Consider the following 57,671-nt stretch of genomic DNA (forward strand, 5'->3'; position numbering starts at 1 on the left):
CCGGTGGTGCAGGCCAAGATGAACCTCACCAATGGCTACGTGAAGAGCAAGCAGTTTCCGGCCCCGATTGAGAATCTAGCCGTTACGGGTGTTGTCACGAACCCTACAGGCCAGCTCAACGATACGCGCGTGGACATCAGCAACTTCCGGATGCTGCTGGACGGCGAGCCGCTGGCCGGCCGCGTGAGCACCCAGGGCGTAGATAAGCTGCGCTTCGATGCAGACGTGAAAGGCACCGTGGACCTCACCAAAATCACGAAAATATTCCCGCTGGACGGCATGACCGTGACAGGCCGCCTCAACGGCAACGTGGCCGCCAAGGGCAATATGGCCGACATTGAGGCCGGACGCTACCAGTCGGTGGTGGCGTCGGGCACGGTGCAGGCGCAGAACATCACCTACAAGAGTGCCGACCTGCCGCAGGGCATGCGCGTGACCCGCGCCACGGCTACCTTCAACAACGACCAGATAGTTTTGCGCGACATGGCTGGCTTCGTGGGCTCGTCGGATGTGGCGGCCTCGGGCACCATCAGCAACTACATGGGTTACCTGTTTGTGCCCGGCCAGATGCTGCGCGGCAACCTGACGGTGAATTCCAGCCGCTTCAACGTGAACGAGTGGATGGTGGACGAGGTGACGGCAGCGCCGAGCAAGGGTGCCACGGCTGCCACGAAAGCCCCCACCACCGCTACCAAGGCCGACGGCGTGCTGCAGATTCCGAAGGAGTTTGATCTGACCTTGAACACCACCGTGGGCCAGGTGATTTACGACAACCTCAAGCTCGACAACGTGAAAGGCACCGTGGGCGTGCGCGACCAGACGGCCACGCTCAACGGCCTGACGTTTAACACGCTGGGTGGCGCATTTGCCACCACTGGCTCGTATAGTAGCAAGAACCTAGCACACCCCAAGTTCAACTTTGGGCTGAACATCAAGAACCTGAATTTCCAGAATGCCTTTTCGGCTTTCAACTCCATCAAAACGTTGGTGCCGCTGGCCAACAACCTGGAAGGCATCTTCTCCACCAACTTCAGCGTGAGCGGCGAAATGGGCCCCGACATGATGCCCAACTACAGCACGCTCACCGGCAAAGGCCTGTTTGAGGTGGTGCGGGCCGCCGTGAGTGGCTCACCGGTGATGGAAAAAATCAGCAGCCTCACGCAGTTTCAGGAGCTGAAGAGCTTTGCGGTGAACAACAAGGATGTGGCCGCCGAAATCATCAACGGCAACTTCATTGTGAAGCCCTTCGACCTGACCGTGGGCCAGGTGAAGATGACGGTGGGCGGCTCCAACAACATCAGCAGCGGCGGCCTGGAATACGTGACGGCCCTGAATGTGCCCACCGGCAAGCTCGGCAGCCAGCTCAGCAGCCAACTCACGCGTCTCACCGGCGTGTCGGACATCAAAGGCACGGAGCGCGTGACCTTGGGCCTTTCCATTGGGGGCACCACCAGCAACCCTATCGTGAAGCTGACCACCGGCAGCGTGAAGGCGCAGGCCAAGGACCTGGTGACCAACATTGTGCAGGCCAAGGTGGATGACGCCAAGCTGCAGCTGCAGGCCAAAGCCAAAGTAGCGCAGGACAGCCTGCAGCGCGAACTGCAGCGCAAGCAGCTGGAACTCCAGAACAAGGCCCAGCTGGAAATTGAAAAGCGCCGCCTCGAAGCTCAGGCCAAGCTGAAAGAGCAAGCCACAAAAGGCCTTAACTCCTTGTTTGGCAAGCCAAAAGCTCAACCCACCAAGCCCGCCACCCCTACTCCTACTCCGGACCCTACGCCCGCTCCCGCTGACCCCAAACCCGCGGACCCGGAGCCAACCAAGCCGGACTCTGCGAAAGCCGGCAACTAACTTCTGCCTTTCCCTTTAAGACCCCAGCCGGCCATTTCTCCCAGGAGAAATGGCCGGCTGCTTTTATGGCTTGGCACTTGCGAAGCTATGGCTGGCCAAACAGCACACCCAATGTAGCCGTGTAGCCGCTGTGGCGCAGGGTATAGGCCGTGCCCATAAATTCGCGCTGGAAAAAGTCATGGGTATCAGGAGAATAGCGGAAATTGAGAGAGTATGCGTGGCGCCCCTGCCGCCAGTCGAGGCCGCCGCCCACGGCTGGCGACAGAATGGCCCCGTTGTGAGTGTAGACGTTGGCCGGCGCATAATAGCGCTGGTTGATTTCCCGCTCGTTGAGAGCCAGATTCAGGGCCGCGCCGCCTTCCAGATGCACGCCTACCGGCCCGGCCACGGGTACAGCCAGCCGCAACAACACCGGCAGCTGCAGGTAGTTGATGACAATAGGATCCTGGTCGTAGAAGCCGGTATCCGTCATCTGGCCGCCTTTGCGCACGTAGTTCAGTTCGCCCTGCAGAAACAGGACCGAGTGCAGCTGGCGGCGCACCACGGCCCCCACCGTAAACCATTCCAGTGGATGGTTGGTGCCCTGTAGCGGGCCGTAGCCGGCATTGTAGATCCGCATTTTGAAATCCACTTCCGAGCCGGAAAGCTCGTGGCGGCTGTAGCCAGCCTGTATCCCAACCCAAGTGCGGTACTCGGTGGGCGGTGTGGTAGTTGGAGTGGCCTGGGCGGTGGCTATGCCAGGAGCGGCAGCCAGCAGGAAAGGGAGTAACAATAGACGCATAGCAAGCCTGTAAGAATTGGCCGCCCAGATACCGAGAGGTGTCGGGGGCGCACAAAACTATAGCACCGACACCCCAACCCGAAAGCTGACCATGAATTTCTTTTCGTAGGCTTAAGAAAAGAAGACAATATGATTTTACTTAGCAGCGTTGAAGCGCACCCTGGCCCGCTTGTTGCCAGGCAACACCACAGGACAACTGCCGTATAGTGCCGCACTCCCAGTTCACACCATCACCAACTCCACTTTTATTGCCATGAAAATCAACCGCTTGCTTCCTTTTGCCTTTTTAGGAGCCCTTACGCTGGGGGCCTGCAGCACCGACGATTCCTCGTCGGATGAAACCAAGCTGGAAGTTCGCCTCATGGATGCGCCCGGTGATTTTCAGCAGGTCGTTTTGGATGTAATAAAGATTGAAGTACACCTGAAAGAAGAAAATAACCCGGACGGCTGGCAGCTGCTACCTTTTCAGGCGCAGGCCATCAATGTGCTGGATTACGTGAATGGCCGCTCGGCTTTGCTGGTTAGCACAGACTTCCAGCCCGGCGACCTGAAGGAAATCCGGCTGATACTGGGCCCTAACTCTTACGTGGTGGGCCGCGACGGCCAGCGCTACGACCTCAAAACGCCCAGCGGCCAGACCTCGGGTGTAAAGCTTAAGCTGGACAAAGCCACGCTGCGCGAGCGGGAAACCTTCCAGCTGCTGCTTGACTTTGATGTGGCCCGCTCTATTGTGGAGCGCGGCAACTGGCGCCCCGGCAACGACAAGAAGGAGCGTTACCTGCTGAAGCCCGTGATTCGGGTGCTGGCCCAGGAGCTGCGCGCCAGCCTGCGCGGCACCGCTACGCCGGCCGCTGCCCGGCCGCAGGTGCTAGCCATCCGCCAGAGCATCACGCCCGCCGACACGTTCAGCACCGCTGCCGACGCTACGTCGGGCGCGTTCCAGTTTAGCGGCCTGCCTTCCGGTACCTACCGCGTTGAGTTGTTCCCGACCACGACTGCACCGACTAGCCAGGCCGCTTACCGCACTGTGACTGTGAACGGCATCACCATTGTAAATGATCAGGTGAAAGAGCTGGGCTCGATTCCGCTGAACTAAGCTGCTTATTTCTACTATGCAAAAGCCCCGTGTGCTACCTGTGGCGCGCGGGGCTTTTGCCGTTTAGCCGGTAGCTGGCAAGTATTATTTTAACGTGCTTGGACTCTTAATCTGCAGCGTTGTTCTTAGCGGCATAAATCAAGTAAATCTTACTATTTCTCCAGCGCATACTTCTATTTCCCCAGTATAATTTTACCGCTTGGCCGCTCTATTGTCATTATAAGATACAAGATGCCAATGTTTTGCCAGGCAGGTCAACAAGCAGACAAATTTTTATCTATTTTGCCGGACGAATACATTCGTCAATAGCACTTTATGTATTCCAGCCTGCTCATCCTTCACTTCCTTTCCTTATGAACAAATTCTTCTCTGCCGTATGCAGCTATGCAGTTGTGCTAGCCGTTGGGCCACTTCTGGGCTGCCAGTCTCAGATGGAAGACCCACAACCTGCTTTAAGCGCGCAGGCAGCGCAAGTGGCAGCCAGGCAGCAGCCTCAGCTACTCATAACAGCTGTTTACATTGATCTGCAACAAGCAGTGGCCCTAACGGACAATGGGCGTTCAGTGGCACTAACTGATGTGCCGGCCGGCCGTTATAATCTGTTGCAGGCCAACCCGGGTGCAGCGCTATTCCGGACCGCCCAACTGCCCGCCAGAGATATAAAAGGCCTACGGCTGATACTGGGGGCCAATAGCAGCATTCAGCTGTCGGATGGTTCTATCCACGCGCTGGATACGCCCAGCGGCACCACCTCCGGCCTGAAAGTTCAACTGGACCAGGCAGTTAATGTGGCTAACACCACTCATCAGGTTCGGGTACCGTTCTCTACTGACCGCGACATTGTGCGCCGTGGCAATGAAAGCTTTGGATTAAAACCCGTACTGAAAGGCATCCTCAACACCGTTTCTGTTTCCCCGGGCACGTAACCTGTCGCGCTGCTGCTCTTCCCGGAGCACGCAAACGCCGCCTTACTACCTAATACTCTGGCTGTGCAGCTGAAGCATTGGATAGTAAGGCGGCGTTTTCCGGTTGGCACTCTTACGCCAAGCCTTTCACCAGCGCCAGCAACTCGTGCTGAATGCTTTGGGTTTTGTCTTTGGCGTACCAGCCGTGGATTTTCTCGGCGTACTCTTCGTGGGTGGCGCCTTGGGCTTTCAGGTCCAGTAGTAGCGTCTGGGCAGGTGCGGGGCGCGGGCCCCAGTGGGTAGCCTCAGTAAGGGTATCGGCGCGCAACACTACCAGTTGCGGGATAGAGCGGGCGCCATTCGTCAGGTAGCGGTCCATGAGGTCCGGATTTTCGTCGCGTAGCAGATAATGCGTGCGGATGTTGCCATTGGACGCCTGCGCTACTGCTTCCAGCACAGGCACAATCTGGGCCGCGTCGCCGCACCAGCCTTCCGTAATAATCAGCCACTCGTAGCGCTGCGGCAGCGCCTGCACGGCGGCCTGTAGCTCGGGCAGTACGTGCGTGGTTTTGTCGAGGCGCTGCATGCGCTGCACGTTGAGGCGCGTGTATTCGGTCAGCTCGGGGCTTTGCTCGGGGCCAGTGGTTTTGCCTTCGGCCTGCAGCGCATCGATAAGCTGGCGGTAGTGGGCGTAGGTGTGAGCCGTAGTAAGGCGCTCGGGCGAGAGAACAGGCTGGGTGGTGGGTTCAGTGGTCATGCAGAAAGCAAATGGTAGCAGGTATGCGTACGCAGATAGCGCCGCGGTGGCGGCCGGTAGGCTTATAAAAGCAGAAGCCTTTCCAGAGAATTCTGAAAAGGCTTCCATGATAACCGGCCAACAAGACTTTTGCTTATAGGCTCGGAACGTCGGCGGCCTGCGCCTGCGCCGACAGTTCGCGGCAGTAGGTGATGTAGTCGGTGTTGATAGGCTCCAGGCCCTGCTCACGCATCTTGATGGCCACCTGGCCGCGGTGGTAGTTGCCGTGGATGGGCAGGTGCGTGAAGATGTCGGAAACCTGGCTGGTAAAACTCTCGCCGGCTGAGTTGGTGTAGCTGATGAGGCGGTGCAGCTCAGTTTCGTCGGCGGCCGTGGCCAAGCCATAGAAGCGGGCCGTGGATTGCTCGTGCCAGTGGTGCAAACCGGCCAGGTCGTGCTCCTGCCACACTTTTACGGGGCTAGGCGTGCCCGTGAGGCGCCCAATCCAGATTGACTGCGCGTTGAGCACGTGGCTGAACAACCGCAATACGTTGGCCGGAATGGTGGCGCCGTTGGCGACGAGGCCATCGAGGTGGCGGAGCAGGGTTTCGTTGGCCCACACGTTGTAGGCCCCCAGTTTGTCAATGGTATTAATCATACGGATGCGGTGCTGATGGAAGAAGCGCCAGGGCTGCCGGCAGCAGGATTGGGGACCAAAACGGGCTCCTTTGCTTTGCTACCAACAACTACTAGCCCCTATCTGGGGTCCTGCCAAACCAGCTTCTCTTCGGTTTTATTTTTGTTGAAATCGGTGCAGTTACCGTCGCCGCGACCTGTGAGGCCGCCGTCGGGGTGGCAGATGAGCTTGCCTTTCTGGTCGTAGAGGTTGGTGTACTGGTCGCAGCAGGGGCTGGTTTCATAGTATACCACGGCGCCTTTGTAGCGGTAGCGAAATACCTGAATAGGTGGGTTCTGCTTGTTTTCCGCTAAATGCGCTTCAATACGTGCTTTTAGCCAACCGGGCCGGGCGGTGGTGTCGAACTGCGCAATGGGCGTGTCCGGCACCGGCGTAGTGGTATTCTTGGCCGTAGGGCTGGGCGCAGAGGTGATGCCTGTGGTGCCGCTGGCCGGCGTGTCGGTAGGCGTCGTGACACTCACGCTTTTCTGGCAGCCGAAGCCGCAGAGCAATACACCCAGCGCAGTGGCCGGCAATAGTAGAAAGGAGCGCATGGCAGCAGGAAAAGAGGGCTCAAAAGTACGCAGGCCTACCCAAACGCCGGCCCACTGCTGGAACTTACGCCGGCTCCTGACGCAGGGTTCTGCTTGCTAGCCCCCCAGCAACGCCCACAACCGGGGACCAAATACCAGTCCGCCTACGGCCACGGCTGCTATGGCACCGGCCAGCACGGCACCAGCCGCCACATCTTTAGCGCGCCCGGCCAGCGGATGATACTCCGGCGACACCAGATTCACCACCGCCTCCACTGCTGTGTTCAGCAGCTCTAGGCTCCAGACCAGCCCCACGGCCAAGGCCACCAGCGCCCATTCCCAGCGTGCCAGCCCCATATACCAGCCCAGGGCCAGCACTGCTCCCGTAGCCACGGCATGAAACTGCAGATGCACCTCACTGCGCAAGGCCGCTGCTATGCCGCGGAAGGCATAGCCGAAGCTGGCAGCCCGGCGCCGCAGCATGGCCGGAAACCGCTGGGGCTGGGACTCCGGGCTAGCCACGGGTTGTAGCCTCGAAAGCGCTGAATACTGTGCGGCGCAACGTTTCCCATTCCGGCCGGATGATGCTGAACACGACCGTATCGCGCCGGATGCCGCCCTGCGTGTAGCGGTGGCTGCGCAACGTGCCTTCCTGGGTGGCCCCCATGCGGCGCATAGCCTCCTGCGACTTGTGGTTGCGGGCATCGGTTTCCAGCTCCACCCGCTCGCAGCCCAGCACCTCGAAGGCGTGGTGCAGCAGCAGATGTTTGCAGGCCCGGTTGAGGCCCGTGCGCTGGAAGTCCTGCCCAATCCAGGTGTAGCCGATGGAGAGCTTGGCGTCGGCCAGGTCGATGTTGTAGTAGCTGGTGCTGCCGGCGGCTTGCCCGGTTAGCTTGTCCAGGATAAGAAACGGGTAGCGGCGCTGCTGCTCCCGGCCACGCACGGCCTCGGTGAGGTAGCTGGCCAGGCTGATGGGGTCGTCGGCACGGGTGAGCGTGTAGTCCCACAGCGCGGGCGTAGCGGCAGCCAGCCGGAGCCCCTCAAAATCGGTGACAGCCAACGGGCGCAGCAGGGCGCGGTGGTTTTCGAGGAGAATGTCTTGCGTGAAATCCATGAGGCACGAAAGGGCACGAAGTGAAAGACCAGCTAAAGATGGCCGGAAAAACAGAAACGCCGCCGCCCCAGACAGAGCAGCGGCGTTGCCGAACGAGTTGCGCCGGCCACCAAGGGCGCCCGGCACTAAGTGCTACTTCTTGATTTCGCCCACCATGTCCTCGGGCTTCAGCCACTCGTTGAACTGCTCCTCGGTGAGGTAGCCGAGCTGCAGGGCGGTTTCCTTCAGGGTCGAGCCGTTTTTGTGGGCCGTCTGGGCAATTTCGGCGGCTTTGTAGTAGCCGATGTGCGGGTTGAGGGCCGTTACCAGCATCAAGCTGCTATCTACGTGCTTCTTGATGTTGGCTTCCAGGGGCTCGATGCCCACGGCGCACTTGTCGTTGAAGCTCACGCACACGTCGCCGATGAGGCGGGCCGAATGCAGGAAGTTGTAGATCATCACGGGCTTGAACACGTTCAGCTCGAAGTGGCCGCTCATGCCGCCGATGTTGATGGCCACATCGTTGCCCATCACCTGGGCCGCTACCATCGTCATGGCCTCGCACTGGGTGGGGTTCACCTTGCCGGGCATGATGCTGGAGCCGGGTTCGTTATCCGGAATGTGCAGCTCGCCGATGCCGGCGCGCGGGCCCGAAGCCAGCAGACGGATGTCGTTGCCGATTTTCATCAACGAAGCCGCCACCGTTTTCAAGGCGCCGTGGGCTTCCACAATGGCGTCGTGGGCAGCCAGGGCCTCAAACTTGTTTTCCGCCGTGATGAAGGGCAGGCCAGTAAGGTCGGCAATGTGCTTGGCCACGTTTTCGGAGTAGCCGGCGGGCGTGTTGATGCCGGTGCCCACGGCGGTGCCGCCCAAAGCCAGCTCGCTCAAGTGGGCCAGCGTGTTCTTGATGGCACGCAGGCCGTGGTCGAGCTGCGACACGTAGCCACTGAACTCCTGGCCCACGGTCAGCGGGGTGGCATCCATGAGGTGGGTGCGGCCGATTTTGACGATGTGCATAAACTGCTCCGACTTGCTTTTCAGCGTGTCGCGCAGCTTCTCGATGCCGGGAATGGTAGTTTCGACCAGGATTTTGTAGGCCGCAATGTGCATGGCCGTCGGGAACGTGTCGTTGGAGCTCTGGCTCTTGTTCACGTCGTCGTTGGGGGCCAGCACCTTCTTCTCATCCGAGAGGCTGCCGCCCTGCAGCACGTGGCCGCGGTAAGCCACCACCTCGTTCACGTTCATGTTGCTCTGGGTGCCCGAGCCAGTCTGCCACACCACCAACGGAAACTCCTTGTCGAGCTTGCCGTCCAGAATTTCGTCGCACACTTTGCCAATCAGCTCGGCCTTATCGGCATCGAGGATGCCGGCGTCGCGGTTGGTGAGGGCAGCGGCTTTCTTGAGGTAGGCGAAGGCGCGTATGATCTCCTTGGGCATCCGGTTGATGTCCTGGGCAATCTGGAAGTTGTCGATGCTGCGCTGGGTCTGGGCGCCGTAGTAGGCGTCGGCCGGCACCTGCACGGTGCCCATGGTGTCTTTCTCGGTGCGGAACTGCGTCATGCTTCTATTGGGAGTGAGAAGAGGAGGAAGTGACAGGTAAGGATGCCGGCAAAAGTACGGAAGGGCCGCCGAAGAAGCGGCGCGCCACATTACTTCACCACTTCCACCCAGCCTTTGCTGGAAGGCGTGCAGAACCGCTCGTTTTCCAGGGTGTAGTAGTAGATACCGGCAGGCTGCTCAGCGGCATTCCAGTCGTTGCGGTAGTCGTTGGTGGCGTATACCTGGCGGCCCCAGCGGTTGTAGAGGCGCAGGCGGGTGCCGGGCTCCAGCACATCCTGGCCAGGCTTGAAGAAGTCATTGTTGCCGTCGCCGTTGGGCGTAATGACGTTGGGCGGCAGGATCGGGCGCTGCAGGTTCACGACCACCGTCTTTTCCTCGGTGCAGGCTCCCTGCGTAACGCGCACCGTGTAGCGGCCTGAGGTGGTGGCCACAATGTCGGGCGTGGTGGCCTGCGTCGACCAGAGGTATGTGCTGCCGGGCGCGGCCTGCACCCGCAGCCTAACGCCCTCTGCACAACCCGTTGTATCGGCCGGCAACTTGGCGGAAGCAGCCTGCTGCACCACAGTGCTGTCGCGGGTGGTGCAGCTGCCGTTGCTGACCGTCACGACGTACTTGCCGGGCTGCGTGACACGAATGTTGGTGGTGGTGGCGCCGGTGTTCCAGCGGTAGGTGGTGCCGGCGCTGGCCGTGGCCGTAAGCGTGAGCGAGCCCCCGGGGCACAGCGCCTGGTTGCGGGGCAGCGTTACCGTGGGGCGGGACTTTACCCGCACTGTTACATAGGTGGTGTCGTTGCGCGAGCAGCTTCCGCCCGCGCCCAGCGCTATTAGCTGCACCCGGTATGTGCCGGGGTTCTGGAACAAGTGCACCGGGTTTTTGTCGGTGCTGGCCGCCGTGCCGTCGGCGAAGTTCCACAGGAAGCTGCTACTGCCCACCGAGGTGTTGGCAAACGTAACGCGGGCCGGGGCGCAAGCAGAATCGACGGCGGCTACGGTAGCCTGCACTGGCACGCTCGTGGCACTGGACTGGTCTATCTTGAACGTCAGCATGTCGAACCCGGAGCTGCGGCGGCCAGTAGCAAAGGCCGTGGGCGTAGTAGGAAAAGACGAAGTGGTGCAGACGCTTTGGTAGAGCCGCCCCTGCGCATCAAAGCGGTGTGTAGGGGTATGTGCGTGCTGCACCGACGGGCCGAAGTATGAGCCAAACAGCCGGGCACTACCGGCCGCGCTGATAGTGGTCAGGTATACAGCCCCCGTTGAGCCGGTGCCGACCAGGGGGGTCACCAGGGGCTGCCCGCCCCCATCGAAGCCCGCCAGATGGATATTGCCGCAGGCATCTACTCCTAGCGCCGTAGCCTGGGAGAAAGTGAAATTAACCGGCTTGGCCAGAAAGAACTGACTGGTCAGGGCCTTGTTGAGTTTGGCGATAAACACGCTCCCGGCCACCGACAGCGCGCCGGGCGTAGCTGCCAGGGTGCCGGAGGCGGTGCCGCACACTACCACGTTGCCATCCGCGTCCAGCTCCAGTTTATGCACCTGGTCGATACCATTCAGGGAACCCACGAACGTGGAGGCCAGCAGGGCGCGACCATCCGCTTGCAGGCGCGCCACAAATCCGTCGCCGGGGGCGGCGTAGCTGGTGCGCAGGGCCCCGGGCGTCACCGGAAAGTCAGGAGCATTGGTGGCGCCCGCCAGCAGGACGTTGCCGTTGCTTTCCACCTGCAGGCTGCTAGCAATTTCGGCGTTGCCAAAGCTGCCGCCCAGAAACGTGCTCCACTGCAGCACCGTCAGCGACTGGTTGAGGCTGGCAACCAGCACATCCTGGCCGCTCAGCGTCCGGTCGTAGGCACCGGTGGTGGTCGGGAAGTTGTCGGAAATAGTGCTGCCTGTTACAACCACTCCCGTGCTGCTCAGCGCCAGCTCGGTGCCGTTGTCGGAGGATTGCCCACCCAGGTACGTAGAGCCCAGCAGCGCCGTGCCGGCAGCATTCAAACGCGTGATGGCCAAATCGGCATTGCCGTTGGCCGAGGGGTCGTAGCAGCCGGCTGTCACCGGGAAGTTACTGGATGTGGTCTGGGTGAGTACGTACAGCTCTCCTGCCGCCGAGGTACGCAGGGCCCGCACTTCATCTGCTGCGGTGCCGCCCAGGTAGGTAGCATACAGCAACTGCGAGCCAGTAGGGCTGAACTTGCTGATAGCCACATCCGGGCCGCTCCGCAAGACATTCTGGTACGCGCCCGGCGTGACAGGGAAGCCCGAAGACTGCGCGAAGCCTCCGGAATAAATGTTGCCGGCCGCATCGTAGCCGCTGACCGCGCCCCAGGTTTCGCCGGTGCCGCCCGAGTAGGTACAGGCCACCACCGCCGGGTCAATCACCAGGGCTGTAGCTGAGTCGTAGCCCTGCGGAAACTCGTAGTGCAGCACATTGCCGCTCAGGCGGTAGCGGCAAGGCACCTCACGGCGCTGCCCCAGCACGAGCTGATAAGCATAAGGGCGCTGCTCCGCTACGTCGGTTACGGAGGTATGCACCAGCAGCGTGCCGTCGGGCTGCACCTGCAGGCCATCGGTGCCGCGGTAGCGCAGGGCAATGGCTTCGGGGTGGCCACCGGGCTGCACCTCAAAATCGTACTTCAAACTCCCTGTCTCGGTGCCGTACACGCGCAGGTCGGTGCCCGGGTAGAGGCTGGCGTAGCGCACCTCCTCAAACAAGGCCACGTTGCTGGCCCAGTGCGTGGGGTCGTTGCCGATAAAGTAGTTGTGGTACGCCTTTTCCTGCTGCCGCCCCTCCGGCGTTGCGGCCAAAGCTGCGCCCACAAAATCAACGAACACGGCGTGCCCTCTGATGGGAGTTAACGGGGCAGGCTTACGCGTGCGGCTAGCCTTCTCGGCAGCCTCGTGGGCTTGGTGCAGGTCGGCGGCATTGCGCCAGTCATACACCAGGCCGCCGCCGGTCAGAAAGACGCTGCCGCCCGGCACCTCGGCCCGAAACCGCACCGGCGCGGCCCACTGCTGCTTGTTTTCCACGAAGTGTAAACCGGATCCGGCCTGAGCGGAGAAGCTGGCCAGCGAGGCCAACAGCGCCAGGGCCTGCGGCGCCCGGCATGATAGAAATGACATAATAGTCGGCAAAAAGATAAAAATCGGGTGTAAACTACTAAAACGGCTACTATTGCCCTATTTGAAGAGGCGCTTTTTCCGGTGGGCAGGTGTAGCTGGATTGCGGGTATCAATCCCCGAATTATGCGCCCTCGAAGCATAGCCCCGGCACCTATGCGCGCCGTATACCTGGGCTCATCACCAGCATTTATATCCCATGAAAAAGACTTTCGAAGACGAGTCCGACGCGCTGTCTACTTCGCCCGCCACGCCTACCGCCCACCAAGACGCCGCCGTAACGCCGCCCCACCACGAGAACCAGGAATCCACCAGCACCCGGATATCCGGCGCTTCGGCCACCGCTGAAACGCCCGTGGCCGTAGCCGGCAACGGTGCTCCCGACTACAGCCAAGTGGAGCTGAAAACCGAGCCCGAGTTGCCTACCCCCGACAAAGCCGGCGGCAGCGCTACCGAGCCCGAAAGCGGCGGCGGCTACAGCGGGTAGTTACGATAGTAGAACGTCATTCTGAGCGAAGGCGCAGCCGAAGCCGAGGAATCTCGCCAGGGTAGTAACTGATTCTACTACACTAGTGAGATTCCTCGGCTACGGCTGCGCCTTCGCTCGGAATGACGTTTATATTTTTCAGCTGGTTTACCGCTGCACAATTTTAAACGGCACATCAACCACGACTTTGCGGGCTATGCGGCGGTTGCTTTGCACGGCCGGAAACCAGGCCGGGCCTTCCTGGAGCAGCCTGATGGCTTCCTCATCGCACTCCGGCGAGACCTTGCGCACAACTTTGAAGTCGCTCAGCTTGCCATCTACTCCCACCACAAATTGCAGCCGCACAGTGCCTTCAAGGCGCTCATCCAGGGCTTTCTGCGGGTAGTCGAGGCTGTCGCGCAGGTACTTGCGCAGGGCGGGGTAACCACCGGCCGGCGTGGCGGCAATGCTGGGCAGCATCGGCGGGGCCTCCCGGCGCACCACTACCACTTCGCTCAGCTGCCGGCTGTCGGGCGCCAGGGCGAGGGCCAGGGTGGAGTCGGTGGGGCGCAGGGCGCGGGTCTGGGTGGTGTAGCCGATGGAGCTGACGGCCAGCTGAGAAGCCGTGGCTGGCACAACCATCGAAAACGAGCCGTCGGCGTTGGTGCTCGTGCCGGTCTGGGTGCCGGGCACCAGAACTGTGGCACCAGGCAGCGGCACGCCGGCCGTATCGGTGATGCGGCCCTGCACAGTGCGGGTAGTTTCCGGAGCGGCAGAAGCGGCGGCTACCGCAGCCGGAGCAGAAGCCGCACGGGCCATTCTGGCTTTATCGGCTGCTGGCTCAGAGGCCACTGCCGCTGCCAATTGGCTATCCGCCGTTGCTTTCAACTGGGTTGCCGCGGCCACTTCAGGAGCCGTAATGGCGGCATCCATTGTACCACTGGCACCGCCAGGCAGAAGGTCCGCTGAGCTGGGCACGTCCGCATCGGCTAGTACCACTGGCTTCCGCCTCATCGGTACAGATGATGCTGGCCGCCGGATTGGCGAAGCCGGAACCGCCGGCGTTGCAGCTGCTACCTCCGGCGCAGTCACGGCTGCTGGCTCCGCAGGTGTTATGGTAGGCACAGTGGCGGGTTTGCGAATCGTAGACTCTGTGGCAGAACGGGCCGCTATATTGGGCGCACTGCTGAAACGACTGATAGCTAGCCAGCCCACCACGCTCAATGAAATCAACAGCACGGCCGCGGCCGCCAAGGGCCGCCATGCCCACAACGGAATTACGGCGGGCTCAGCAGGTGCGGCTTCGGTAGCCAGTTCGGCTACGCGGCCGTGCAGGCGTTGGCGCAACGTGGCCAGGCTAGCCTCGTGGGCGGCGGCGGGCTGCAGTTCTAGGCCTTCCAGTATGTCGGCGCACACGGGACAGTCAAGGGTGTGGGCTTCTACAGCGTGCTCCTCGGCGGGCGGCAGCTGCCCGGCCACGTACCGGCGCAGCAGCTCCACCGGCAGGTGGGCGCCGGCCGGGGCAGAGGGGGCGGACGTTAGGTCAGGGCGAGGCATTGGAGGCAGAGGCTTGCAGGAGGCGGCGCAGGTTGCGCTTGCCGTTTTGGAGGTGGCTTTTTACGGCGTTGAGGTCGAAGCCGGTGAGGACCGCTACTTCGCGGTAGCTTTTCATTTCGAGGTAAAACAGCTCCAGGCACTGGCGCTGACCGGGGGGCAGTTCGGCGAGGGTGTGCTCCAGCTGCTGCAGGTGCTGCTCGTGCAGCTCGGCGTCGGCGGGGTCGTCGGCGGTCAGATGCCGGGCCGCTACCGATTCCATACCGGCCTCGTCGGAAAAGTGCACCAGCGTGGGGCCAGCGCGTTGGCGGGCCCGCAGCACCATCAGGCAGTGGTTGCGGGCCGTGGCGTGCAGCCAGGGCGGGAAGTTCTCCACGGTGTGCTGGCGCAGCTTGGGCACCAGCTGCTCGAACAGCTGCATCACGGCATCCTGGGCGTCGGCTTCGTCGCGGAGGTAGCGCCGGGCAATGGCCAGCACGCCGCTCATGTGTCGCTCGTAGAGCACGCCCAGGTCGGCCACCTCGCCCTGGGCGTGGTAGCGCCGCAGCAAATCCGCATCGGACAGCTCGGCAGCAGCAACAGGACGACGACGAAACAGCATAACGCAACAGCAGAGCCAGCCAGCGGCCCACACGTTCCGCCAAGATACGGGCAGCGCGGCGTTTAGCGGCGCAGGTGGCCGGAAAGTGGCGAAAGTGATTACAGCTTCTTATCGAAGCGGCCTTGCGTGACGCGCACCGAGTCGCATCCGGGCTTGTAGAGCGTGAAGGCAAAGGTGCCGGAAATGATGCCGGCCGTCAAGTCCAACCGGGTGATGGTCATCGAGCCACGGCAAGTGGTAGTAGTGCTGTCTGTGCTTCGCCAAGAGCAACGCCGTTTCTGGTCGTTAAATGTGGCCGTGCTACGCCGCCAGTCGCGAAGTGAATAGCTATTAACTCCCGGTAAAGTGCCCACGAGCAATGTCATATTGGTATCTCCCTCAGGCTCTCTGCTATCAATACGGTACGTCTGAATGAAAAGCACGCCACCTGAAGCAGTTCGGTCATAGGATACAGCGTAGTTTGGATAGCCAAAATTGCCTTGTGGCGTCCACGGCTGCCCGTTGACCAAGCAGCCGAACGTGTTGGCCCCGGTCTGCGTGGCGGGTGGTAGCTGGGCTTCGGGCGCGGGGTCGTTGTCCTTGCACTTCGAGCATTGCGAGAGCAGCAGCAGGGCCACGTAGAGGAATAGTTTACGCATATAACGCTATAAAGACAGGGATAAACGGCGCCGGCAGGCAGCCTTAAGGTAGCAAAGATTTCCGGCTGCCTATTGCGCTTCACCAATGCACGTTATGCCCTGCGTCACGCAGTACCTCTACAGTGCGCGGCGGAGATAGAACGGATCCGGTCCGGCGGCTTTTTCCAGCCGTCGGACCGGTCGCCGACAGGGCCACTCGAACGGCATTGTAACAACATCAGCAGGCGGCGACCGATCCGACGGCTGGAAAAAGCCGCCGGACCGGGAAGGACGAATCAGCGAGGAAACCTCCCGCCAAATGCCGTTCTTGCTAAACTTTTTGGCGCAAATTTGCCTTACACCCATTCTCCCCAACCTGTTTAGGAATGGCCAAGCTCAAGACCTTATTTTTCTGCCAGAACTGCGGCGCCCAAAGCGCCAAATGGCTCGGCCGCTGCGCCAGCTGCGGCGAGTGGAATACCTACGTCGAGGAAGTCATCCAGAAGGAAGACAACTCGGCGGCCGGCTCCTGGAAAGCCTCCACCACGGTAGGCACCACCAAGGCCGCCAAGCCCCGCGTCATCTCCGAGATTCACTTCGAGGAAGAGTCGCGCTTTGATACCAACGACGGCGAGCTGAACCGGGTACTGGGCGGCGGCCTCGTGCCGGGCTCCCTGGTGCTTATCGGCGGCGAGCCCGGCATCGGCAAAAGCACGCTCATGCTCCAGATTGCCATGAGCCTGACGCAGATGAAGGTGCTCTACATCTCAGGTGAAGAAAGCGAGCAGCAGATAAAGATGCGCGCCGAACGCCTCGGTGAGCAGCACCCCAACTGCTACATCCTCACCGAAACCAACACCCAGAACATCTTCAAGCAGATTGACGCGCTGCAGCCCAACGTGGTCATCGTCGATTCCATCCAGACGCTGCACTCGCAGCTGGTAGAGTCGGGGGCGGGCTCGGTGAGCCAGGTGCGCGAGTGCACCCAGGAGCTGCTCAAGTATGCCAAAGAAACCGGCGTACCGGTGTTGCTCATCGGCCACATCACCAAAGACGGCTCTATTGCGGGCCCCAAAATCCTGGAGCACATGGTGGACACCGTGCTGCAGTTTGAGGGCGACCGGCATCTGAGCTACCGCATCCTGCGCACCACCAAAAACCGCTTCGGCAGCACCTCTGAGCTGGGCATCTACGAGATGCAGGGCTCGGGGCTGCGGCAGGTGAGTAACCCCTCCGAAATCCTGCTCAGCCAGCGGGCCGAGAGCCTGAGCGGCATGGCTATCGGGGCTACGCTGGAAGGCAACCGCCCGCTGCTGGTGGAAGTGCAGGCCCTCGTGACGCCCGCCACTTACGGCACGCCCCAGCGGTCGGCTACGGGCTTCGATGCCAAGCGCTTACAGATGCTGCTGGCAGTACTGGAGAAGCGCAGCGGCCTGCGCCTCGGCCAGCACGACGTGTTCCTGAACATTGCCGGCGGTTTGCGCCTCGACGACCCCGCCCTGGACCTGGCCGTGTGCGCCGCCGTGGTGTCGTCGCTCAACGACCTACCCATCCGGGGTGAGGTGTGTTTGGCAGCCGAGGTGGGGCTGAGCGGCGAAATCCGGGCCGTGAGCCGGCTGGACCAGCGCCTGAGTGAAGCCGAGAAGCTGGGCTTCGCCGAAATGTACATCTCCCAGTATAACGCCCGCGGGCTGGACCTGGCCCGCTACGGCATCCGGGTACAGCCAGCGGGGCGTTTGGATGAAGTATTGCAGGGTTTGTTTGGATAAATCCGGCAAAAAAGCAGGCTGGCTGTCCGGTACGAAAAAAAGACATAATTCGGATTGGACTATCACAACCTAAAAGCCGTATCTTCGGTACAGGAATTGGCTTTTACCGCGAAAGATGTTGCTGCTCAATTTAGTGCTGTAGCAGCTTTTGCGGCCCAACTCCGGCGCTATTCCCTGCAATACTTGCTCTGATGTCATACTCTATTCGCTTTCTCGCCGGGTGGCTGCTGGCTACTGGCCTTACGGCCCTCTCTACAGGGGCGCAGGCCCAGGGAACGGTCACGCTCACCGGTAAAGTAAGCGGCCGCACCAACGATACCATTGCCGTATCCGTCCGCGAAAACCCGTTAGACCCGAAAGAGCAAATCACCTACGCCCGCCTCGACGACAAAGGGGAGTTTCGGATGGCGCTGAAGCTCGACGGCCCGGCCCGCGCCGACCTGGTGTATGGCGACGACGTAGCCGACCTGTTTCTGGAGCCCGGCGACGCGCTGGATGTGCGCTTCCGCGGCAACAACCTGTCGGGCTCGGTGCGCTACAAAGGCAAAGGCGCTGATGCCAACACCTACCTCACGGACATAGCAGATCAGTTTATTGAAAACGATGGATTTCAGGTACTTCCTGACAACATCATGCTCTATGAGCCTGGTTTCCTGTCGTTTCTGGACTATCGGCGCAAAGAGGAAAACAAGTTTCTGAAGAATGCGCTGGAAGACAACAAGTTCAGCGAGGCCTTCCGCCGCTATGCACAGGCCGAAATAGACTACAGCTACGCCAACGACCGGCTTACTTTTCCGGATTTGCGCGAACAGGTAGTGGCCACCGAGGGCCGCCTGAAAATGTCGCCCTCCTTCTACGAGTTTCTCAACGACAAGAGCCTGACCAACAATGCGGTGGCTATGCAGAGCGAGATGTACCAGGAGTTTCTGCTTAACTACGTGCATTACCTGGCCACCAGCAACGGCAAGCTCCGCACCCACCCCGATTTCTACCAGACCTGCTACGACTACGCTAAAAATCAGCTGAGTGGCCCGGTCCGGCCCATCATCATGGGCCGCGTGCTGCAGGAGTCGTTCCGGTTTGGGCACGTCAAACAGTCGGCGGCTATGCTGGCTGATTTTCGCACCATAGACACCCAGAACCGTTACACTCCGGTGCTGCAGCAGGACTTCGACACGCACAAAGCGTTTGCCATTGGAGCACCCGCGCCAGAGTTCCGGCTTCAGACCGTTAACGGTGACTCCGTGAGTCTGCAGGACTTCCGGGGTAAGCTGGTGTACCTCAACTTCTGGCGCACCACCAGCGGCCTGAGCTTGCGCGACCTGCCGTATGCGGCTGACCTAGCCAAAAAGTTTGAGGGTAAGAACATCGTATTTATCAACATTGCCCTCGACGAAAACGAAGGCGCCTGGAAGCAGCTCGTGACCAGCAAGCGCCTGCCAGGCGTACAGGTCCGCGCCGCCGGGGGCATGCGCAGCCCCATTCTGCGCGCCTACGCCCTCGACGATGTGCCAGCTTACTTCCTGCTGGCCGAAGATGGCACCTTCCTCAACACCAAGCCCAAGCGCCTGAGCAGCCGCGCCGCCGTCGACGAAATCAAGGAGTCGTTCGGCAAAGCCAGCACCTACACCAGTTTGCTTTCCAACGAAACGGCCAAGTAAGCAGATTGGCACTGTCATTCCGACGAAGGAGGAATCTGAATCAGGTCGTTCAGCTATCTGACCTAGATTTCTCCTTCGCTGGAATGACAGTTCTGTAAGCACACTGCTTTTCCTATACATGCAAAACGCCTTCTGCTCTGGCAGAAGGCGTTTTTTTTGATATCAGGGGCGGCAGCGGGCCAGCGCCTTACCTTTGCTTGAACCAAGAGCTGCAAGCCGCAAGCTACCAGTGGTCAGCGGCCGTTTCAACCACCAGCGTGCGGCACGAAGTACGAGCCGGCTTGCGCTCCATGGGAACAAAGCTTGGGGCTTGCGGCTTGAAGCTTGCAGCTCTCCTCTACCCTATGGCTTCTCTGCTCACCGACTCTGTTATTTTTCTTTCGAAAGCCACACCGCGCCGCGTCTGGAATGCGGCGCAGGTGGTGGGCGGCTACGCCCTGAGCAAGCTCACGGGCAAGGCGCGCCACTGGGGCCTGCCGGTGGCCCTCAGCTTCGAGCCGACGACTAGCTGCAACCTGCGCTGCCCGGAGTGCCCCAGCGGCCTGCGCAGCTTCACCCGGCCCACCGGCATGCTGCCCGACGAGCTGTTCCGCAAGACCATCGACGAGGTGGCCTCGCGGCTGTGGTACCTGATTTTCTACTTTCAGGGTGAGCCGTATCTGCACCCCAACTTCCTCGATCTGGTGAAGTACGCCAGCCAGAAAGGCATCTATACGGCTACCAGCACCAACGCCCACTACCTCAACGACCACAACGCCCGCCGCACGGTGGAAAGCGGCCTAGACCGGCTGATTATTTCGCTGGACGGCACCACCCAGGAGGTGTACCAGCAGTATCGCGTGGGTGGCAAGCTGGATAAGGTATTGGAAGGCACCCGCAACCTGATTAAGTGGCGGCGCGAGTTGAAAAGCCAGACGCCGCGGGTGGTGTTTCAGTTTCTGGTGGTGCGCCCCAACGAGCACCAGATGGACGAAGCCCGGCAGCTGGCCCAGGAGCTGGGCGTGGACGACGTGTGGTTCAAAACGGCGCAGATCTACGACTACCAGCACGGCTCTCCGCTGATTCCGACCATCGATTATTACTCGCGCTACGAAAACAACCAGGACGGCACCTGGAGCATCAAAAACCGCCTGCTCAACCACTGCTGGAAGATGTGGCACAGCTGCGTGATAACCTGGGACGGCCTGGTGGTGCCCTGCTGCTTCGACAAAGACGCCGAGTACCGCCTCGGCGACCTCCAGACCCAAACTTTCCGCCAGCTCTGGCACGGCCCCAAATACCGCCAGTTCCGGGCCTCCCTGCTCAAGGGCCGCGACCAGATAGACATGTGCCGCAACTGCACCGAAGGCACTAAAGTCTGGGGCTAACCCCCTGTCGGCCGCGCCAGTAGCGCGAACTTTGTAGTTCACGTCTCCGCGCCTTTACAGCCGCTCGAACAGCACGGCGTAGCGGCCGTGCGTGAGTGTGGCCTGGTTTCTATCTTGCTGCATTGCTCACCTCATTACCCGCGCCCATGTTCGGCCTGACCCAGATCGACAAAGCCTTTACGATGCTGTCCCGCAAGCTGATTGGCTGGGGGCAGGAGTTCATTGTGATGCTGCCCAACCTGCTGATTGCGGCGCTGGTGCTGGTGGCCACGCTCTACGCGGCCCGGCTGGTGAAGCGCGGCGTCACGACCGTTTTTCCGCGCATCTCGCACAGCGCGGCCCTGCGCGATTTGGTGGCCACGCTCAGCTACGTGATAGTGCTGCTGATCGGGTTGTTTTTTGTGCTGGAGGTGCTCAATCTGCAGAAAACCGTTACGTCGCTGCTGGCGGGCGTGGGCATCATCGGGCTAGCGCTGGGCTTTGCTTTTCAGGACATTGCGGCTAACTTCATCAGCGGCATCATTCTGGTGCTGCAGCGGCCCTTCACAGTCGGCGACGTTATCAAGACCAACGACTACACCGGCTTGGTAGAGCGCGTGAGTTTGCGCACCACCGACCTGCGCCAGGCTACCGGCGAGCTGGTGCGGGTGCCCAACCGCAAGGTGTTCGAAAACGCCCTCATCAACTTCACCATCAACAGCTTCCGGCGCGTAGACGTGGACTGCGGTGTCACGTACGATGCCGACCTGGACGAGGTACGCAGCGTGGCGCTGGCCGCCATCCGGGAGGTGCCCAACCTGGCCCCCGAGCGCCAGCCCGACGTGATGTTCACCGAGTTCGGCGAGAGTGCCATTGCGTTTCAGGTGCGGTTTTGGGTGCCGTTTGAGCGGCAGCTCGATTACGTGTCGGCCAAGAGCGAGGCCATCGTGCGCATCAAGCGCGCCTTCGACGCGGCCGGCATCGTCATCCCGTTCCCGATCCGGACGCTGGACGTGCCGGAAACGGTGCTGCGCCGGCTGGCCCCGCCGCCAGCTGATCCGCCGGCAACGCCGAAAGCCTAGCCATCCGTCAGACACACAAAAAGGCGCCCGGAACAGATTCCGGGCGCCTTTTTCTCAGCGGGCAGGGCCGAAGCCGGCTGCTTACTTGTGGTTCTTGTCGAGGTCTTTGCCGAGGTCTTCCACGGTGCGCAGGAACTCGTCGACGTCGCCATCGGCGTAGGTGCCGAAGGCGGTGGAGATAGTGCCTTTCACACCATCAGCGGTTTGGATGGCGTAGAGAATAGACATATCGTCGGGGTTGCTTTCGCCCTCGAAGCGGTAGAAGTCCACGATGGTTACTTCATTGGGCGCGTAGCCCTTGCTGCGGTCGTTGCCAATGGTGTGCAACCGGCCATCCTGCACGCGGAAGTCTTCCGTGAAACCGTCCTTGTTGAGCTGCTGCTCTACCTTCACGAGGGAGCGTTCTTCTTCTTTGTCTTGCATGGTTGTGTGGTATGCGAGGATGGAAACAGGCCGTAGGAACAGGGGCAACTGCAACGCCCCCGCCCCGGCTATACGAGGCCGGTACGGGGGCGGGTTGCTTTATTTTCGGGAAGGAAATCCGGCCTACTTCTCGGCGTTGGGGCGGGAGGCCGCCAGCTCGATGGTGCGCTGCAGCCGGTCAACGTCGATGGTGGAGCAGGCCCCGCCGCAGCCTTTAGCGCAGCCGGCCTGGGTTTTGTCGAAGAAGGCCCGCCAGAACAGCCGGCCCACGTAGAACGCCGCCGCCGCAAAGAGCAGCCCGATGATGAGAGTTTGCATCCACATAGTACCCGCAAAACTACGATGCCGCAGTAAAAGTTTGGTGTGGGCGGAAGGCGGGCTGCCGCAGACGTCGTCAGCCTGCGGGCGGCAACGTCCGGCGTGGGCTGGCCACGCCTGTTTTGCCAGGGTCTTGTAAGATTTCCGCTTTTACTTGATGATCTGGCATCTGGCTGTACTTTAGCCAAGAGTTGGTCTTCTCCAGCTGAACGCCGGCCGGCCATTTAGCACTGTTTGGGCGGCCTTTCACCCTACCATCTGCATGCAAACTCCTACTCTTCGATTTACGCTGGCGGGCGGACTGCTGCTAAGCGGCTTGGGGGCATACGCCCAGCCCACTACCTACCCGCGCAATGGCGTCTACGACCAGCGGCCGGGCCTCTACGCCTTCACCCACGCCACCATCTTCACCGACTACAAGACCAGGCTCACCGACGCCACGCTCATCGTGCGCGACGGCAAGGTGGAAGCCGTGGGGCCGAACCTGAAGATTCCGGCCGGCGCGGTGGTGCAGGACCTGAAGGGCAAGTACATCTACCCCGGCTTCGTGGACTTGGCGGCCAGCTACGGCCTGCCCGAAGTGAAGCCACCCGAGCGCACCGGCCGCCGCCCGCCGCCGCAGTTTGAAACCAAAAAAACCGGCGCCTACGACTGGAACCAGGCCATTCATCCGGAAACCCAGGCGGCGCAGGATTTCAAGGTGAACGACGAGCAGGCCGATGTGTACCGCCGCCTGGGCTTTGGGGCGGTGCTGACGCAGCAGCCCGACGGCATTGCGCGCGGCACGGCGGCGCTGGTGACGCTGGCCACCGCCGGCCACCGCGAAAACGAGGTGCTGCTGCTGGAGCGCGCCGCCGCCGGCTACTCCTTCGACAAGGGCAGCAGCACCCAGAACTACCCCGGCTCCCTGATGGGCAGCATTGCGCTGCTGCGCCAGACGTTTCTGGATGCCGCCTGGAACCAGCGCAACCCCGGCAAAGAGCAGAATTTGTCGCTGAAAGCGTGGCAGGAGCAGCGCAGCCTGCCGCAAATTTTTGAGGTGAGCGACAAGCTGAACGCGCTGCGGGCCGACAAGCTCGGCGACGAGTTCCAGACCCAGTACATCATCAAGAGCCGCGGCGACGAGTACCAGCGCCTGACCGACATCAAAGCTACCGGCGCGTCGTTCGTAGTAAGCCTCAACTTTCCCGACGCCTACAACGTGGACGACGTGTACGACGCCTCCCGCATTTCGCTGGAAGAGTTGAAGCACTGGGAAATGGCGCCCGCTAACGCCGCGCTGCTGGCCAAAGCCGGCGTGCCTTTCGCACTGTCGGCGGCCGACCTCAAAGACAAGAAGAAGTTTCTGCCCAACCTGCGCAAGGCCATTCAGTACGGCCTCACCGAGGAGCAGGCGTTGCGCGCCCTCACGGCCACGCCCGCCGAGCTGATCAAGGCCCAGGACAAAGTAGGTAGCCTGAAACCCGGCCTGACCGCCAACTTCCTGGTGTGCTCCACCCGGCTGTTTGCCGAGGACAACGTGCTGCTCGACAACTGGATTCAGGGCGAGCGGTACCAGCTCAGCAACCTGCCCGCTGACTACCGCGGCGTGTACACGCTGCAGCTGGTTACGGCCGAAAAGGTGAAGAACAATGAGTTCAAGCTTTCTGCGAATATGGCGCTCCTCGTGGAAGGCAAGCCGGAAGCGCCCCAGTTGAAAGCGGTACTAGCGCCAGGAGACACCCTGAAAGGCAGCATTAGCGTAAATGGCGAGCTGGCGACCATCGTGTTTCCGGCCGGCAAGGATAAAAAGGCGGAGGTCATCCGCCTGAGCGGCTACTACACCCCCGAAACCCGCGTGTTTCAGGGCGACGGCCAGCTGCCCGATGCAGTCCTGGTGAAATGGACCGCCCGCCGCCAGGAAATGGCCAGCCGCGCCGCCCGGCGCGACTCGGTGAAGGCGCCGGAGCCGGTGCAGCTCGGAGCCATTCTGTACCCGTTTGCGGCGTACGGCCGCCCGGCCATGCCGCCCCAGGAAACGGTGCTGATTAAAAACGCCACTGTCTGGACCAGTGAGGCCGCCGGCAAGCTGGAAAACACCGACGTGCTGCTGGTAGGCGGCAAAATTTCGAAAATCGGCAATAACCTGACCGCCAAAGACGCCCGCGTGGTGGATGGCACCGGCAAGCACCTCACGCCGGGCATTATTGATGAGCACTCCCACATCGGTATTATAGGGGGCGTAAACGAAGGTACCCAGGCCGTAACGGCGGAGGTGCGCATCGGCGACGTGCTCGACCCCGAGGATGTGGACCTGTACCGCGACCTGGCCGGCGGCGTGACGGCGGCGCAACTGCTGCACGGCTCGGCCAACCCCATCGGCGGTCAGTCGCAGCTGATTAAGATGCGCTGGGGCGCGGCGCCTGAAGACCTGAAAGTGGCGGGTGGCGATGGGTTCATCAAGTTCGCGCTGGGCGAAAACGTGAAGCAGTCGAATGCCGGCGAGGCCAACGTGCTGCGCTTCCCACAGTCGCGCATGGGTGTGGAGCAGGTGTTTGTGGATGCGTTTACGCGGGCCCGCGAGTACGAAAAGGAGTGGGCCGCCTACAACAAGCTCGGCAAAGGCAAGCAGAAGAAAGCGGAAGCCCCGCGGCGCGACCTGGAGCTGGACGCGCTGGTGGAAATCCTCAACAATAAGCGCTTTATCACCTGCCACAGCTACGTGCAGAGCGAAATCAACATGCTGCTGAGCGTGGCCGACCGGATGGGCTTCAAGGTGAATACCTTCACGCACATTCTGGAAGGCTATAAGGTGGCAGACAAGATGAAGGCCCACGGAGCCGCGGCCAGCACCTTCGCCGACTGGTGGGGCTACAAAAACGAGGTGCGCGACGCCATTCCCTACAACGCCGCCATCATGCACGACGCCGGCCTGAACGTGGCCATCAACTCCGACGACGCCGAAATGAGCCGCCGCCTCAACCAGGAAGCCGCTAAAACCGTGAAGTACGGCGGCCTGTCGGAAGAGGAAGCCCTGAAGCTGGTGACTATCAACCCGGCCCGCATGCTGCACCTGGACAAGCAGATGGGCAGCATCCGGGAAGGTAAAGATGCCGACGTGGTGCTGTGGAGCGGCCACCCGCTGAGCGTGTACACCCACGCCGAGCGCACCTTCGTGGATGGCCGCCAGTTGTTCGACCTCGAATCCGACAAGGTGCTGCGCCAGGAAATGGAGCGGGAGCGGCTGCGCATCGTGCAGAAAATGCTGAGTGCCAAGAAAAGCGGCGCGCCCACCCAAACGGCCACCGCCAAACCCACCGGCCACTTCCACTGCGACACCGACGGCGAGGAAAAAGAGCTAGACCAGTAGAACAGAACGATTAACTCCCCTCCTCAGATGAGGAGGGGATGCGGCGCCAAAGGCGACGCTGGGGTGGTTGACCTCGTTGCTGACGTTGCTCAGGTACTTGCCAAACTCAGCACGGAGACTAGGCAGACTTGCCTAACGATTGAACCACCCCGCCCTTCGGGCACCCACGCCGCTTGATGCGCGGAATTTGAAAAAGCAGGGGAACTATCCTCCTAATGAACTCAACAATGAAACAACTACTGTTCTGCTTGCCCCTATTGGCGGCGCTTACGGCTACCGCGCAGGTGCCCATGCCGGCCCCGGCTCAAAGCAAGCCGATTCTGCTGGTGGGCGGCAACCTGCACGTGGGCAACGGCACGGTGGTGCCCGATGCCGCCGTGGCCTTCGACAAGGGCCGCATCACCTACGCGGGCGCCCAAAGCGGCTTCGCGCAGCGCGCCGGCTACGATGTGATTGACGTGAAAGGCCAGGAGGTGTACCCCGGGCTGATTCTGCCCAACACCACGCTGGGCCTCACCGAAGTGGAATCCATCCGGGCGACGGTGGACGAGCAGGAAGTGGGTTTGATGAACCCCAACGTCCGGTCCCTGATTGCCTACAACACCGACTCCGACATTATCCCGACGGTGCGCACCAACGGCGTGCTGCTGGCACAGATTACGCCCCGCGGCGGCATGCTCTCGGGCCAGAGCAGCATTGTGCAGCTCGATGCCTGGAACTGGCAGGACGCCGCCGTGCGCCCCGACGATGGCCTGCACCTGAACTGGCCGGCCATGGTGCTCAAGCTCAACCCCGCCGAGGACGAAAAAGCGGTGGAGCGGCGCACCAAAGAGCGCCAGACCCAGCTGCGCGACTTGGAGGCCATGCTCACCGAGGCTGCCGCGTACAAGAACCTGCCGGCCGGCCGGCGTGAAAACCTCAGGCTGTCGGCGCTGAGCGGGATTTTTGATGGCTCCAAAACCCTGTTCATTCACGCCGACTACGGCAAGGAAATAGTGGAAGCGGTGAGCTTCGCCAAGCGGCTGGGCGCGCAGAAAGTGGCCGTGGTAGGCGCCCGCGACGCCTGGATGATGCTGGACTTCCTGAAGCAGCACGACATTGCCGTGGTGCTCTCGCGCACCCACGCCCTGCCCCGCCGCCCCGGCGACGACTACGACCTGCCCTACAAGCTGCCGAACATTCTGCAGCAGGCCGGCATCCGCTACTGCCTCGACTATGAAGGAAGCATGGAAACGGCGGGCTCCCGCAATCTGGCCTTCATTGCGGGCACCTCGGCCGGCTTCGGCCTCACCAAAGAGCAGGCCCTGACGGCCGTAACGCTCAGCCCTGCCCGCATCCTGGGCATCGACAAAGACTACGGCAGCCTGGAAATCGGCAAAAGCGCCACTCTGGTCGTGAGCAGCGGCGACCTGCTGGACATGCGCACCAACAACATTACTCACGCCTACATTGACGGCCGCGCGTTCAGTTCCGAGAACAAGCAGCTCTACCTGAACCGCAAGTTCAAGAGCAAGTACAGCCTGAAGTGAGCCTGACAGAGCGCACATGAAAAGGGGCCGGCTCTACGTGAAGCCGGCCCCTTTTCATGTGCGCTCTGTCAGGCTTTACTTCCAGAACTCCCGGATGGTGTCCTGCATTTCCTGGTGCACGTGGCCGTTGCTGGCTACCACCTGGCGACCGAACAGCGGGTCGCCATCGTGCAGAAACTCGGTGGTGCGGCCGCCGGCTTCCGTGACGAGCAGCAGGCCGGCGGCTACGTCATAGGAGTTGAGGTTGAACTCGAAGAAACCTTCGAAGCGGCCAGCCGCCACGTAGGCCAGATCCACGGCCGCCGAGCCCAGCCGCCGCACGCCGTGCGACTTGCGCATGAACGCGCCCAGCACCTGCAGGTAGTCGTCCATCAGCCCGAAGTCGGTGTAGGGGAAGCCGGTGGCAATGAGCGAGCTGTTGAGGTCGGGCACGTCGCTGACGTGGATGGGCAGCTCGTTGCAGAAGGCGCCGGCGCCCTTGGCCGCCCGGAAGCACTCGTCGCGCACTACCTCGTACACCACGCCTGCCACCAACTCCTGCCCCCGGATCAAACCCACGCTCACGGAGTACACGGGCAGGCCGTGCACGAAGTTGGTGGTGCCATCGAGCGGGTCGATAATCCAGTTGAACTCCTCGGCGCGGTCGGCGCCCTCGGTGCCTTCCTCGGTGATGAAGCCGGCCTCGGGCAGTACTTCGCGCAGGCCCGCTACCAGCAGCTTCTCGGTTTCCTTGTCCACGTACGACACCAGGTCGTGGACGCCTTTGCTTTCGATGTGGCCGCGGTGAAAAGTAGCCGCCTCCTGGCGGATAAACTGCCCGGCGTGCCGCGTTACGGCCGCCAGCTGAAAGCTGATTTCGTTGTAATCCATGTGATTGATAAAGTCAAGAAAAGCATCTGTCATCCTGAGCTTGCGAAGGATCTTATCAGGCAGGAACGAGTTGTTTAGCAGTAAAGCAGCCGTAATAAGGTCCTTCGTAAACTCAGGATGACGGTCGGGTTTTGATTACCGGTTGTTACCGGCGCCGCACACCCTGCACCACCGTGAAGCCCAGCAGCAGCGCCGCCAGCACCTGACAGGTGGGCCCGATCAGCTCGCCGTGGCGGACATAGAACGTCTGCTCGGTGTTGAGGTGCACGGTGTGGCGGCGGACGTCCTGAGTCCACCAGCTGGTGCGCGCCAGGAACTCGCCTTTCTGGTTGATGAACGCCGAAATGCCCGTATTGGCTGAACGGGCTATGTCGCGGCGGGTTTCGATGGCACGCAGTGTGGCGTACTGCACGTGCTGCTGGTGGCCGGGCGAGTCAGACCACCAGCCGTCGTTGGTGATGATGCCGATGAGCGTGGCGCCGCGCTTCACGTATTCGGCCATGAAGTCGCCGTACACCGACTCGTAACAGATGCTGGGAGCCATGCGCAGAGCCGGGGTGGCGGTCTGGAACACGGTGCGCTCGTCCTGGCTGCCGTAGGAGCCCACGAAGCCGCCCAGGTCGATGTTGTTGATGAGCGAGGCCAGCGCCACCGGCACCTTTTCCACGCCCGGCACCAGCCGCGACTTATGGTAAAACGTGACTTGTCCTGTGGTCCCGGGAAAATGCACGGCCGTGTTCGACACGTCGTAGTAGCCCAGGTCGTCGCGGAAGCGGGCGGTGGGTGTGGCTGTTTCCTTGGTGCGGTACTGCGTGATGCTGGTGATGCCCGTAATCAGCTCCAGGCCCGGGTGCTGGGCCAGAAAGTTGCGCACCCGCTGCACCTTGGGGTTGGCATCAAACGACTGCTCGAAATACGGTTCTTCCAGGGCCGTTTCGGGCCAGAGCACCAGCTTGGTCTGGGGCGTGAGCTGCTGCTCGGTGAGGCGGATCAGGCGGCTGAGCTGCTCGTCGTAGGGAATGAAGTTGGGCGTGCTGCTGAACTTCTCCAGGTACGGATCGACGTTGGGCTGCACCACTACCACATCGGCAGGCGCACCCTTTTCCTGGTAGTTGCTGCCGATGATCAGGGACAAGGCAATAGGCAGCGCAGCCGCCAAGCCTGCGGCAATAGGAATTAAGAATTGAGAACTAAGAATTGAGAATTGGTGACTACGCTCTTTCTCAACTACTTCATTCTTAATCCTTAATTGATAATTCTTAATTGACAAGAACACCAGAATATTCACGGCCCACATCCAGACGGAGCCGCCCAGAAAGCCGGTGTACTCGTACCACTGCACCAGATAGTTAGCCTGCGCGAAGCCGTTGCCGAGCGTAAGCCAGGGCCAGGTGAGGTCCCAGTGCAGGTGCAGCTGCTCGAAGGCAATCCAGTAGATAGGCAACGACAGGTAGCCCAGCGTGGGACCAGCCAGCCGCTTGGTGTGGTAGAACGCCATGACGGGCGCACTCATCAGCAACGCATTGCAGATAACGGCCGTGATGCCGCCGCCCAACGTGCTGTAGCTCACCCAATAGGTAGTGAAGGCGTTCCAGAGCACCAGATTTAGATAGGCGTAGCGGAACACCTTCCAGCCGCTGGCGCCGCGCTGCACCAGCAGCTGCTCCATGCGCAGAAACGGCACCCAGGCTACCAGCAGCACCAGCGCTAGAGCCGCCGGATGCACCGGCCAGCCCAACCACAGCAACGCCGCACTCAACAGGGCCAGCAGACTGGGCAGCCAGTACGCCAGGCGACCAGCAGCCGGAGCGGCCGTTTTAGTAGAAGCCAGCGTAGGGTTATTCGTCACGGTCGTCGGTTGCATAACGTTCCTGCTTGATACGTTCTTCTTTCTCGCGGCCCTGCACCACCAGCACAATTTCGCCCTTGATGGTGGCGCGGGCCGCGAAGTTGGCGGCCAACTCGGCCAGCGGCGCCGTCACGGTTTCCTCGAACAGCTTAGTCAGCTCGCGGCTCACGGAGGCTGGCCGCTCGGCACCCAGCACGGCGGCCAGCTGCTCCAGCGTCTTCACAATCCGGTGCGGCGACTCATAGAAAATCATGGTGCGGTGCTCGTGCACCAGTTCCTGCAGCCGGGTCTGGCGGCCCTTTTTCACGGGTAGAAACCCTTCGAACGTAAACCGCTCGGTCCCGAAACCCGACTTAAGCAGCGCCGGCACAAACGCCGTGGCGCCCGGCAGGCACTCCACCCGCAGGCCCCGGGCCAGGCACTCGCGCACCAACAAAAAGCCGGGGTCGGAAATTCCGGGCGTGCCTGCATCGGAAACCAGGGCCATGGTTTCGCCGCGCTCCAGGCGCTCCAGCAGGCGCTGCACCTGTTGGTGCTCGTTGTGGAGGTGGTAGCTGAGCATAGGTTTTTTCAGGCCCAGATGCTGCAGCAGGCGGCCACTGGTGCGGGTGTCTTCGGCTAGCACCGTGTCCACTTCCCCCAGTATCCGGATGGCCCGCAGGGTGATATCCTCGAGGTTGCCGATGGGCGTGGGCACGAGGTAAAGCAGGGTTTTGGGAGCGTTAGCCATAGCCGCAAAGGTAGCGGAGTTAGTAGTTGTCGGTTGGTAGTTGCAGCAGTAAAACAATACCGACAACCGACAACTACCAACCGACAACTACCAACTCACGCCACCACCCCGCCATACCCGGCGGCCAGCTGGTCGATGGCAGCGGCCAAGGCGTGGTCCTTTTCGGTGACGATGTTGCCGGCGTCGTGGGTGCGCAGGCGGAAGCTGACCACATTGTACTCGTTGCTCCACCATGGATGGTGCTGCTGGTGCTCGGCTTCCTCGGCTACATCGGTCATAAAGCTGAAGGCCACTTTAAAATCCTTGAAGCGGAAGGTGCAGGTCAGGGTGTTATCGGTTTCGGTCCACATGGGAGTTGGGGGATTGGGGTTCGGTGGGTTGCCCGGCATGACCGCAGAAGATTACTTCTTGGTGCGCTTCGCTCTGAGCTCTGTCAGTTGCCGGTCTATATCGGTGGTAGCTTCAATGGCTTGCCGCAGTATTGCGTCGACATCCGTGCCAGTCATTTCGATTGCCGGCCCGTGCCGGGATACCAGACGCACATTGTATACGCCGTTAGATACCTCTTCGTAAGTGAACGTCCAGTCGGGTGGCAGGCAGGCACTATTCATATTATCTCATTGAGGACCTGGCAGATATGGAAACTAGCGGACACCGTCCAGGCGGGCCCTGACTTCCATTAAGGCAAAGCCTAACAGATTGAGGCCGCGCCATTCAGCTGGGTTAGCCGCCTGCGGGTGGTCTTGCGCCAAACCAATGCCCCACACCGGGTCAACAGGGCTGGCTTCTACAAGCACGCGGGCTCCCGTACCAAGCAGGAACGCCCGCAGCGCTGAATGCTGACTGAATTTGGCCACATTACCTTCCACCACAATACTGAAACGAGCGGCGTTCCAGCGGGCTTCATCAAAGTCCTGAATGGTGCGGCCCAGCCTTTTTGCTTGGTCAGGATGGGAGACGGCCAGGATAGCCTGCCGAATAGCTTCGTCCTGGAAAAGGCGGGCTTTTTCGGCCATCATGTAGTGTTCTGCGGTGGCGTAAGCATCACCTGCTACCTTAAATGGCGCCGGATACCACTGGCTGAACACCTCTTTACCAATCTGGCCCGCGCCGGTGTGGCCCCAGAAATACAGGTACTTCAAGGCCGCCCCGGCCTCCAGATGCAGCAGCAGACTCTGAACAGAACGAATGGCAGGTAAAGGCGCATCGGGCATGGCAAACCAGGTGATAGGCGGGAATATTTTAGGGAGCTGAAGCCGTCAAAGCTAAACCCATATCGGCGAACCACAGTACACTTACCTACTACCGACCTCTCACCCACTACCTCGACTTCCTATGGCAATTGACCCTAACAACCGCCCCGTGCGCGTCATCAACGACGATACCACCGAACAGGAAATGAAAGCCGGCCACATCACGCCCGGCGGCGACCCGCCCAAAAACGAGGACGCCCGCGGCGGCTTCGGTAACCGCGACGGCAAGGAAGGCTTCGGCACCGACAGCGGTGCGGGTATTTCGGCTGTGTCGGTCAATGAAAACGCCGACCGCACCAGCTCGCCCCCCGACAATATGCGTAGCACCGATGAGGGCCGCCCCGACCGACCCAACCAAGACCTACCTGCCGACGACGACGACTCCGACCTGGAGGCCCGCCGCCCCGTAGATGAGCTGGACCGCGACGATGCCCGCAGCGGCCCCGATGAAATGTCGGACCCTGACTCGCGGGTGGGCATGGGCCAGATGGAGCGCCCGACCGGTACCAACGCCGACCTGGCCCGCCAAGGCACCAACGCTGACCTCACCGACCTGAACGCCACCGATACAGCCATTGTGCAGTAGCGTTTGGCCGAATGGTTCGGCTTGCTTGAAGTACCTCATGTTTCACCTTTTAGATTCTGCGCGCCATGCCTTACATCAGCAATAGCACCAACCAGCAGTCGAAAGAGAATCACGGAAGCCCCAGCCAGACCAAGCAGCCCAAGGCTGCTGGGAACCTGCCCATAAACGAGCTTGATGCACAAACCGAAGAGCGCCTGGAACAAGAAGCGCTGGATGCAGGCTTGCGCCACCCCAACCGCAACCTCGATAAGCCGGATATCGACAAGCCGCCTTACAGCTAGCCGCAATTTTTCTGCAAAGCACCCTCTTCACGGAGGGTGCTTTTTTCTTCGTTACTGCTCTGCTTACACTTCTATTATGGCCCGCTACGCTTCCACCGACTTGCATGGCTGCCTGCACACCTTCCGGCACTTGCTGGAACAGGAGCTACGCCTGCAGCTTACTGATGAGCTGTATTTGCTCGGTGACTATATCAACAAAGGCCCCGATAGTCGCGGCGTGCTGGATTATCTGCTGCAGCTGACGGCGCGCGGCTTCCGGGTGCACTGCCTGCGCGGCAACCACGACCAGGAGTTGCTGGACGCGGCACAGGGAAGGTCCCACCTCACTTGGGCTGTCACCGCCGACCGCCAGATGACGCTGGCCAGCTTTGGAGTAGCGCGCCCCGAAGACATTCCGGAGCGTTATCTGCGCTGGCTCCATGATCTGCCGTATCAGCTAGACATTCCGGACTTTACATTGGTACACGCTGGCTACAATTTCAGTTTACCGCCGGACCGTATGCGTGCCGACTGGACGACTATGCTCAACGTTAAGCAGTTTACGTTTGACGCCTCGCGGCTGCAGGGCCGGCGCCTGTTGCACGGCCACGTGCCCACGCCCATTGCCGAAGTGAAGCGCCAGGTCCGGAACCAAGCTGGCGCTATCTGCCTCGATACGGGGTGCGTCTACCGCCACAATCCTGAGCTAGCCCACCTAGCCGCCCTCAACCTCGATACGCTGGAGCTTACGCTAGTGGCAAACCAAGAGCCCCCCTACCCCATAGCACGCCGCGGCTAGAGCTGGCCCGAGCAAACATCTTTCTGCCTGTAGCCCCCGGCCGCTTGAATGGCAGTATATACTGCTGATAAGCAGCCAGAAACAGCCACTCCGGCGTTGACCAACAAAGCAGGAGCCTCGCTGAGGCAACAGAAATGCTACCCTGATGGGAACTTTCTTTCTCTGAAAGTGCAGCGGCCAAAATGCAGGCATGATTCGTGTAGCCACTAAGGAGTTATACATTCTACTCCTTTACTCCCTGTTTATGCCCGCCTTGCCTACTCCTGCTACCACGCTGCCGCCGCCCCATTTACTTCGTCCAGCTGCGCTGCCGGCGCCGCGCCGCAAGCGGGCCTGGGTGAAAGAGCGAATGTTTCTGGTCCAGAATATAGTACGGGGCAACGTGCTCCACAACACCGGCGGGGCCCTACACGTGATGCGTCTGCTCACGCTGCACAAAATGCCCGCCGGGCTGTTCAGCTCCGAGCACCCGTGGGTAACAGGCCAGATGCCCGACGACCAAGGCCTGGTGTGGCCCCGCAATGTGGTGTTCCGGACCGAAGCCGGGACGCAGTGGGTTGAGCCCGACTACACGCCGGAGCCCGACGAGGTTATTGCCAGCAAGGTGGGTAAGTTTCTGGCAACGATGGTGGGCAAATCGGTGCCGACACCTGAAATTCCGCACGGCACGCGCCGGCGTATGCCGCACGCCATCAACTACCTGCACGGCGCCGTGCACTACAACGGTCTTACGCTGCTGTTCAACAACTTCGCCGAAGCCTTGGAGTATCTGGCTGATACCCGCTTCCGCAAAGAGCTGCGCCGCCTGATCCGGACGGAGCACCGCGAAGTGACGCTGGTATTTCGGGAGCGAAACTACGACCCGGTTGAATACGCCTATTTCTCGGCTTTCGTGATGTCGCACCTGCCGTGGTTTGCCAACGTAAACGGGGCGCAGCGCCGCGTGATGTGGGGCAACCCTTCACCCTACCCGGCCGTGAACATCATCAACGGCAACTGGGTGGCCGATACCGAGCGTTTGCGCCACGGCGACACAACCAGCATCGTGCGGCCGCCCGTAGCGCCCGGCCTCTACTTTCAGGGCGAATACGGCGTGCCGACCCGGGGCGCCAATCGGCTGGAAAAAACCCACGCCTTCCTGATCAACAACTGGGTGCGGCGGCGTGGCTTCCGCGGCGGCCTCTACTTCGTGGACCGGCGCAAAGTGGAAGCCGAGCGCTACCGCCAGTACCAAGCCACCAATGGCCAGAATTTCACCAGCAACGAGCTGATTGAAAACCCGTTGCGAAGGAAAGCAACCAAGTGATTGGGGAAACAGCTGTCATCACCTCACCGTTCAAATTTCACACCTTATCCTGCCGGATCAGGCGGCGATACACTTTCACCATCTGCTGCTGCGACATGCCGAGGCGGTACATAGCCGTGATGAGGTAGTAGATGCCCTGCAGCCGCCACACGCCGTTTTCGCGGTATTTGCGGGCCGAGGTAACGATGTAGTGGGGCAACACCTGCAGCGGCGCCACCTGGCGCAGGCGGCGCGTAATCTCCTGATCCTCAAACACCACCATATCCTCACGGTAGCCTCCGGCTTGCTCGAATACGTCGCGGCGCACGAACAGGCTTTGGTCGCCGAAGCGGAATACCTCCTGCGGGAAACGCGTAAACCAGGCATTCAGGGCCAGAAACCAGCTAGGATGATCGAAGTGCAAACGGTAGCCGCCGCACCCCGCGCCTGCGGCCACTGCCGCCCGGATATGGCCAGTGAACCCAACCGGCGGACAGGTATCGGCGTGCAGGAAATAGAAGATGCTGCCCGTAGCGGCTGCGGCCCCGAAGTTGAGCTGAGCCGCCCGGCCTTTGCGCGGACAAAGCACCACCCGGGCCCCGGCAGCCGTGGCTTCGGCAGCGGTGGCATCAGGGCTATGGCCGTCTGCTACCAGTAGCTCCAGGGCCGCATCGGGGCCGGCAGCCTCGCGCAGGTGGCGCACCAACGGCCCGATGTGGCCGGCCTCCTTATAAGTAGGAATGATGATGCTGATAACCGCCGGCCCGCTAGCCGCTACTGAAGCAGAAGTCATATGGCGAATCGCGTAGGGCAGTTAGTAGCGCGAACTTTATAGTTCGCGCCTCCGCACCGTTAGAGTCGTTCAAACGGCTTGGGGACGCGAACTACACAGTTCGCGCTACTCCCCAACACCACTCAACCTACCGACTGTTCAGTACCTTGGCTTTCAGAACAGCTTTGGCATCGAGGCGGTAGGGGTTGCGGGGGTCTTGGGCTACGGCCTGCAGCGAGGTGCGGGCCTGGGGCAGCTGACCGGTGCGCCACTGCGCCATACCCAGCTGGTAGAGGGCCTTGCCCGCAAGAGCCGAGTTGGGCTGCCGGCTGGCCCGCATCAGGTAAGAACGCGCTGCAACTGCCTCATCCTGACGCAACAGCGTGACGCCGGTATAGTACAGCAGCGTATCCGGGCTGAGGCCGTTTTCGGAGATGCGGCGCAGTGAGTGCAGCGCGGCCGGGTAATGGCCGTCGCGGTACTGCTGCATGGCTTCGCGCAGAAACGGATTGCCGGTGCGCTGAGCGGCCGCCTCCGTCAGGCCAGGCTCGGGGGTGTAGTAGCGGGCCCAGGCCTCATCGGGGCTGATGGCGTGCGGGCGCAGCAGCAGCCATAGTCCCACGCCCAGCAATAGCAGCAGCAAACCACCCGCTATGCCCCACCGCATCTGGGTACGGCGGCGGCGGCGCTGCACGCGCTGCAGCGCGTGCTGGCGCTGGTCGAGGCGCTTATCGAGTCCGGCAAGGCGGTGGCGTAGGGTTTCGTGTCCGGCCACCCAACGCAGGTCGGCCGTGAACCGCTCGTATTGCTCGTAGGCGCTGCTGAGCTGCTCGTCCTGCTCCAGGCGCAACTCGAAGGCTTCCTGCTCACTTTCCGACATCTGCCCATCGGCAAAGCGTTCCAGCTCATCGAGGTAGGGGCGCAGGTCAGACATATATTTTTTAGGGCTTAGGGAGTAGGGCTTGGGGAATAGGTCTACTTGGTGCTTAGGGCTCAGTGCCTAGTGTTTAGGAGCTGGTATTGGTGTTTAGGAATGGAGTACCTAGGTGTATTTAATGTCCTAAGCCCTAAACACCATCTCCTAAGCACTATCCTTGATGCTGAGTTCGTAGAGGCGGCGCAGGCAGCCGGCTTTCTGCAGGCGGGCCACGGTGGCATTGGCAAAGCCCATTTTGCCGGCCACCTTCTTGAAATTGTAGCCCCGAAAGTAGAAAAACATCAATACCTGCTGGCAGTCGGCCCCGAGTTGGCCAAACAACCCCAGCAGCTGTTGTCGGCGGCCTGCTTCAGCGGCAGGCAGCATGTCGGTAGCGGCTCCGGCCGTTTGCAGGTTCTGTGCGGCCATGCCATACACGTGGGCCCGCAGATCGGGTGGCAGTTTGGTGAGGCGGCCGTCGGATACCTGGTCGTAGAATTCCAGCAGCACTGTGCGCAATAGCTCGTGGGCAACGGGTGGCTCCAGCTGGTGCTGGCGCCGGGCCCAGCGCGCGAACAGGTCGCGGTTTTCCTGGTAGAAAGTAATTAGAAACGACTGGTTGCCAACGCGCAGATGGGTCAGGGTTTCGGCTAGAGGCTGATTCACGGGGCCAGAGCAACAAAGACGAAATATGGCCCCGGCCGGCAGCGGCCTGCCCGGGCGGAACAAGATAACGCAGAAAGTTGGGTTAGCCGCGAAATACGCTGGCCGCGGCAATACCACCTGCCCCGCGTAACCACCCGCACCCACCCGCTAGAAAGGGCCTATACCTACTTGTTCTGACGCCCGATACCGGCCGCTGGCGTGGCACCAGAAACCACCTGCGGAGCACACACAAATTTTATCGACTGATCAGAAGACCGTGTATATTGAACATTAAATCAGCTGTGTATCTTCCCGCTAGCATCCTTTCTTCTCTATAATCTGGTTCCATCTCTACTCCTGTTTCCTGCATGAAACACCTCTCCTCTCTGGGGCTGGCTGCGGCCCTGAGCCTGGCGCCGCTGCTGGCGCAAGCCCAGGCGCCGCAACCGGCCGGCCGCTACACGCTGCGCCTGGCCAGCGGCCCCGTAACGCCCGCCGCCAACTTCGCCGACTGGCTCCGGCAGCCCGCCACTGCTGTGCCCACTGATGTCTGGCAGGGCCAGGTGTTTCGGGTGCTGCAGTTCGAGCAATTGCCCACGGAGGCACAGAAGGCCACGCTGGCCGCGGCCGGCGTGCGTCTGCTCGACTACCTGCCCCGCAACGCCTGGACGGCTGCCATGCCGGCCAACCTGCCGCATCAGCGCCTGAGTGGCGTGGGCTTGCGCAGCGTGCAGCCCGTAGCGCCCACCTGGAAACTGGCCGGCGACCTGGCCCAGAACAAGATTCCAGGCCACATGCGGCGGCCCGGCGGGCTGGTAGAAGTGAACGTGCAGTACTACGCTGTGCTTTCGCCTAACCAGGCCGCGCAGGCTTTGCGCCAAAGCGGATTTCAGGAAGCTGGCAAGCCAATGTTTGAGCAGCAGCTGCGCGTATTGTGCCGCGAGGCCGACATTGCCCGCGTAGCCGCCTTGCCATGGGTGAGTGCCGTGGAGCCGGCCACGCCGCCTGCCGAACCCGAGAACTTTCGGGGCCGCACCGACCACCGCGCCAACGCCATCAGCACCGACTACGGCGCCGGCCGCCACTACGACGGCCGCGGCGTAACCGTGGGCCACGGCGACGACGGCCGTATCGGGCCGCACATCGACTTTCAGGGCCGCGTAGACCAGAGTGCGGCCGGAGCCAGCGCCGGCAACCACGGCGACCATGTGGCCGGCATCATTATGGGCGCCGGCAACATGGACCCGCGGGTACGCGGCAATGCTACGGCAGCTTTCAACCAGTACTTTTCTTACCCCGGCAACCTCACCAACACGCCCACCGCCTACGCTGGCCCGCGCAAGATGCGCGTAACAAACTCCAGCTACGGCGACGGCAACAACGCCGGCTACACCAGCTTCACGCGCACCGTCGATCAGCAGACGCGCCAGCGGCCGTACCTGCTGCACGTATTTTCCTCGGGTAACTCCGGTACTTCCGACTTCGGCTACGGCGCCGGGCCAGGCTGGGGAAACATCACAGGCGGCCACAAAATGGGCAAGAACGTGGTGACCGTGGGCAACCTCACGTATACCGATGCCCTGGCTGGCTCCAGCAGCCGCGGCCCGGCCAAAGACGGCCGCATCAAGCCCGACATCTGCGCCGTGGGCACCAGTGTCACGTCTACTGTCGACCCCAACACCTACGCCGTATTTACGGGCACGAGCATGGCCGCGCCCGGTGTGGCCGGTGTTACGGCCCAGCTGGTGCAGGCCTACCGCAGCATCAACAGCCAGCAGGAAGCGCCCGGCGCGCTGCTGAAAGCGGCCATGATGAACACCGCCGAAGACCTCGGCAACCCCGGCCCCGACTTCCGCTTCGGCTACGGCCGCGTGAATGCGCTCCGGGCCGTGCGGGTGCTGGAGCAGCGCACCTACCTGAAAGACTCCCTAACGACGGGCCAAACCAAAACCCACACCATTGCAGTGCCAGCCGGCAAAAAGGAGCTACGCGTGATGGTGTACTGGCACGACTACGAAGGCACCATCAACTCCACCGAAAACCTCGTCAATGATCTGAACATGCAGGTGGCACAACCCGGCGGCGGCAGCTTGCAGCCGTGGGTGCTCGACCACCGGCCTACCGCGGCGCAACTCAACGCCAACGCCGTGCGCGGCCTCGACTCACTCAACAACGTGGAGCAGGTGACCGTGACGGAGCCGGCTGCCGGCAACTATACCGTGACCGTACGCGGGGCGGCTGTTCCTCAGGGCCCCCAGACCTATTACTTGGTATATAGCTACCTCGAAGACGGCGTGGAGCTGACCTACCCGCTAGGCGGGGAAGGCCTGGTACCCGGCGAGAATGAAGTAATCCGCTGGGATGCTCCGGCCGGCTCCGCCACGTTTGCGCTGGACTACTCCACCGACAATGGCGCCACCTGGCTCCCGATTTCCACCACCGTAGCCGCCACCGCCCGCCACTTCGACTGGACAGTACCGGCCGGCGTGGCCTCTGGCCGCGTGAAAGTGCGCGTGACGCGCGGCGCGGCCAGCAGCCAATCAATAGTGCCGCTCACGGTGTCGGCGCTGCCCGGCAACCTGCGCCTGGGCTACGTGTGCCAGAACGAGGTGAAGCTGCAGTGGGACACGCTGACGACGGCCTCGGCCTACATTGTATATAAGCTGGGTGCTGAGTCCATGGACTCGGTGACGACTGTGACGCGCACTTCCGTGGTGCTGCCGGGGCTGGGTTCCGGCTCCGAGCAGTGGTACAGCGTGCGCGCCATCCGGGCTTCGGATGGGTTGCGCAGCCGCCGCACCCGCGCCCTCAACCAGCCGGCGCGCCTGCTCAACTGCCCTGGCCCACCACTTATTGCGTTTGAAGCCAGCCGCACGTTGGTTTGCCCTGGCGTGCCCGTCACCATCACCGACCAAAGCCAGTCGTTCCCAACCAGCTGGACCTGGTCGGTTTCGCCCAGCGCGGGCGTCACGTTTGTGGGCGGCACGAGTGCCAGCTCGCAAAACCCGCAGCTGCAGTTTGCCAACCCTGGCACCTACAGCGTCACGCTGCTGGCCAGCAACAGCTATGGCCCCACTACGGCCACCCGCCCGGCGCTCATCACCGTCACGCTGGGACAGGCCCTGCCAATGGTGCAGAACTTCCGCACCAGCACTTTCCCGCCCGCAGGCTGGCAGGTAGTAAATCCTAGCGCCACCTCCAACTTCCGCTGGCAGCTTAGCCGCTCGGCCGTAATGGGTCCTGACACGCTGGTGCGCGCCGTGCCGATGTCCAACGATTACGCCAACGCCGCCCGTGGCACCGAAGACTACCTTATTACCCCGCCGCTGGATTTGAGCACGGCCCCCACCACCGCCAACACGGTGCGCCTGACTTTCTCGGTGGCATATGCCGCCTACAGCGCCACCTATTTCGACGGTATTCGGGTGGACATGAGCACCGACTGCGGCGCCACGTTCCAGCCCACCGGCTACCTCAAGCGCGGCACGGCGCTGGCCACGATTCCTACCTTCCAAACCAGCGAGTGGGAGCCAACGCAGCCCGGCCAGTGGCGCCAGGAAACCGTGGACCTGCCCGGCCTGCTCACGGCGGGCGGCACGCGCCCGGCCAATGTGCTGGTGCGCTTCACCAACCTCAACGACTATGGCAACAACCTCTATCTGAGCAATGTGCGCCTACGCACGCTGCAGGTATTGGGCACCGCCAGCCGCAACGCCAACCTGGGCTTGCTGAGTGCCTATCCGGTACCCTTCACGCAGGAGCTGACCGTGCAGCTGGCCCCTAACAAGGCCGGGGCAGCCACGCTGCAATTGCTCGATGCCTTGGGCCGCACCGTTCGGGAAGAAGCAGTACTGCTGCGCGCCGGCGCTCAGCAGCACACGCTGGCTACCGGCTCGCTGCCGGCCGGCGTATACACGCTACGCCTGCGCACCAGCGCTGGCACGCAGCAGCTGAAAGTGGTGAAGTAAGAAGACCTGGTTCTGATTCAACGCCTGCGGCGCCTGAACAGGACGGTACTATAAAGCAAAACGTGCCTCGGCGCGTCTACCGGAAAGCGCCTCCCGTTGGGGGCGCTTTCTTTGTTGAAGAATAGTCGGGAACTTACCTGCCTGCTTCGCCTTTCCCTTTTTGTTATGGCTGCTAACCTGACTCCTGCCGATTTTTCCGTGGTGCCCACGTTCGAGGGCCTGCCCGCGCCGGTGCTGGACTGGCTGCTGGCCCACGGCGAGCGGCGCGAGTTTAACCCCAACGAAATCGTATTGGAACCCGGCTCTGCCGCCGAGTTCATGCTGGTGCTGCTGCAGGGGGGCCTGCAATTCTACGTTCTTCGTAATGGCCAGCCTGAGCCTGCTTTTCGCCTCGATACCGGCCAGGTTAGCGGGGTGCTGCCGTACTCGCGCATGCAAACCAGCAAGGCCCGGGGCGTGGCGGTGGGCCAGCTGGTAATGTATACGCTGCACCGCGACCTTTTTCCGGAATTGGAGCAGGTGAGCCCGGAGCTGGTGCAGCGGCTGGTGGCGCTGATGAGCGACCGGGCCCGCCTGGAAACCCGCGGCCAGGAGCGCGACGACAAGCTGCGGGCCCTGGGCAAGCTCTCGGCGGGCCTGGCACACGAGCTCAACAACCCCGCCGCCGCCATTGTGCGCGCCGCCGAAGCCCTCAACCAGCACCTGCGCGCTTCCCCCACGCTGATGCGCAACCTGCTGCAGCACTGCCCCGAACCTGCTGCCCTCGACCAGCTCACAGCCCTCGCCCTGGCCCCGCCCGCCGACGGCCCGCCCCTCTCCGGCCTGGCCCGCGCCGACCGTGAAGACGAGCTATTGAGTTGGCTGGAAGATCAACAGGTACCTGATTCGTATGCGCTGGTGGAGGGTTTGCTGAACGCGGGCCTCATGGTTCCGCAGCTGGCTGAGGCGGTGGAAGGTCTGCCACCCGCTGCCCGGCCGGCCGCGCTGGCCTGGCTGGAAGCCAAGCTGGCCTCGCTGCGCCTCGTGCACGACGTGCAGGAAGCCGGTGGCCGCATCAGCACGCTGGTGCAGAACGTGAAAACCTACTCCCACATGGACCGCGCCGTCGACTTCGCCCCCTTGGACGTGCACGCCGGCCTCGACAGCACCGTGAACATGCTGGGCTTCGCACTGCGCGAAAAGAACATCCAGCTGGTGCGCGACTACGCGCCCGATTTGCCGCCAGTACGCGGGCAGGTGAGCAGCCTCAATCAGGTCTGGACCAACCTGCTCGACAACGCCATTTCGGCTCTGCCATCGGGCGGCAAAATCACGCTTCGCACCTTGCGGGAAGGCGACTTTGTACGGGTGTTCGTCATCGACAACGGGCCTGGGATTCTGCCTGAGGTGCTGCCACGCATCTTGGAGCCGTTCTTTACCACCAAGCCGGCCGGCGAAGGCTCGGGCCTGGGCCTCGATATTGCGCTGCGTACCGTAGAAAGCCACGGCGGCAAGCTGGATGTCCGCTCCGAGCCCGGCCACACCGAGTTCTGCGTGTGGCTGCCAGTGGGTGGGGTAGCAGTGTCATCCTGAGGCGTTAGCCGAAGGACCTTATAAGAGCAGAACGACATTAACAGAACAGCTCAGCAAACCTCAGCGCAAAACAGTATAACAACGACACGTTCCAACGTGGTAAGGTCCTTCGCTCTGCTCAGGATGACAGACGGTTTGCCCACCACCCCTAGCTACATGGACAAGAAACCGATTATCCTGACCGTGGATGACGATGCGCAGGTACTTAATGCCATTGACCGGGACTTGCGCGCCGAGTTCCGGCAGAACTACCGCATTCTGCGGGCCGCTTCGGGAGAGGAAGCCCTGGAAACCCTGCGAGAGCTGCTGACCCGCGAAGAAGAAGTGGCTTTAATCTTGGCCGACCAGCGCATGCCTGGCATGGAAGGCGTGGAGCTGCTGGCTGAGGCCCGCACCGTGTTTCCGGACGCCAAGCGGGTGCTGCTCACGGCCTACGCCGACACCGAGGCTGCCATCCGGGCCATCAACAACGCCCGCCTCGACCACTACCTGATGAAACCCTGGGACCCGCCCCAGCAGCTGCTCTACCCCACCCTGCACGATCTGCTGGCTGCCTGGCAGGCTAGCCACCGGCCGCGCTACCGGGGCGTGCGACTGGTGGGGTTTCAATGGTCGCCGCTCTCCCACGACCTCAAGGATTTTCTGGCCGGCTACATGGTGGCGTATCAGTGGCTGGATTTCGAAACCAACCCCGACGCGCAGGCCCTGCTTGCTGCCAAAAACCTGACCGCCGCCGACCTGCCCGTAGTGGTGCTGGAAGACGGCACCACGCTGGCCCGGCCCACCGCCACCGAGGTAGCCACCCGCATCGGCCTCACCACGCAGGCCACCCAGGAGCTGTATGATGTGGTGGTGATTGGGGCGGGTCCTTCGGGGCTGGCGGCGGCGGTGTATGGCGCTTCCGAGGGCCTGAAAACACTGATTATCGAGCGACAAACCCCTGGCGGACAAGCCGGAACCTCATCTCGCATTGAAAACTACCTGGGCTTTCCGACGGGCCTGAGCGGGGCCGAGCTGGCGCACCGCGCCTGGGCGCAGGCCGTACGCCTCGGGGCCGAGTTTCTGGCGCCGCGCGAAGTGACCGAGCTATGCGTGCAGGATGGCTATAAAGTCCTTACCCTCAATGACGGCAGCACGGTGCGCACCCGCGCCGTCGTGCTCACCACCGGCGTCAGCTACCGCACCCTCGATGTGCCTGGCATGCACCGCTTGAGTGGGGCCGGCGTGTACTACGGGGCCGCCCGCACCGAGGCCCGCTCCTGCGACGAGCAGGATGTGTACATTGTGGGCGGCGGCAACTCGGCGGGACAGGCGGCCATGTACCTGGCCACGTATGCGCGGCGCGTGGGCATCGTTATTCGGGGCGAAAACCTGGCGGCGTCCATGTCGGCGTATCTGATTGAGCAGATTGCCAATACGCCCAACATCGAGATTTTGCCGTTCACGGAAGTAGCGGAAGTGTGCGGCCAGGACCACCTGGAGGCTGTGGTGCTGAAAAGCCGCGGCGAGCTGCGCAAAGTGCCAGCCCGGGCGCTGTTCGTGTTCATCGGGGCCAAGCCCAGCACAGAGTGGGTGTGCCAGACGGCGCTCTGCGACGGCAAAGGCTTCCTGCTGACCGGCCGCGACCTGGTGACGGACCCGCGCTACGCCACTGCCTGGAAGCATAACCGGGAGCCTTACCTACTGGAAACCTGCGTGCCCGGCGTATTTGCGGCCGGCGACAGCCGGGCCGGGGCCATGGCCCGTGTGGCATCGGCAGTAGGCGAAGGCAGTATGGCCATCAAGTTTGTGCACCAATACCTCGACGAATAGCTGTCAGTGGCGGAATTTCTGCTCGGAAACCCGGAATTTATTCGGGCCCATTGCTGACGCTGTTTTCGCCCCGCGTGGGCCTGCCAAACACGCCCCACCGGAAACGCGGCGTTGGCTATTGGCTTTTCCAAGGCTCCAAATAAGCTTATTTAAAACCACCGGGCCACCCACATAGTATATGTACTTCGGCGCTGTTAGTGCGCCGATGTGCTGTTTTGCCTGTGTGGGCGCTCTGTTATGGCTTTTTCCTCTACTCTTTCTGATTGGCGCCGCCTGGGTCTGGCGGCCGCCGCCACTGTGCTTTTTAGCGGCTGCGAGATGCTGGAATTCAGTCCCAACGACTTCCGCGGCCCCGAAGAACTGACCAACCTCACCCAGAAAAAACTCGACCAGCTAGCGGCCCGCCCACTGCCGCCCGGCGATACGCTCCGCTTTGTGTTCACCGGCGACTCGCAGCGCTTCTACAATGAGGTGGAAGCACTGGTAGCCAGCGTGAACCGGCAGCCTGGCGTGTCGCTGATGGTGGTGGCCGGCGACATTTCCGACTTTGGGCTGGCCCGCGAAATGCGCTTGGTGGCCGAACGGCTCAACCGACTAACCATTCCCTACCTCACCGTCATCGGCAACCACGACCAGGTGGGCAACGGCCGCGCTGCCTACCAGCAGATTTTCGGGCCCCTGAACTACTCGTTTGTGTACGGCGACACCAAGTTCATCTTCGTGGACACCAACAGCCGCGAGTACAACTTCAACGGCCGTATTCCGGACGTACCGTGGCTGCAGGGCCAGGTAAATGATCTGCAGGGTGCGCGGCGGCAAGTGGTGATGTCGCACGTACCGCCTCAGGATGCCGACTTCGACCAGAACCTGATGCCGGCCTACGTCCAGACTCTGGCGGATGCGCCGAAACTGGCGTTCAAGCTCAATGGCCACCGCCATAGCTACAGCATCGGCCAGCCTTTCGAGGACGGCGTCACCTACATCAACTCGGCTTCTTTTGAGCGCAACGAGTACCTGATTGTTACGCTCTGGAACGACGCCAATGACGAGCCGCAGTTCCGGCTGAAAAAAGTAAGCTTCTGATGCGCCAGCTGCTACTTCCGCTCCTAGGCACTGCTTTGCTGGCAACGCCCGCGCTGGCCCAGAATCCACTGGATATACCCAACCCCGACACCGTAGCGCCGCGCCCCTGGTTCCGGCCGCGCCACCTGGTGGTGCAGACGGCGGGCGGCATGGGCATGGTGGCGGGCGGCGTAGGCTACAGCTTCCGGCGCGACCGGGCAGAGGCCGATGTGCTGGCAGGCTACGTGCCCAAAAAACACGCCGGCTCAGCCTTGTCTATTGCCACGCTCAAGTTGCTTTACACACCCTACACGGTACCGCTGAGCGAAAAGCTGGACTGGCGGCCCCTCACTTTCGGGCCTTACGTGAGCTACACCAACGGCGTAATCAATGACGGAGAGAAAGACCAGTACACCAAAGGATACTACTGGTTTTCGAGAAACACCCGTGTGGGTGTGCTGCTGGGCGGCCGCCTTAGCTACAAGCGCGCCCCGTCGTTGGCTGGCCACTCACGCCGCGTGTCGGCGTACTACGAGCTGGGCACCAACGACTTGTACGTCATCAGCTACTTTGCCAACGGCAACTTCCGCGCCCTCAGCCCCCTTGATATTCTCACGCTTGGGCTGGGCGTGAAAGCCGAGTTCTAACCTCACAGGTAGGCAAGCAGCACCTGTTTTGCAGTAGCCAGGCAGCTATCGGCTTTGCTGCACCCCGGCCAGATACGCTTCTCGAGCCTCACTGAGCAGACGCAGGATGGTAGCGCGCTGGCGCAGCAGGCCTTCCATTGTGGGGCGCTGCTTCCGAAACAGGCGCAGGGCCCGCAGCCGCCGCAGCCGGCCAGCCAGCTTGTTGGCATAGTACAAGGCAAAAAAGCCGGTGGGCGGCAGACTCATACCGTAAAGCAGCGTCCAGCGCCAGTGCTGCGTGAAGTGATGCACCAGCGCAATCTGGGCCGCGTAGCCGAGGCTGAACGTAATCATGCCCACCACCAGCATGATGGGGGCCACAAACTCCACTTCCTTGGTGGCGCGCTTAGCCACCATCGAGGGCAGCTTGTAAGGCAGGTAGTTGTTGATAACGCCATACAGATACACGGGCAGCCCCAGCGCCAGCTTGAGGCCGGCTGCTACAGCGCGGCTGGTGCGGGTGTCGGGGCGGCCGGTGCGCTCCAGGGCATCGTCGGTGAGGCCGAGGCGCTTGAGGTCGGTCAGGTAGGCCGTCAGCTTCTCGCGCACTTCGCCCAGGTGGTCGGGGTCGTGCCTCTCGAAGTAGGCCACCGCCTGCAGCAGCGTGCGGCTCAACTGGAAGTTGTCGTAGAGCGTGCGCGGGTCGTCCTGAATGAGGTGGCCGGTGAAGGTGCGCTCCAGCTGCTGCACCAGCTCATCCTCGGCCGCGTCGCGGGTGATGACGAGGTGCTGCTCCAGATACTGCCGGATGTCTTCGGTAAGCTGGTCGGCGGCGGCGGAAGGGTCCTGGTAGTAGGCGGCAGCGTAGTCGGCCACCCGGATGGGTGGGGCCACGTTCACCAGTACGTCGGAGCGGAACCGCTGGGGGTCGAAGTAGTTGATGCCCACCGGCAGTACCTGCAGGCCCAGCGTGAAGTTATGCCGCGCCTCGGCGCCCAGCGCAATGCGGGCCGCCCCGGTTTTGAGGGGCCGCAGGCGCCGCTCGCTCACGCTGGTGCCCTCCGGAAAAATCATGACCGTGCCGCCCTTTTCCAGGTAGTCGTAGCACTTGCCAAAGGTGGCCTCGTTTTGGGCGGCCAGCTGCTCGGGCGTGGCAGCTTCGGCACCGGTTTCCAGGTCCTGGCGGCGGTAAATCGGGATGGAATTGCCGGAGGTGAGCAGCGCCCGGGAAACCGGATTCTTGAAAAAGGTGCTCTTGGCCAGAAACGCAATGGGCTGGCGGCGGTTGGCGGCCACCACCAGCGGGTCCATGAGCGTGTTGGGGTGGTTGCTCACCATCAGCAGCGGCCCCGGCGTCTGCAGCCGGTCGCGGTGGCGGATTTCGAGACGACGAAAGAACACGCGCAGCGCAACCTGCACAAACGGCTTGATGACGGTGTAGAAGAGCATAGTCAGCAAGTACGGCGGAACCAGATAAATAGCCAACCCGCCGCCGCCATCCGTCCCGATTATCGACGGCAAAAACCGACTTTTGTTCCGTATTCAAGCGGCATGCATTTTACCGCTGAAGCAGCTGCCACGGCGCTTTCCCCTATCATTGCCCGGACTTTTGCCAGATGCCGTCAGCCCCACGCATGTCCACCTGACAGGCGGCAGACGGCTTTCGGTTTTGAACACCGGCCCCGTTTCGGATTTCGGCAAACTCCGGCGGCCTTATATATCGTATAGGATAGCCACTATGCTGCACCCCTACCGTTTGCTTTTTCTTCTGCTGGGCGCACTGCTGCTTTTGCCCGGCATCACCCCGGCGCAGCAGCCTGCACCCGTCGCCGCACCATCCACCACCCCAGCTACGGAGGCGGAGGTATTGCGCCAGGCCACGCAGCTGATGCAAAACCGCCAGTACGAGTCGGCCTGGAAACTGCTCAACGGCTTCGACCCCAAGCACCGCCGCCCGGCCGTGGCACTCAAGCAAACCGAGCTGGCCCTCAACTATTACCTCCGCAGCCGCGAGTTGGAAGGCTTCGGCTTCGTGGACGTGAAGCCGCTGGAGCGCCTGGATTCGTTGCGGGAGCATTTCACGCGCGCCGCCATCCGCTACCCGTTTGCGGTGGAAACGGTGCTCAAGAACCTGATCCGGCAGCACCCCACCAACTACCGCCTGCACCGCGCCCTCGCCGACTACTACTACCAAACCGAGCAATGCAGCTGCGCCGAAGCCGACAAGTCGCCGGCACAGCTCTACGCCCTGATGGTGCGCTATTACAACACCGCCCACCAGCATGGCCTCGGCGACTTCAGCTCCTATTTCGCGCTGGGCTACGCCCGCCAGAGCCTTCGCCAGTTTGCCGAAAGTGTGCCCGCCTACACCCGCGCCATTGCGTTGCGGCCCACCTACGCCCCGGCGCACTTTCAGCTGGCCTACAGCTACACCGTGCTCAAAAAACTGCCCCTGGCCCTACAGGAAGCCCGCGCCGCCGCCCGCTACTTCGACGACCCCACCGCCAAGAGCGACGCGACGTATCTGGCCGAAAACCTGGAAAAAAAGATTGCGCAGGCCAAAAAACCGACGGCAACCAAGAAGAAATAACACGAAGCGCCCCGCATTACAATAGTGGTTTGTAATGCGGGGCGCTTTGCTACAGATGATGCAAACGGCTACTCGCCTTCCATCACGCGGTTTTGGCGGGCAATGGACTCCAGGTGCACTGCTGCCAGGTATTGCTCCACGAACTCGTGGGTGAGGCCAAGCGTGGCGCCCTGGCGCTGGGCGCGTTCCAGCACCTCGTTCCAGCGGCTGGTTTGCAGAATGGTGATGTCGTTTTCCTTTTTGTAGAGGCCAATCTTCTCGGCCACGGCCATGCGGCGGCCCAGCAGCTGCATAATCTCAGCATCGAGCTGGTTGATTTGCTCGCGCAAGCTGGACAGCGCCGTCAGGAACTCGCGCTGGTCGGTGGTTTCGTGACGCCACACCAGCGCCTCAATCAGGTCGCGCAGCACCTCGGGCGTGATTTGCTGCTTGGCGTCGCTCCAGGCGTTATCGGGGTCGATGTGCGATTCAATCATGTTGCCCTCGAAGCCCAGGTTGAGGGCCTGCTGCGCCACACCAAATAGCGTGTCGCGGCGGCCGCAGATGTGGCTGGGGTCGCAGAGCAGCGGCATTTCGGGGTGGCGGCGTTTCATTTCGATGGGCAGGTGCCACATGGGCGCGTTGCGGAAGTCGGTGTTGCCGTAGCTGCTGAAGCCCCGATGAATCAACCCAACCTGCTCCAAACCCGCCTTCTGCAGCCGCTCCACGGCCCCTACCCACAACTCCAGCTCGGGGTGAATGGGATTTTTGACGAGTACCGGCACCTGCACACCGCGCAGCACGTTGGCAATTTCCTGCACCGAAAACGGGTTGCCGGTGGTGCGCGCGCCCACCCACAGAATATCCACCCCAAAGGCCAGACAGTCCTCCACGTGCTTGGCGGTGGCCACTTCCACGGCCACCGGTAGGCCGGTCAGCTCACTGGCTTTCTTCAGCCACGGCAAACCCTTGGTGCCCACGCCCTCGAAGCCGCCGGGCTTGGTTCGGGGTTTCCAGATGCCGGCGCGCAACGCCTGCACTTTGCTGGTGGCGGCCAGGCGCTGGCAGGTTTCCAGCACTTGTTCTTCGGTTTCAGCCGAGCAGGGCCCGGAAATGAGGTAAGGCTTGTCGTCGGGCTGGCGGTTAAAAAGGGTTGATTTCATGAATTTGAAAGTTGTGAGGGTTTACCAGAACGTCATTCCGAGCTTGCCGAGGAATCTCGCGTGTTGACGTTGTGGTAGTATTAATTTTACCACACCAGCGAGATGCTTCGGCTACGCCTCTGCATGACGTTCTGGCGGCCGTTCTCACGGCAGAATTTTACGGATGTGGTTGGCTTGTTGAATACTGTCGGTCAGGCCGTTGTAGTCTTCGCGGGCCAGCAGCTCGCGCAGGTGCTGCAGCTGGTGCAGATGCTCGTCCAGCACGTCGAGCACGTTGAGGCGGTTTTGGCGGAAGATGGGCACCCAGGTAGCCGGCGCGCTCTTGGCCAGCCGCACCGTCGACTCAAAGCCACCGCTGGCCAGATCGAAGATGCGCTGTTCTTCCTTCTCTTTTTCCAGCACGGTGAGGGCCAGCGCGAAGGAGGTGATGTGCGAGATGTGCGACACGTAAGCGGTGTGCAGATCGTGTTCGGCGGCGCCCAGGTAGAGCAGCCGCATGGGCAGCGCCTGAAACAGCTGTTCTACCACGCGCACGGCATCCGGGTCGCTGTGCGCCGTGTCGCAGAGCACCACCGTCTTGCCCTCAAACAGCCCCGAAATAGCTGCCTCCGGCCCCGAGTGCTCGGTGCCCGCCATCGGGTGCGCTGCCACGAAGCGGCCCCGCCGTGGGTGGTCGGCCACGGCCGCCAGCAGCGCCTGCTTGGTCGAGCCTACGTCGATGACCACCTGATGCGGCTCCGTCACGTCGAGTACCAGCGGCAGCACCGTCACCAGCGCATCCATCGGCACGGCCACCACTATCAGGTCGGCGCGGCGCACAGCCGCCGTCAGGTCGGCTTCAATTTCGGCCACCAACTCCAGTTCCAGCGCCCGGCGAGCGTGGGTAGGGCTGCTTTCCACCCCGATGATGTGCCGGGCCAGCCCGTGCTGGCGCAGGCTGAGCGCCAACGAGCCACCGATAAGGCCTAGGCCGATGATGGTAATAGTCATGATCTGGTTGTCTTTATTGTTGAAACGTCATGCTGAGCGAAGTCGAAGCATCTCTACCTCTGGCTAATCAATACCATTACAACAAAGCGGTAGAGATGCTTCGACTTCGCTCAGCATGACAGTTAGCCTCTACCGAGATGCTTTGGCTCCGTCTCTGCATGACGTTCTGGTGGCGCTTTTTCCCACTCCCGCACCCGGTCCAGCGCCTCGCGCAGTACACTTTCCGGCTGGCAAAGGCTGGCCCGGATGTAGCCGCTGCCGTTGCTGCCGAAGATGCCGCCCGGCGTCAGAAACACCCGGGCGCCGGCCAGCACGGCGTCGCTCAGGACGTAGCCGTCGGCAAAACCAGCCGGCACGGCGGCCCAGATAAATAGGCCCACCTGCCCGGTCGCGGGCGCACAGCCCACGGCTTGCAGCAGTTCCACCACCAGTTCCCGGCGGGCGCGGTAGGTGGCGTTGAGGTCCCGGAACCAGTCGTTGCTTAATGCTAGCGCCGCCACAGCTGCCTGCTGCACCGGCAGGAACATGCCTGAGTCCATGTTGCTTTTGAAGCGCAGCACGTCGGCCAGCACATCGGCGCGGCCGGCCAGCATGCCCACGCGCCAGCCGGCCATGTTGTGGCTCTTGCTGAGCGAGTTGAGCTCCACGGCCACCTCCCTTGCCCCGGGCACTGCCAGCAAGCTCAGGGGCGGCGTTTCGTTGAGGATGAAGCCGTACGGGTTGTCGTGCACCAGCAGGATCTGGTGGGCTTTGGCAAACGCCACGAGGCGCGACAGGAATGGGAGGTCGGCCGCCGTGCCGGTGGGCATGTGCGGGTAGTTGACCAGCATCAGCTTCACCCGCGAGAGGTCGGTGGCGGCTAGCGCCTCCAGGTCGGGCAGCCAGCCGGTGGCTTCAGTGAGGTCGTACTCCCGGATTTCGGCCCCGCAGATTTCGGCCACGGCGCGGTAGGTGGGGTAGCCGGGGTTCGGAATCAGCACCTCATCCCCGGCTTCCAGAAACGTCATGGCTATGTGCATGAGCCCTTCTTTCGAGCCCAGCAGCGGCAGCACTTCGGTGGCCGCATCCAACGTCACGCCGTACTGGCGCTGGTAGAAATCAGCCATGGCCTGGCGCAGGGCGGGAGTGCCCTGGTAGCCCTGGTAGCCGTGGGCCGTGGGTTGGGCGGCCGTGGTGGCCAGCGCCGCCAGCACGCTGGCATGCGGCGGCAAATCGGGGCTACCAATGCCGAGGTTGATGATGTTGGCGCCGGCCGCATTGAGGGCTGCCAGCTCACGCAGCTTGCGCGAGAAGTAGTATTCGCCGGTGTGCGCCAGGCGGCTGGCGACGGGAATTTGCAGAGTGTTTTCTGTCATTGCGAGGACGAAGGACGAAGCAATCCTTCCTCTAAAAAGTGTGAGCGTTAATTCACAGATAACCCTTCCAGCTTGAGTTTACTGCTTGGTGTACTATGCTACTGCCGGAGGGCTTTGAGCTTAGGGTTGGTTATCTCACGGAGAGGACGGATTGCGTCGTCGTGCCTCCTCGCAATGACAACTCCTCTTCATCCCAGCTCCCGCGGCGGTAGGCACCCAGCACCCGCAGTTCCTCGGTCACTAACGCCAGATCAGCAAGCAAAGCCACCAATTGGGCCATTTTATTGAACTCGACATCGGCGTGGAAGCCGTAATGCCAGGGCTGGCCGGGCCGCGGGCACGACTGAAGTTTGCTCAGGTTGAGGCCGTGCGCCGCCACGCGCACCAGCACGTTGGCCAAACTGCCGGGTTCGTGCGCTACACAAAAGTACAGCGAAGCCTTGTCGGCGTGCGGGTCAGTAAGGGCAGTTTCGGCGCGCTCCAGCACCAGAAACCGGGTGTAGTTGTGCGGGTCGTCGTGGATGGCGGGAACCAATATGTGCAGACCGAACAGCGCGGCGGCCTGGGCCCCGGCTACCACGGCCGCGCCCGGCGTACCAGTTTCGGCCAGCCACTGGGCGCTGCGGCCGGTGTCGTCGGTTTCCACTAGCTTCCAGTCGGGGTGGCTGTCCAGGAAGGTGCCGCACTGACGCAGCGCCATGGGGTGCGAGTGCACGGTGCGCACGTCGGCCAGCGTGGTGCCGGGCCGCGCCAGCAGGTGCTGATGGATGGGCAGGTACACTTCGCCGGTAATCTGCACGGCGTGGCGCTCCAGCAGCAGATAGTTGGGCAGGATGCTGCCGGCCAGCGAGTTTTCCATGGCCATAAGCCCGGCCTCGGCGGTGCCCTGCACTACGTGCGTCACCACCTCGGCAAAGGTGGCGCAGGCCCGCAGCGCCGGCGCCAGACCGAAATACCGGCGGGCGGCTACCTCGTGGAAACTTCCCTGAAAACCCTGAATGGAAACGTGCATGAGAAAGTAACTGAGTAAAGGCAATAAAAAAGGGCCTCCGTGTGTGGGGCCCTGTCGTTGGTGGTAAGCTGGCTTTCAGCTTAGGCAACACGGGGCCGATTCTTCTGATAGAAGAAAGTGGCGCAGGTAAAAAAGTAGCGCAGGCTGGTAGTCATGGGCAGATGCGGGCGTAAAAAAAGCGCCTCCCGGGGTCGGGAGGCGCTGCAGTTTTTCTGGTTGAAAAAGCTACACGGCGGCTACCCGACTACGCGGTGGCGTAGTAGAAGCAGTAGCTAAAGTAAAAGCGGGCCGTGGGCTGCAGCATGAGTGTGAGGTGCTTAACGTCGGCAAGGTGGCACCCACAGCTCGGACTTCCAAATTATTTCCTGAAAAAGCCGGGCCGCTCAAGCCGTTTTAATGCCTTTTTCCGGCTGGTGATAGAGGCATGTATTCGTGGCGCGCTGCTGAACAACAAGCATTAACAAGATGGTTGAACAGCAGTCGGCGCGGCTGCCGAAACGCGAGTATTCGTTTCTACAGAGTTTATGAAAGGCAGCAGTTGACGACGCCACTAGCCTGCTTTCTGAAACTGGCACGGTTTTGTAAAAGCACCTGTCATCAGCCCGCCTTTCAGGCCGCGCAGTGCGGCGGCCGGCTCTTCACTCCAAAATTCCTCGTTGTTATGAAAGCTTCCTCTTTCCTTGGTCGTCTGGCCGCCGCCACGCTTCTCTTTTCCGCAGTAGGCACAGCTGCGCAGGCCCAGGTTCAAACCCACCGCGTGCCGGCGTATACTGGTAAAGCTCAGGCCCGTTCAGTATCGGCGGTACGCAAGCCGGCGGCCAGCACGGGCGGCGCTCAGATCGGCATTCGGGCCGGCGTCAACGTGTCGGACTGGTCGGGGGATGCCGTGCAGAGCGTGATGGACCTGGCCGGCTATACCAACGGTGGCGTAACCAAGGAAATGAAAACCGGCTTTCACGCCGGCCTCTACGCCACGCTGCCCGTCGCACCTGGTTTCTCAATCGAGCCTAGCGTGCTGTACTCCGAGAAAGGTACCCGTTTGGTGGGCACGCTGCCCTTCGAGCAGCTGGATTTCCTGAATGCCCGCGTGACGGCCACGTCTCGCATGGCGTACCTGGACGTGCCGGTGCTGGCCAAAATCAACGTGACGCCCGGCTTCTATATCTTCGCTGGCCCGCAGGCCTCGTTCCTGCTCAGCAACAAAGTGCGCGTGGAAGCCGGTGCGCTGGGTTTCGATGCCTTTCAGCAGGATTATGATATTAAAGACCAGTTCCGCCCCGTTGATTTCAGCGTGACCGGCGGCCTGGGCTACCAGCACAGCAGCGGCATCGGCGTGAGTGCCGGCTACGACTACGGCCTGTCGTCGCTCGACAAGAACAACCGCTTCGACGCTCAGAACCGCGTGATTAAAGCCTCGCTGAACTACTCGTTCTAGATAGGCAGTGGCACGGACTTTCGTCCGTAGCTCAACCATTCGGTCTGGTATACACGGGCTGCGGACTGAAGTCCGTGCCACAGACAAATAAAAAGACCCCGCCGGTTAGCCGGCGGGGTCTTTTGGCGTTAAACGGCAGCAGCCGAAGTTGCTGCCAGGCCAGAGGTCAGGCCGGGATCTGGCAAGCTGCGTAGCACCAGCCGGCTGCAACCAACCGGCGCCCCTTGCCGGAAGGGTGAGTGAAGCGCCCGACCTGACCCAATTTCTTTGCTGCTGAGGTAGTTGCCTACCCGCAGGATACCGAAGCAGGCCTGCGGCGTTGCATGGGGGCGGGCCAATGTGGCCACGACACCGCCCCCAAACGCCCGCCTACTTCTTTCTGATGCGTAATCAGGCTGTATTTCACACGCTGCTCCCAAAAAAATTTCAACGCCAAAGCAGACTGTGGCGCCGCTTCGCGTATGGCTTGGCCTTTCGGGCCGGTGGCGTACCTTTGGAAGTATGGAAACGCAAGCCCCCGCCCTCGTGCAAGACACCGCCATTTTCGACCTGATTGAGCGCGAGAAAGAGCGCCAAACCCACGGCATTGAGCTCATTGCCTCCGAAAACTATGTTTCGGAGCAGGTGATGCGGGCCCAGGGCTCTATTCTGACCAACAAATACGCTGAGGGCCTGCCCGGCAAGCGCTACTATGGTGGCTGCGAAATCGTGGACCAGATCGAGCAGCTGGCCATCGACCGGGCCAAGGCGCTGTTCGGCGTGGAGTGGGTGAACGTGCAGCCGCACTCCGGCGCCCAAGCCAACGCAGCCGTGATGCTGGCCATCCTCAACCCCGGCGACAAAATTCTGGGCTTCGACCTTAGCCACGGCGGCCACCTCACCCACGGCTCGCCGGTCAACTTTTCGGGCAAGCTCTACCAGCCGTCGTTTTATGGCGTGGAAAAAGAAACCGGCCTCATCGACTGGGAGAAAGTAAAGGAAACTGCCCGCCGCGAGCAGCCTAAGCTCATCATCTGCGGCGCCTCTGCCTACTCCCGCGACTGGGACTACCAAGCCCTGCGCGAAGCCGCCGACGAAGTAGGCGCGCTGCTGCTGGCCGACATTTCCCACCCTTCGGGGCTGATTGCCAAGGGCTTGCTCAACACCCCCTTCCAGCATTGCCACATCGTCACGACGACCACGCACAAGACGTTGCGCGGCCCGCGTGGCGGCCTCATCATGCTGGGCAAAGACTTCGAGAATCCGTTTGGCTTAAAAACGCCCAAGGGCGAGCTGCGCATGATGTCGGCACTGCTGGACTCGGGCGTGTTTCCGGGCACGCAGGGCGGGCCGCTCGAGCACGTTATCGGCGCCAAGGCTGTGGCGTTCGGCGAATGCCTCAGCGACGCTTATACCGACTACACTCACCAGGTGATTCGCAATGCCCAGGCGCTGGCCAGCAACTTCGTGGAGCGCGGCTATCAGATCATCTCGGGCGGCACCGACAACCACTTGATGCTCATTGATCTGCGCAGCAAAGGCCTGACGGGCAAGCTGGCCGAAAACACCCTCGTGAAGGCCGACATCACCATCAACAAAAACATGGTGCCCTTCGACGATAAGTCGCCTTTCGTGACCAGCGGCATGCGCATCGGCTCGGCCGCTGTCACCACGCGTGGCCTCAAGGAAACCGACATGGCCCGCATCGTGGACCTCATCGACCAGGCGCTGCTCAACCACGACGACGACGCTCACCTGCTGCGCGTGCGTGGCCAGGTGAATGAGTGGATGCAGCAGTTTCCGCTATTTGCCTAGCCGTGGGCTGGTGAGGAGATAAACGGCTAAGCACCGCCACTGAAGCCGGGCCCGTACATCCTGTTGGGTGGGTTTCTCGTTTGTGTCTTGCCGTTGCGTTGCGCATCATTGCCGTCGTCGCCCTCACCCGTTCACCACCCCACTATTTCGCTGTTTGCTTTGAATACAGAACAACCCGTTCTGGGCCAGCCCCAGGAAATGTCTTTCATCGACCATCTGGAGGCGTTGCGGTGGCACATCATCCGCGCCGCCATTTCGATTGTCGTGTTTGCCAGCATTGCCTTTTTCTCCAAGGAATTCCTGTTTCACGACCTGATTCTGGGACCTTCGCGGGCCGATTTCTGGACCTATAAGGCCTTTTGCCGCTTTGGCGACTGGGCGGGCACCCCCAGCCTGTGCATCGACAAGATTGGATTTGTGATTCAGAACCGCGAGATGAGCGGGCAGCTGACCATGCACATCAGCACGTCGCTGGTGGTGGGGCTGGTGCTGGCGTTTCCGTATACGTTCTGGGAAATCTGGCGCTTCATTAAGCCCGGCCTGTACCCACACGAGCGCGCTAATTCGCGCGGGGCGGTGTTCTTCGTGTCGTTGCTGTTTATCGTGGGCTTGCTGTTCGGCTACTACATTGCCGCGCCGCTGAGCATCCAGTTTCTGGCTTCCTACCAGATCGACTCGACCATCGAAAACCAGATCGACATGCAGAGCTACATCAGTACGCTCACCACCATGTCGGTGTCGTGCGCCGGGGTGTTTGAGCTGCCCATGATTGTGTTCTTTTTGGCCAAAGCCGGCATCGTGACGCCGGAAATCATGCGGCTCTACCGCAAGCACGCCATTGTGGTCATCCTCATTGTGGCCGCCATCATCACGCCGCCCGATATTTCGGCCCAGATCATCGTCACGATTCCCATCGTGCTGCTGTATGAGCTGAGCATTAATATTGCCCGCGTCGTGAGCCGTAACCGCACCAAAGCTCTCAACGAGCGGCTCGCGGAAAACAACGGCGTAGCGTAATTCCGAAACTCAGCACCGCACAATGGCCGGCAAAAAATGATGATCTGAACCTCCAGACCCATTTTTTGCCGGCCATTTTCCGTCTTCATCATCTACCTATTTTCCCCATGCCCGACCAGACTCCTATTGCCATCGGCTCCGACCATGCCGGCTTTGCCTACAAACAGATGCTGGCCGACTGGCTGCGCGACAACAGCTACGAGGTGCGCGACTTCGGCACCCATTCCGCCGACTCCGTGGACTACCCCGACTTCGTGCACCCGCTGGCTACGGCCATC

Annotated in this window: 50 protein-coding genes (2 of these 50 cut by a window edge); 24 read left to right on the forward strand and 26 right to left on the reverse strand. The window is 61.7% G+C overall.

Annotated features, from left to right (window positions below):
- Positions 1-1,848, forward strand: partial view of an AsmA family protein gene (locus H8B14_RS17670; protein WP_187316994.1) — the 3' portion only. It extends 1,281 nt beyond the left edge of the window; only the last 1,848 of its 3,129 coding nucleotides appear in the window; its start codon lies beyond the left edge, outside the window; the stop codon is at positions 1,846-1,848.
- 85 nt (positions 1,849-1,933) lie between these two features.
- Here the strand turns inward: H8B14_RS17670 and H8B14_RS17675 are convergent, their stop codons facing one another.
- Positions 1,934-2,629, reverse strand: a complete 696-nt coding sequence (locus H8B14_RS17675; protein WP_187316995.1) for an outer membrane beta-barrel protein — start codon at positions 2,627-2,629, stop codon at positions 1,934-1,936.
- A gap of 253 nt (positions 2,630-2,882) precedes the next feature.
- On the opposite strand from H8B14_RS17675, the gene H8B14_RS17680 reads away from it, so the two are divergent.
- Positions 2,883-3,725, forward strand: coding sequence for a DUF4382 domain-containing protein (locus tag H8B14_RS17680; RefSeq protein WP_187316996.1), 843 nt, complete (start codon positions 2,883-2,885; stop codon positions 3,723-3,725).
- A gap of 431 nt (positions 3,726-4,156) precedes the next feature.
- Positions 4,157-4,651, forward strand: a complete 495-nt coding sequence (locus H8B14_RS17685) for a DUF4382 domain-containing protein (RefSeq protein ID WP_187316997.1) — start codon at positions 4,157-4,159, stop codon at positions 4,649-4,651.
- 112 nt (positions 4,652-4,763) lie between these two features.
- Here the strand turns inward: H8B14_RS17685 and H8B14_RS17690 are convergent, their stop codons facing one another.
- The 7 genes from H8B14_RS17690 to H8B14_RS17720 all read right to left on the reverse strand — a co-directional run bounded on the left by H8B14_RS17690 (position 4,764) and on the right by H8B14_RS17720 (position 12,341).
- On the reverse strand, positions 4,764-5,387 hold the full coding sequence (locus tag H8B14_RS17690; RefSeq protein WP_187316998.1) for a thioredoxin family protein: 624 nt from the start codon (positions 5,385-5,387) through the stop codon (positions 4,764-4,766).
- 133 nt (positions 5,388-5,520) lie between these two features.
- Complete coding sequence (locus tag H8B14_RS17695; protein WP_187316999.1) at positions 5,521-6,024, reverse strand: DinB family protein; 504 nt, start codon at positions 6,022-6,024, stop codon at positions 5,521-5,523.
- A 98-nt stretch (positions 6,025-6,122) separates the two neighbouring features.
- Positions 6,123-6,596 carry a DUF6970 domain-containing protein gene (locus H8B14_RS20920; RefSeq protein ID WP_222840640.1) on the reverse strand — a complete coding sequence of 158 codons (474 nt, stop codon included), beginning with the start codon at positions 6,594-6,596 and terminating at the stop codon, positions 6,123-6,125.
- 96 nt (positions 6,597-6,692) lie between these two features.
- Positions 6,693-7,097 (reverse strand): diacylglycerol kinase family protein, encoded by a 405-nt coding sequence (locus H8B14_RS17705; protein ID WP_315984850.1) that lies wholly within the window; start codon positions 7,095-7,097, stop codon positions 6,693-6,695.
- On the reverse strand, positions 7,090-7,689 hold the full coding sequence (locus H8B14_RS17710) for a GNAT family N-acetyltransferase (protein ID WP_187317000.1): 600 nt from the start codon (positions 7,687-7,689) through the stop codon (positions 7,090-7,092). The genes H8B14_RS17705 and H8B14_RS17710 overlap by 8 nt, the downstream gene beginning before the upstream one ends.
- A gap of 132 nt (positions 7,690-7,821) precedes the next feature.
- Positions 7,822-9,228, reverse strand: a complete 1,407-nt coding sequence (gene fumC / locus H8B14_RS17715; RefSeq protein ID WP_187317001.1) for a class II fumarate hydratase — start codon at positions 9,226-9,228, stop codon at positions 7,822-7,824.
- Positions 9,229-9,317: 89 nt separating this feature from the next.
- Positions 9,318-12,341: a DUF7948 domain-containing protein gene (locus tag H8B14_RS17720; protein WP_187317002.1), complete on the reverse strand. Its 3,024-nt coding sequence runs from the start codon at positions 12,339-12,341 to the stop codon at positions 9,318-9,320.
- Between the two features lie 196 nt (positions 12,342-12,537).
- On the opposite strand from H8B14_RS17720, the gene H8B14_RS17725 reads away from it, so the two are divergent.
- A complete protein-coding gene (locus tag H8B14_RS17725) occupies positions 12,538-12,825 on the forward strand; it encodes a hypothetical protein (protein WP_187317003.1) in 288 nt (95 codons plus the stop codon).
- A 147-nt stretch (positions 12,826-12,972) separates the two neighbouring features.
- On the opposite strand, the gene H8B14_RS17730 is transcribed toward H8B14_RS17725, so the two are convergent.
- The 3 genes from H8B14_RS17730 to H8B14_RS17740 form a co-directional block, all read right to left on the reverse strand.
- Positions 12,973-14,361, reverse strand: a complete 1,389-nt coding sequence (locus tag H8B14_RS17730; protein WP_187317004.1) for a TonB family protein — start codon at positions 14,359-14,361, stop codon at positions 12,973-12,975.
- Complete coding sequence (locus H8B14_RS17735; RefSeq protein ID WP_187317005.1) at positions 14,348-14,959, reverse strand: RNA polymerase sigma factor; 612 nt, start codon at positions 14,957-14,959, stop codon at positions 14,348-14,350. The genes H8B14_RS17730 and H8B14_RS17735 overlap by 14 nt, the downstream gene beginning before the upstream one ends.
- A gap of 98 nt (positions 14,960-15,057) precedes the next feature.
- On the reverse strand, positions 15,058-15,597 hold the full coding sequence (locus tag H8B14_RS17740) for a DUF6252 family protein (protein ID WP_187317006.1): 540 nt from the start codon (positions 15,595-15,597) through the stop codon (positions 15,058-15,060).
- Positions 15,598-15,962: 365 nt separating this feature from the next.
- Between H8B14_RS17740 and radA the strand changes: the two genes are divergently transcribed.
- The 4 genes from radA to H8B14_RS17760 all read left to right on the forward strand — a co-directional run bounded on the left by radA (position 15,963) and on the right by H8B14_RS17760 (position 21,434).
- On the forward strand, positions 15,963-17,345 hold the full coding sequence (gene radA, locus H8B14_RS17745) for a DNA repair protein RadA (RefSeq protein ID WP_187317007.1): 1,383 nt from the start codon (positions 15,963-15,965) through the stop codon (positions 17,343-17,345).
- Positions 17,346-17,536: 191 nt separating this feature from the next.
- A complete protein-coding gene (locus H8B14_RS17750) occupies positions 17,537-19,006 on the forward strand; it encodes a TlpA family protein disulfide reductase (RefSeq protein WP_187317008.1) in 1,470 nt (489 codons plus the stop codon).
- 344 nt (positions 19,007-19,350) lie between these two features.
- Positions 19,351-20,373 carry an SPASM domain-containing protein gene (locus H8B14_RS17755; protein WP_187317009.1) on the forward strand — a complete coding sequence of 341 codons (1,023 nt, stop codon included), beginning with the start codon at positions 19,351-19,353 and terminating at the stop codon, positions 20,371-20,373.
- Positions 20,374-20,495: 122 nt separating this feature from the next.
- On the forward strand, positions 20,496-21,434 hold the full coding sequence (locus tag H8B14_RS17760; protein ID WP_261990082.1) for a mechanosensitive ion channel family protein: 939 nt from the start codon (positions 20,496-20,498) through the stop codon (positions 21,432-21,434).
- An 81-nt stretch (positions 21,435-21,515) separates the two neighbouring features.
- Here the strand turns inward: H8B14_RS17760 and H8B14_RS17765 are convergent, their stop codons facing one another.
- Positions 21,516-21,857 (reverse strand): hypothetical protein, encoded by a 342-nt coding sequence (locus tag H8B14_RS17765; RefSeq protein ID WP_187317010.1) that lies wholly within the window; start codon positions 21,855-21,857, stop codon positions 21,516-21,518.
- Positions 21,858-21,980: 123 nt separating this feature from the next.
- Complete coding sequence (locus H8B14_RS17770) at positions 21,981-22,181, reverse strand: FeoB-associated Cys-rich membrane protein (protein ID WP_261990083.1); 201 nt, start codon at positions 22,179-22,181, stop codon at positions 21,981-21,983.
- Between the two features lie 256 nt (positions 22,182-22,437).
- Between H8B14_RS17770 and H8B14_RS17775 the strand changes: the two genes are divergently transcribed.
- Both H8B14_RS17775 and H8B14_RS17780 read left to right on the forward strand, forming a co-directional pair.
- Entirely contained in the window at positions 22,438-25,524 is a 3,087-nt protein-coding gene (locus H8B14_RS17775) for an amidohydrolase family protein (RefSeq protein ID WP_187317011.1), read from the forward strand.
- A gap of 227 nt (positions 25,525-25,751) precedes the next feature.
- Positions 25,752-27,053 carry an amidohydrolase family protein gene (locus tag H8B14_RS17780; RefSeq protein ID WP_187317012.1) on the forward strand — a complete coding sequence of 434 codons (1,302 nt, stop codon included), beginning with the start codon at positions 25,752-25,754 and terminating at the stop codon, positions 27,051-27,053.
- A gap of 75 nt (positions 27,054-27,128) precedes the next feature.
- On the opposite strand, the gene H8B14_RS17785 is transcribed toward H8B14_RS17780, so the two are convergent.
- The 5 genes from H8B14_RS17785 to H8B14_RS17805 all read right to left on the reverse strand — a co-directional run bounded on the left by H8B14_RS17785 (position 27,129) and on the right by H8B14_RS17805 (position 31,716).
- Positions 27,129-27,923: an inositol monophosphatase family protein gene (locus tag H8B14_RS17785; RefSeq protein WP_187317013.1), complete on the reverse strand. Its 795-nt coding sequence runs from the start codon at positions 27,921-27,923 to the stop codon at positions 27,129-27,131.
- Between the two features lie 145 nt (positions 27,924-28,068).
- A complete protein-coding gene (gene lnt / locus H8B14_RS17790; RefSeq protein WP_187317014.1) occupies positions 28,069-29,787 on the reverse strand; it encodes an apolipoprotein N-acyltransferase in 1,719 nt (572 codons plus the stop codon).
- Positions 29,762-30,502 carry a 16S rRNA (cytidine(1402)-2'-O)-methyltransferase gene (gene rsmI / locus H8B14_RS17795; protein ID WP_187317015.1) on the reverse strand — a complete coding sequence of 247 codons (741 nt, stop codon included), beginning with the start codon at positions 30,500-30,502 and terminating at the stop codon, positions 29,762-29,764. The genes lnt and rsmI overlap by 26 nt, the downstream gene beginning before the upstream one ends.
- Positions 30,503-30,597: 95 nt before the next feature.
- Positions 30,598-30,852, reverse strand: a complete 255-nt coding sequence (locus H8B14_RS17800) for a 4a-hydroxytetrahydrobiopterin dehydratase (protein ID WP_187317016.1) — start codon at positions 30,850-30,852, stop codon at positions 30,598-30,600.
- A gap of 294 nt (positions 30,853-31,146) precedes the next feature.
- Positions 31,147-31,716, reverse strand: a complete 570-nt coding sequence (locus H8B14_RS17805) for an NADAR family protein (protein WP_187317017.1) — start codon at positions 31,714-31,716, stop codon at positions 31,147-31,149.
- A gap of 121 nt (positions 31,717-31,837) precedes the next feature.
- On the opposite strand from H8B14_RS17805, the gene H8B14_RS17810 reads away from it, so the two are divergent.
- The 4 genes from H8B14_RS17810 (at position 31,838) to H8B14_RS17825 (ending at position 34,706) form a co-directional block, all read left to right on the forward strand.
- Entirely contained in the window at positions 31,838-32,341 is a 504-nt protein-coding gene (locus H8B14_RS17810) for a hypothetical protein (protein WP_187317018.1), read from the forward strand.
- 65 nt (positions 32,342-32,406) lie between these two features.
- The gene (locus tag H8B14_RS17815; RefSeq protein WP_187317019.1) at positions 32,407-32,622 is read left to right on the forward strand and encodes a hypothetical protein; all 216 of its coding nucleotides are present in this window, start codon (positions 32,407-32,409) and stop codon (positions 32,620-32,622) included.
- A gap of 76 nt (positions 32,623-32,698) precedes the next feature.
- Positions 32,699-33,400, forward strand: coding sequence for a metallophosphoesterase (locus tag H8B14_RS17820; protein ID WP_187317020.1), 702 nt, complete (start codon positions 32,699-32,701; stop codon positions 33,398-33,400).
- Positions 33,401-33,644: 244 nt separating this feature from the next.
- A complete protein-coding gene (locus H8B14_RS17825; RefSeq protein WP_187317021.1) occupies positions 33,645-34,706 on the forward strand; it encodes a hypothetical protein in 1,062 nt (353 codons plus the stop codon).
- A gap of 37 nt (positions 34,707-34,743) precedes the next feature.
- Here the strand turns inward: H8B14_RS17825 and H8B14_RS17830 are convergent, their stop codons facing one another.
- The 3 genes from H8B14_RS17830 to H8B14_RS17840 form a co-directional block, all read right to left on the reverse strand.
- The gene (locus H8B14_RS17830; RefSeq protein WP_187317022.1) at positions 34,744-35,478 is read right to left on the reverse strand and encodes a TIGR04283 family arsenosugar biosynthesis glycosyltransferase; all 735 of its coding nucleotides are present in this window, start codon (positions 35,476-35,478) and stop codon (positions 34,744-34,746) included.
- Positions 35,479-35,605: 127 nt separating this feature from the next.
- The gene (locus tag H8B14_RS17835) at positions 35,606-36,391 is read right to left on the reverse strand and encodes a tetratricopeptide repeat protein (protein ID WP_187317023.1); all 786 of its coding nucleotides are present in this window, start codon (positions 36,389-36,391) and stop codon (positions 35,606-35,608) included.
- 147 nt (positions 36,392-36,538) lie between these two features.
- Positions 36,539-37,039 (reverse strand): helix-turn-helix domain-containing protein, encoded by a 501-nt coding sequence (locus H8B14_RS17840; protein ID WP_187317024.1) that lies wholly within the window; start codon positions 37,037-37,039, stop codon positions 36,539-36,541.
- A 347-nt stretch (positions 37,040-37,386) separates the two neighbouring features.
- Between H8B14_RS17840 and H8B14_RS17845 the strand changes: the two genes are divergently transcribed.
- From H8B14_RS17845 to H8B14_RS17865, 5 genes are all read left to right on the forward strand, one after another.
- Complete coding sequence (locus H8B14_RS17845; protein ID WP_187317025.1) at positions 37,387-40,986, forward strand: S8 family serine peptidase; 3,600 nt, start codon at positions 37,387-37,389, stop codon at positions 40,984-40,986.
- A gap of 165 nt (positions 40,987-41,151) precedes the next feature.
- Entirely contained in the window at positions 41,152-42,558 is a 1,407-nt protein-coding gene (locus H8B14_RS17850) for a sensor histidine kinase (protein ID WP_187317026.1), read from the forward strand.
- A gap of 156 nt (positions 42,559-42,714) precedes the next feature.
- Positions 42,715-44,370: an FAD-dependent oxidoreductase gene (locus H8B14_RS17855; RefSeq protein ID WP_187317027.1), complete on the forward strand. Its 1,656-nt coding sequence runs from the start codon at positions 42,715-42,717 to the stop codon at positions 44,368-44,370.
- A gap of 237 nt (positions 44,371-44,607) precedes the next feature.
- Complete coding sequence (locus H8B14_RS17860) at positions 44,608-45,453, forward strand: metallophosphoesterase family protein (RefSeq protein ID WP_187317028.1); 846 nt, start codon at positions 44,608-44,610, stop codon at positions 45,451-45,453.
- Complete coding sequence (locus H8B14_RS17865; RefSeq protein ID WP_187317029.1) at positions 45,453-46,079, forward strand: hypothetical protein; 627 nt, start codon at positions 45,453-45,455, stop codon at positions 46,077-46,079. The genes H8B14_RS17860 and H8B14_RS17865 overlap by 1 nt, the downstream gene beginning before the upstream one ends.
- Before the next feature lie 45 nt (positions 46,080-46,124).
- On the opposite strand, the gene H8B14_RS17870 is transcribed toward H8B14_RS17865, so the two are convergent.
- On the reverse strand, positions 46,125-47,507 hold the full coding sequence (locus H8B14_RS17870; RefSeq protein WP_187317030.1) for a lysophospholipid acyltransferase family protein: 1,383 nt from the start codon (positions 47,505-47,507) through the stop codon (positions 46,125-46,127).
- A gap of 289 nt (positions 47,508-47,796) precedes the next feature.
- Between H8B14_RS17870 and H8B14_RS17875 the strand changes: the two genes are divergently transcribed.
- Entirely contained in the window at positions 47,797-48,648 is an 852-nt protein-coding gene (locus H8B14_RS17875; RefSeq protein ID WP_187317031.1) for a tetratricopeptide repeat protein, read from the forward strand.
- 68 nt (positions 48,649-48,716) lie between these two features.
- Here H8B14_RS17875 and H8B14_RS17880 read toward each other — a convergent pair whose 3' ends face one another.
- From H8B14_RS17880 to H8B14_RS17895, 4 genes are all read right to left on the reverse strand, one after another.
- A complete protein-coding gene (locus H8B14_RS17880; RefSeq protein ID WP_187317032.1) occupies positions 48,717-49,790 on the reverse strand; it encodes a chorismate mutase in 1,074 nt (357 codons plus the stop codon).
- Positions 49,791-49,934: 144 nt separating this feature from the next.
- Positions 49,935-50,780 carry a prephenate dehydrogenase gene (locus tag H8B14_RS17885; RefSeq protein WP_187317033.1) on the reverse strand — a complete coding sequence of 282 codons (846 nt, stop codon included), beginning with the start codon at positions 50,778-50,780 and terminating at the stop codon, positions 49,935-49,937.
- A gap of 122 nt (positions 50,781-50,902) precedes the next feature.
- Positions 50,903-52,135, reverse strand: a complete 1,233-nt coding sequence (locus H8B14_RS17890; RefSeq protein WP_187317034.1) for a pyridoxal phosphate-dependent aminotransferase — start codon at positions 52,133-52,135, stop codon at positions 50,903-50,905.
- A 130-nt stretch (positions 52,136-52,265) separates the two neighbouring features.
- Positions 52,266-53,147 (reverse strand): prephenate dehydratase, encoded by an 882-nt coding sequence (locus H8B14_RS17895; protein ID WP_187317035.1) that lies wholly within the window; start codon positions 53,145-53,147, stop codon positions 52,266-52,268.
- Between the two features lie 661 nt (positions 53,148-53,808).
- On the opposite strand from H8B14_RS17895, the gene H8B14_RS17900 reads away from it, so the two are divergent.
- From H8B14_RS17900 to rpiB, 4 genes are all read left to right on the forward strand, one after another.
- Positions 53,809-54,582, forward strand: a complete 774-nt coding sequence (locus H8B14_RS17900) for a porin family protein (RefSeq protein ID WP_187317036.1) — start codon at positions 53,809-53,811, stop codon at positions 54,580-54,582.
- 501 nt (positions 54,583-55,083) lie between these two features.
- Entirely contained in the window at positions 55,084-56,376 is a 1,293-nt protein-coding gene (locus H8B14_RS17905) for a serine hydroxymethyltransferase (RefSeq protein ID WP_187317037.1), read from the forward strand.
- Positions 56,377-56,535: 159 nt separating this feature from the next.
- Positions 56,536-57,393, forward strand: a complete 858-nt coding sequence (gene tatC, locus H8B14_RS17910) for a twin-arginine translocase subunit TatC (protein WP_261990084.1) — start codon at positions 56,536-56,538, stop codon at positions 57,391-57,393.
- A 107-nt stretch (positions 57,394-57,500) separates the two neighbouring features.
- A protein-coding gene (gene rpiB, locus H8B14_RS17915; protein ID WP_187317038.1) for a ribose 5-phosphate isomerase B crosses the window boundary here: on the forward strand, positions 57,501-57,671 show its beginning. Its footprint extends 270 nt past the window's final position; the window shows 171 of its 441 coding nt (coding positions 1-171); it begins with the start codon at positions 57,501-57,503; its stop codon lies beyond the right edge, outside the window.

Source organism: Hymenobacter puniceus (assembly GCF_014333525.1).
Lineage (GTDB): Bacteria > Bacteroidota > Bacteroidia > Cytophagales > Hymenobacteraceae > Hymenobacter.

Coding starts and splice junctions, on each gene's coding strand:
- H8B14_RS17900 (WP_187317036.1), top strand. CDS start 53,809: ATGAAAGCTTCCTCTTTCCTTGGTCGTCTGGCCGCCGCCACGCTTCTC.
- H8B14_RS17735 (WP_187317005.1), bottom strand. CDS start 14,959: ATGCTGTTTCGTCGTCGTCCTGTTGCTGCTGCCGAGCTGTCCGATGCG.
- H8B14_RS17685 (WP_187316997.1), top strand. CDS start 4,157: ATGGAAGACCCACAACCTGCTTTAAGCGCGCAGGCAGCGCAAGTGGCA.
- H8B14_RS17880 (WP_187317032.1), bottom strand. CDS start 49,790: ATGAAATCAACCCTTTTTAACCGCCAGCCCGACGACAAGCCTTACCTC.
- H8B14_RS17710 (WP_187317000.1), bottom strand. CDS start 7,689: ATGGATTTCACGCAAGACATTCTCCTCGAAAACCACCGCGCCCTGCTG.
- lnt (WP_187317014.1), bottom strand. CDS start 29,787: ATGCAACCGACGACCGTGACGAATAACCCTACGCTGGCTTCTACTAAA.
- H8B14_RS17875 (WP_187317031.1), top strand. CDS start 47,797: ATGCTGCACCCCTACCGTTTGCTTTTTCTTCTGCTGGGCGCACTGCTG.
- H8B14_RS17800 (WP_187317016.1), bottom strand. CDS start 30,852: ATGTGGACCGAAACCGATAACACCCTGACCTGCACCTTCCGCTTCAAG.
- radA (WP_187317007.1), top strand. CDS start 15,963: ATGGCCAAGCTCAAGACCTTATTTTTCTGCCAGAACTGCGGCGCCCAA.
- H8B14_RS17825 (WP_187317021.1), top strand. CDS start 33,645: ATGCCCGCCTTGCCTACTCCTGCTACCACGCTGCCGCCGCCCCATTTA.
- H8B14_RS17885 (WP_187317033.1), bottom strand. CDS start 50,780: ATGACTATTACCATCATCGGCCTAGGCCTTATCGGTGGCTCGTTGGCG.
- H8B14_RS17755 (WP_187317009.1), top strand. CDS start 19,351: ATGGCTTCTCTGCTCACCGACTCTGTTATTTTTCTTTCGAAAGCCACA.
- H8B14_RS17690 (WP_187316998.1), bottom strand. CDS start 5,387: ATGACCACTGAACCCACCACCCAGCCTGTTCTCTCGCCCGAGCGCCTT.
- H8B14_RS20920 (WP_222840640.1), bottom strand. CDS start 6,596: ATGCGCTCCTTTCTACTATTGCCGGCCACTGCGCTGGGTGTATTGCTC.
- H8B14_RS17725 (WP_187317003.1), top strand. CDS start 12,538: ATGAAAAAGACTTTCGAAGACGAGTCCGACGCGCTGTCTACTTCGCCC.
- H8B14_RS17785 (WP_187317013.1), bottom strand. CDS start 27,923: ATGGATTACAACGAAATCAGCTTTCAGCTGGCGGCCGTAACGCGGCAC.
- H8B14_RS17820 (WP_187317020.1), top strand. CDS start 32,699: ATGGCCCGCTACGCTTCCACCGACTTGCATGGCTGCCTGCACACCTTC.
- H8B14_RS17680 (WP_187316996.1), top strand. CDS start 2,883: ATGAAAATCAACCGCTTGCTTCCTTTTGCCTTTTTAGGAGCCCTTACG.
- H8B14_RS17780 (WP_187317012.1), top strand. CDS start 25,752: ATGAAACAACTACTGTTCTGCTTGCCCCTATTGGCGGCGCTTACGGCT.
- H8B14_RS17855 (WP_187317027.1), top strand. CDS start 42,715: ATGGACAAGAAACCGATTATCCTGACCGTGGATGACGATGCGCAGGTA.
- H8B14_RS17860 (WP_187317028.1), top strand. CDS start 44,608: ATGGCTTTTTCCTCTACTCTTTCTGATTGGCGCCGCCTGGGTCTGGCG.
- H8B14_RS17830 (WP_187317022.1), bottom strand. CDS start 35,478: ATGACTTCTGCTTCAGTAGCGGCTAGCGGGCCGGCGGTTATCAGCATC.
- H8B14_RS17775 (WP_187317011.1), top strand. CDS start 22,438: ATGCAAACTCCTACTCTTCGATTTACGCTGGCGGGCGGACTGCTGCTA.
- H8B14_RS17765 (WP_187317010.1), bottom strand. CDS start 21,857: ATGCAAGACAAAGAAGAAGAACGCTCCCTCGTGAAGGTAGAGCAGCAG.
- H8B14_RS17845 (WP_187317025.1), top strand. CDS start 37,387: ATGAAACACCTCTCCTCTCTGGGGCTGGCTGCGGCCCTGAGCCTGGCG.
- H8B14_RS17815 (WP_187317019.1), top strand. CDS start 32,407: ATGCCTTACATCAGCAATAGCACCAACCAGCAGTCGAAAGAGAATCAC.
- H8B14_RS17805 (WP_187317017.1), bottom strand. CDS start 31,716: ATGCCCGATGCGCCTTTACCTGCCATTCGTTCTGTTCAGAGTCTGCTG.
- H8B14_RS17675 (WP_187316995.1), bottom strand. CDS start 2,629: ATGCGTCTATTGTTACTCCCTTTCCTGCTGGCTGCCGCTCCTGGCATA.
- H8B14_RS17870 (WP_187317030.1), bottom strand. CDS start 47,507: ATGCTCTTCTACACCGTCATCAAGCCGTTTGTGCAGGTTGCGCTGCGC.
- H8B14_RS17770 (WP_261990083.1), bottom strand. CDS start 22,181: ATGTGGATGCAAACTCTCATCATCGGGCTGCTCTTTGCGGCGGCGGCG.
- H8B14_RS17835 (WP_187317023.1), bottom strand. CDS start 36,391: ATGTCTGACCTGCGCCCCTACCTCGATGAGCTGGAACGCTTTGCCGAT.
- fumC (WP_187317001.1), bottom strand. CDS start 9,228: ATGACGCAGTTCCGCACCGAGAAAGACACCATGGGCACCGTGCAGGTG.
- H8B14_RS17695 (WP_187316999.1), bottom strand. CDS start 6,024: ATGATTAATACCATTGACAAACTGGGGGCCTACAACGTGTGGGCCAAC.
- H8B14_RS17850 (WP_187317026.1), top strand. CDS start 41,152: ATGGCTGCTAACCTGACTCCTGCCGATTTTTCCGTGGTGCCCACGTTC.
- H8B14_RS17720 (WP_187317002.1), bottom strand. CDS start 12,341: ATGTCATTTCTATCATGCCGGGCGCCGCAGGCCCTGGCGCTGTTGGCC.
- rsmI (WP_187317015.1), bottom strand. CDS start 30,502: ATGGCTAACGCTCCCAAAACCCTGCTTTACCTCGTGCCCACGCCCATC.
- H8B14_RS17730 (WP_187317004.1), bottom strand. CDS start 14,361: ATGCCTCGCCCTGACCTAACGTCCGCCCCCTCTGCCCCGGCCGGCGCC.
- H8B14_RS17890 (WP_187317034.1), bottom strand. CDS start 52,135: ATGACAGAAAACACTCTGCAAATTCCCGTCGCCAGCCGCCTGGCGCAC.
- H8B14_RS17895 (WP_187317035.1), bottom strand. CDS start 53,147: ATGCACGTTTCCATTCAGGGTTTTCAGGGAAGTTTCCACGAGGTAGCC.
- H8B14_RS17750 (WP_187317008.1), top strand. CDS start 17,537: ATGTCATACTCTATTCGCTTTCTCGCCGGGTGGCTGCTGGCTACTGGC.
- H8B14_RS17810 (WP_187317018.1), top strand. CDS start 31,838: ATGGCAATTGACCCTAACAACCGCCCCGTGCGCGTCATCAACGACGAT.
- H8B14_RS17865 (WP_187317029.1), top strand. CDS start 45,453: ATGCGCCAGCTGCTACTTCCGCTCCTAGGCACTGCTTTGCTGGCAACG.
- H8B14_RS17905 (WP_187317037.1), top strand. CDS start 55,084: ATGGAAACGCAAGCCCCCGCCCTCGTGCAAGACACCGCCATTTTCGAC.
- H8B14_RS17740 (WP_187317006.1), bottom strand. CDS start 15,597: ATGCGTAAACTATTCCTCTACGTGGCCCTGCTGCTGCTCTCGCAATGC.